Annotated in this window: 43 protein-coding genes; 23 read left to right on the top strand and 20 right to left on the bottom strand. The window is 47.5% G+C overall.

The genetic code is table 11. From position 1 onward, the window contains the following. Positions 1-80 precede the first annotated feature (80 nt). The 5 genes from QUB63_RS00215 to QUB63_RS00195 all read left to right on the top strand — a co-directional run bounded on the left by QUB63_RS00215 (position 81) and on the right by QUB63_RS00195 (position 4,164). Entirely contained in the window at positions 81-371 is a 291-nt protein-coding gene (locus tag QUB63_RS00215) for a sulfurtransferase TusA family protein (protein ID WP_332942745.1), read from the top strand. Continuing rightward, positions 368-1,618: a ribosome small subunit-dependent GTPase A gene (rsgA, locus tag QUB63_RS00210; protein ID WP_332942744.1), complete on the top strand. Its 1,251-nt coding sequence runs from the start codon at positions 368-370 to the stop codon at positions 1,616-1,618. The genes QUB63_RS00215 and rsgA overlap by 4 nt, the downstream gene beginning before the upstream one ends. Before the next feature lie 242 nt (positions 1,619-1,860). Further along, the gene (locus QUB63_RS00205) at positions 1,861-2,646 is read left to right on the top strand and encodes a MotA/TolQ/ExbB proton channel family protein (protein ID WP_332942743.1); all 786 of its coding nucleotides are present in this window, start codon (positions 1,861-1,863) and stop codon (positions 2,644-2,646) included. Between the two features lie 15 nt (positions 2,647-2,661). After that, the gene (locus tag QUB63_RS00200) at positions 2,662-3,393 is read left to right on the top strand and encodes an ExbD/TolR family protein (protein ID WP_332942742.1); all 732 of its coding nucleotides are present in this window, start codon (positions 2,662-2,664) and stop codon (positions 3,391-3,393) included. Positions 3,394-3,966: 573 nt separating this feature from the next. Beyond that, on the top strand, positions 3,967-4,164 hold the full coding sequence (locus QUB63_RS00195) for an NblA/ycf18 family protein (RefSeq protein WP_006635253.1): 198 nt from the start codon (positions 3,967-3,969) through the stop codon (positions 4,162-4,164). A gap of 686 nt (positions 4,165-4,850) precedes the next feature. On the opposite strand, the gene QUB63_RS00190 is transcribed toward QUB63_RS00195, so the two are convergent. The 6 genes from QUB63_RS00190 to QUB63_RS00165 form a co-directional block, all read right to left on the bottom strand. Next, positions 4,851-5,300, bottom strand: a complete 450-nt coding sequence (locus tag QUB63_RS00190; protein WP_332942741.1) for a hypothetical protein — start codon at positions 5,298-5,300, stop codon at positions 4,851-4,853. 80 nt (positions 5,301-5,380) lie between these two features. Next, positions 5,381-6,601 carry an anhydro-N-acetylmuramic acid kinase gene (locus QUB63_RS00185; RefSeq protein ID WP_332942740.1) on the bottom strand — a complete coding sequence of 407 codons (1,221 nt, stop codon included), beginning with the start codon at positions 6,599-6,601 and terminating at the stop codon, positions 5,381-5,383. A gap of 151 nt (positions 6,602-6,752) precedes the next feature. Continuing rightward, positions 6,753-7,484: a PP2C family protein-serine/threonine phosphatase gene (locus QUB63_RS00180; RefSeq protein WP_332943249.1), complete on the bottom strand. Its 732-nt coding sequence runs from the start codon at positions 7,482-7,484 to the stop codon at positions 6,753-6,755. Between the two features lie 581 nt (positions 7,485-8,065). Continuing rightward, complete coding sequence (locus QUB63_RS00175; RefSeq protein WP_332942739.1) at positions 8,066-9,832, bottom strand: ABC1 kinase family protein; 1,767 nt, start codon at positions 9,830-9,832, stop codon at positions 8,066-8,068. A gap of 141 nt (positions 9,833-9,973) precedes the next feature. After that, positions 9,974-10,312 (bottom strand): DUF6825 family protein, encoded by a 339-nt coding sequence (locus QUB63_RS00170; protein WP_332942738.1) that lies wholly within the window; start codon positions 10,310-10,312, stop codon positions 9,974-9,976. Positions 10,313-10,844: 532 nt separating this feature from the next. Continuing rightward, positions 10,845-12,431 (bottom strand): serine/threonine protein kinase, encoded by a 1,587-nt coding sequence (locus QUB63_RS00165; RefSeq protein ID WP_332942737.1) that lies wholly within the window; start codon positions 12,429-12,431, stop codon positions 10,845-10,847. Positions 12,432-12,914: 483 nt separating this feature from the next. On the opposite strand from QUB63_RS00165, the gene QUB63_RS00160 reads away from it, so the two are divergent. Further along, the gene (locus QUB63_RS00160; protein WP_332942736.1) at positions 12,915-13,808 is read left to right on the top strand and encodes a sulfotransferase; all 894 of its coding nucleotides are present in this window, start codon (positions 12,915-12,917) and stop codon (positions 13,806-13,808) included. Positions 13,809-13,935: 127 nt separating this feature from the next. Here QUB63_RS00160 and QUB63_RS00155 read toward each other — a convergent pair whose 3' ends face one another. Then, positions 13,936-14,493, bottom strand: a complete 558-nt coding sequence (locus tag QUB63_RS00155) for a DUF2127 domain-containing protein (RefSeq protein ID WP_332942735.1) — start codon at positions 14,491-14,493, stop codon at positions 13,936-13,938. A gap of 104 nt (positions 14,494-14,597) precedes the next feature. Beyond that, on the bottom strand, positions 14,598-17,537 hold the full coding sequence (locus QUB63_RS00150) for a CBS domain-containing protein (RefSeq protein ID WP_332942734.1): 2,940 nt from the start codon (positions 17,535-17,537) through the stop codon (positions 14,598-14,600). A 732-nt stretch (positions 17,538-18,269) separates the two neighbouring features. Between QUB63_RS00150 and psbZ the strand changes: the two genes are divergently transcribed. The 9 genes from psbZ to QUB63_RS00105 all read left to right on the top strand — a co-directional run bounded on the left by psbZ (position 18,270) and on the right by QUB63_RS00105 (position 28,948). After that, the gene (psbZ, locus tag QUB63_RS00145) at positions 18,270-18,461 is read left to right on the top strand and encodes a photosystem II reaction center protein PsbZ (RefSeq protein ID WP_332942733.1); all 192 of its coding nucleotides are present in this window, start codon (positions 18,270-18,272) and stop codon (positions 18,459-18,461) included. A gap of 229 nt (positions 18,462-18,690) precedes the next feature. After that, complete coding sequence (gene ribH, locus QUB63_RS00140; protein WP_332942732.1) at positions 18,691-19,278, top strand: 6,7-dimethyl-8-ribityllumazine synthase; 588 nt, start codon at positions 18,691-18,693, stop codon at positions 19,276-19,278. 484 nt (positions 19,279-19,762) lie between these two features. Beyond that, complete coding sequence (locus tag QUB63_RS00135; RefSeq protein ID WP_332942731.1) at positions 19,763-21,001, top strand: sedoheptulose 7-phosphate cyclase; 1,239 nt, start codon at positions 19,763-19,765, stop codon at positions 20,999-21,001. 2 nt (positions 21,002-21,003) lie between these two features. Then, the gene (locus QUB63_RS00130; protein WP_332942730.1) at positions 21,004-21,231 is read left to right on the top strand and encodes a hypothetical protein; all 228 of its coding nucleotides are present in this window, start codon (positions 21,004-21,006) and stop codon (positions 21,229-21,231) included. A 57-nt stretch (positions 21,232-21,288) separates the two neighbouring features. Beyond that, on the top strand, positions 21,289-22,392 hold the full coding sequence (locus tag QUB63_RS00125) for an RNA-guided endonuclease InsQ/TnpB family protein (protein ID WP_332942729.1): 1,104 nt from the start codon (positions 21,289-21,291) through the stop codon (positions 22,390-22,392). Between the two features lie 424 nt (positions 22,393-22,816). Next, positions 22,817-24,181: an ATP-grasp domain-containing protein gene (locus tag QUB63_RS00120; protein ID WP_332942728.1), complete on the top strand. Its 1,365-nt coding sequence runs from the start codon at positions 22,817-22,819 to the stop codon at positions 24,179-24,181. Positions 24,182-24,183: 2 nt separating this feature from the next. Further along, complete coding sequence (locus QUB63_RS00115; RefSeq protein ID WP_332942727.1) at positions 24,184-25,278, top strand: D-alanine--D-alanine ligase family protein; 1,095 nt, start codon at positions 24,184-24,186, stop codon at positions 25,276-25,278. Between the two features lie 114 nt (positions 25,279-25,392). After that, on the top strand, positions 25,393-26,703 hold the full coding sequence (gene rimO / locus QUB63_RS00110; protein WP_332942726.1) for a 30S ribosomal protein S12 methylthiotransferase RimO: 1,311 nt from the start codon (positions 25,393-25,395) through the stop codon (positions 26,701-26,703). Positions 26,704-27,478: 775 nt separating this feature from the next. Beyond that, positions 27,479-28,948 carry a DEAD/DEAH box helicase gene (locus QUB63_RS00105; RefSeq protein ID WP_332942725.1) on the top strand — a complete coding sequence of 490 codons (1,470 nt, stop codon included), beginning with the start codon at positions 27,479-27,481 and terminating at the stop codon, positions 28,946-28,948. A gap of 81 nt (positions 28,949-29,029) precedes the next feature. On the opposite strand, the gene QUB63_RS00100 is transcribed toward QUB63_RS00105, so the two are convergent. Both QUB63_RS00100 and QUB63_RS00095 read right to left on the bottom strand, forming a co-directional pair. Beyond that, the gene (locus QUB63_RS00100; RefSeq protein WP_332942724.1) at positions 29,030-29,302 is read right to left on the bottom strand and encodes a YgiT-type zinc finger protein; all 273 of its coding nucleotides are present in this window, start codon (positions 29,300-29,302) and stop codon (positions 29,030-29,032) included. 248 nt (positions 29,303-29,550) lie between these two features. Beyond that, complete coding sequence (locus QUB63_RS00095) at positions 29,551-30,096, bottom strand: hypothetical protein (protein WP_332942723.1); 546 nt, start codon at positions 30,094-30,096, stop codon at positions 29,551-29,553. A gap of 334 nt (positions 30,097-30,430) precedes the next feature. On the opposite strand from QUB63_RS00095, the gene QUB63_RS00090 reads away from it, so the two are divergent. Then, positions 30,431-31,633: a Coenzyme F420 hydrogenase/dehydrogenase, beta subunit C-terminal domain gene (locus QUB63_RS00090; protein WP_332942722.1), complete on the top strand. Its 1,203-nt coding sequence runs from the start codon at positions 30,431-30,433 to the stop codon at positions 31,631-31,633. A 167-nt stretch (positions 31,634-31,800) separates the two neighbouring features. On the opposite strand, the gene QUB63_RS00085 is transcribed toward QUB63_RS00090, so the two are convergent. The 4 genes from QUB63_RS00085 to QUB63_RS00070 form a co-directional block, all read right to left on the bottom strand. Further along, positions 31,801-32,136, bottom strand: coding sequence for a XisI protein (locus QUB63_RS00085; RefSeq protein ID WP_332942721.1), 336 nt, complete (start codon positions 32,134-32,136; stop codon positions 31,801-31,803). Between the two features lie 124 nt (positions 32,137-32,260). Continuing rightward, complete coding sequence (locus tag QUB63_RS00080; RefSeq protein WP_332942720.1) at positions 32,261-32,728, bottom strand: GNAT family N-acetyltransferase; 468 nt, start codon at positions 32,726-32,728, stop codon at positions 32,261-32,263. Between the two features lie 69 nt (positions 32,729-32,797). Continuing rightward, entirely contained in the window at positions 32,798-33,169 is a 372-nt protein-coding gene (locus tag QUB63_RS00075) for a DUF2237 family protein (RefSeq protein ID WP_332942719.1), read from the bottom strand. A 51-nt stretch (positions 33,170-33,220) separates the two neighbouring features. Continuing rightward, positions 33,221-33,682, bottom strand: a complete 462-nt coding sequence (locus tag QUB63_RS00070; RefSeq protein ID WP_332942718.1) for a GNAT family N-acetyltransferase — start codon at positions 33,680-33,682, stop codon at positions 33,221-33,223. 421 nt (positions 33,683-34,103) lie between these two features. On the opposite strand from QUB63_RS00070, the gene QUB63_RS00065 reads away from it, so the two are divergent. From QUB63_RS00065 to QUB63_RS00045, 5 genes are all read left to right on the top strand, one after another. After that, positions 34,104-34,688, top strand: a complete 585-nt coding sequence (locus QUB63_RS00065; protein WP_332942717.1) for a TetR/AcrR family transcriptional regulator — start codon at positions 34,104-34,106, stop codon at positions 34,686-34,688. 7 nt (positions 34,689-34,695) lie between these two features. Beyond that, positions 34,696-36,198: an efflux RND transporter periplasmic adaptor subunit gene (locus tag QUB63_RS00060; protein ID WP_332942716.1), complete on the top strand. Its 1,503-nt coding sequence runs from the start codon at positions 34,696-34,698 to the stop codon at positions 36,196-36,198. Between the two features lie 13 nt (positions 36,199-36,211). Further along, on the top strand, positions 36,212-36,850 hold the full coding sequence (locus QUB63_RS00055; RefSeq protein WP_332942715.1) for a Vat family streptogramin A O-acetyltransferase: 639 nt from the start codon (positions 36,212-36,214) through the stop codon (positions 36,848-36,850). Between the two features lie 228 nt (positions 36,851-37,078). After that, on the top strand, positions 37,079-38,302 hold the full coding sequence (gene devC / locus QUB63_RS00050) for an ABC transporter permease DevC (RefSeq protein WP_332942714.1): 1,224 nt from the start codon (positions 37,079-37,081) through the stop codon (positions 38,300-38,302). A gap of 96 nt (positions 38,303-38,398) precedes the next feature. Continuing rightward, positions 38,399-39,136: a DevA family ABC transporter ATP-binding protein gene (locus tag QUB63_RS00045; RefSeq protein WP_332942713.1), complete on the top strand. Its 738-nt coding sequence runs from the start codon at positions 38,399-38,401 to the stop codon at positions 39,134-39,136. Here QUB63_RS00045 and QUB63_RS00040 read toward each other — a convergent pair. Next, the gene (locus QUB63_RS00040) at positions 39,133-40,377 is read right to left on the bottom strand and encodes a methionine gamma-lyase family protein (RefSeq protein ID WP_332942712.1); all 1,245 of its coding nucleotides are present in this window, start codon (positions 40,375-40,377) and stop codon (positions 39,133-39,135) included. The genes QUB63_RS00045 and QUB63_RS00040 overlap by 4 nt on opposite strands. Before the next feature lie 80 nt (positions 40,378-40,457). On the opposite strand from QUB63_RS00040, the gene QUB63_RS00035 reads away from it, so the two are divergent. Both QUB63_RS00035 and QUB63_RS00030 read left to right on the top strand, forming a co-directional pair. Further along, complete coding sequence (locus tag QUB63_RS00035) at positions 40,458-41,270, top strand: acyl-CoA desaturase (protein ID WP_332942711.1); 813 nt, start codon at positions 40,458-40,460, stop codon at positions 41,268-41,270. Positions 41,271-41,633: 363 nt separating this feature from the next. Next, complete coding sequence (locus QUB63_RS00030; RefSeq protein WP_332942710.1) at positions 41,634-42,452, top strand: acyl-CoA desaturase; 819 nt, start codon at positions 41,634-41,636, stop codon at positions 42,450-42,452. A 362-nt stretch (positions 42,453-42,814) separates the two neighbouring features. On the opposite strand, the gene QUB63_RS00025 is transcribed toward QUB63_RS00030, so the two are convergent. From QUB63_RS00025 to QUB63_RS00005, 5 genes are all read right to left on the bottom strand, one after another. Further along, positions 42,815-43,660 carry an ABC transporter permease gene (locus QUB63_RS00025; protein ID WP_332942709.1) on the bottom strand — a complete coding sequence of 282 codons (846 nt, stop codon included), beginning with the start codon at positions 43,658-43,660 and terminating at the stop codon, positions 42,815-42,817. A 294-nt stretch (positions 43,661-43,954) separates the two neighbouring features. Further along, positions 43,955-44,866, bottom strand: coding sequence for an ABC transporter permease (locus QUB63_RS00020; protein ID WP_332942708.1), 912 nt, complete (start codon positions 44,864-44,866; stop codon positions 43,955-43,957). Between the two features lie 230 nt (positions 44,867-45,096). Continuing rightward, entirely contained in the window at positions 45,097-46,227 is a 1,131-nt protein-coding gene (locus tag QUB63_RS00015) for an ABC transporter substrate-binding protein (RefSeq protein ID WP_332942707.1), read from the bottom strand. A gap of 180 nt (positions 46,228-46,407) precedes the next feature. After that, the gene (locus QUB63_RS00010; protein ID WP_332942706.1) at positions 46,408-47,538 is read right to left on the bottom strand and encodes an ABC transporter ATP-binding protein; all 1,131 of its coding nucleotides are present in this window, start codon (positions 47,536-47,538) and stop codon (positions 46,408-46,410) included. A 198-nt stretch (positions 47,539-47,736) separates the two neighbouring features. Beyond that, positions 47,737-48,390: a DUF4340 domain-containing protein gene (locus QUB63_RS00005; RefSeq protein WP_332942705.1), complete on the bottom strand. Its 654-nt coding sequence runs from the start codon at positions 48,388-48,390 to the stop codon at positions 47,737-47,739. Positions 48,391-48,543: the final 153 nt, after the last annotated feature.

The raw sequence follows: 48,543 nt of genomic DNA, 5'->3' as shown, positions 1-48,543 counted from the left end.
ATAATTGTTCGGCAATTGGTTCACGATAAAATAAGGCTTTCAGGATTTGAGATGGGAAATTTGAAAAGAAAAGGCACACTATGAATTCAACATCCACAATTGAAAATCCCAAATCCCCAGATGCCAAAATCGATCTGCGGGGGACTCCGTGTCCTCTGAATTTTGTCCGCACTAAATTGCGCTTGGAGCAAATGGCACCGGGTGCTGTTTTGGAGGTGTGGCTGGATGCTGGGGAGCCGATCGAACAAGTTCCTGATAGTCTGAAAATGGAAGGCTACCAGATTCTCGAAACTCAATTTGTCGCGGATGAGCCGGATTCCGGCTTTTTTGCGATGAAAGTGCAGCGCCCAGAACATAAGGAAGCAGGATGAGCCTGAATTCGTCCTCGATCGTCGGTACTGTAGTGGCTGTTCAGGCTAACTTCTACCGAGTCAGGTTAGATCCAGCAGCCGGCATTGACGAGAATATACCCCTGGCGGATGCTCCGACTCTGCTGTGCACTCGCCGCACTCGACTGAAAAAAATTGGTCAGCAGGTGATGGTGGGCGATCGCGTGGTGGTAGACGAACCGGACTGGACTGACCGCCGGGGTGCAATTTCTGAAGTCGAACCGCGCCGAACAGAACTCAACCGCCCGCCTGTCGCTAATGCCGATCGCATTCTCCTGGTTTTTGCCCTCGCCGAACCCGACTTAGACCCCGCATCATTAACTCGGTTTTTAGTCAAGGCTGAATCTACAGGTTTAGAGGTGAGTTTGTGTCTGAACAAATGCGATTTGGTGAGGGCCCAGGAGTTGGAACAGTGGCGCGATCGGCTTTCAGGCTGGGGCTACGAACCAATGTTTATTAGCGTTCGCAGCGGCTTAGGAGTCCAGGAAGCTGCGTCTAAATTGCAAAATAAAGTTTCTGTCAAAAAAGTAGCTGACCAGCATTTAGCGGACAAAAGAGATGGTTCTCTGTTGCATTCTGAGGATAATCCCCTAGTTGCAAATTCGGCCGCTCCGTTAGATTCATTAAATTCCGTACAAAATCCGTTGCCGAACTCGCTCCACAGCCACATCCCAGGGAAAATCACGATAATTTGCGGGCCTTCTGGGGTCGGCAAGTCCAGCTTGATCAACCAACTGATTCCGGCGCAGAAGCTGCGAGTGAGCGCTGTTTCTGGCAAACTCGGCCGCGGGCGCCACACGACTCGCCACGTCGAACTATTTGAACTCCCCGACGGCGGACTGCTGGCGGATACTCCCGGGTTCAATCAGCCGGCTCTCGAATGCGATCCGTCCGAGTTAGCTGAATATTTCCCAGAAGCTCGTCAGAGACTGGCTTTGGGTAGCTGTCAGTTTAGCGACTGTTCGCACCGAGATGAGCCTAACTGTGCGGTGCGGGGGGATTGGGAGCGCTACGAGTATTATTTGAATTTTCTGGAAGAGGCGATCGTCCGCCAACAAGCTCTGCAAAACTCCAGCAGCGCCGAATCGAGTTTGAAGCAGCAAACCAAGTCGGATGGTACGCAGCAGTACGAACCGAAGCTGCAAACAAAAAAATATCGCCGCTCTTCCCGCCGCCTGCAACACCAGTCGCTGCAAGATATGTGTCAAGAAGATTTAGAGGAATTCTGAGGAAGTCGCCACCCATGGCCCGCCCGAAGGCCGAAAATAGTACCGAGACTCAGCCAGCAACTGGATTTGACGCAGTAAGATACTTCTTTGCAGCCACAGGCGTCGGTAGGAAGACCCGGTTTGTTTAGTTACGAGTGCGTAAGTCGTGAGTACATTAATCGCTAAAATTAAATGGCCGATAATTTGTTAAAAAAAGTAGAACAGAAGCAAAAGTTAGCGGGTACAGCAGGAGCAACAATATTGTGAATATTCAAGAACTGTTTCAAAAAGGTGGGCCCGCCATGTGGCCCCTGTTGGTGTTATCGATTCTGTCTGTCAGTACAATTATCGAGCGCTTGTGGTTCTGGGCGAGCCTCTTGAGCACAGAAAAGCAGATAGTTAACCGCATTCTCGAAGCGGCCCGCAGCGATTGGGGGGCAGCTAGCGAGATTGCTAGACAAGCTAACCGACAGCCGATCGGGCGATTTCTTTCTGCACCCCTGCGGCTGTACAATCCCGAACCAGATTTATTTCGACTCGCACTCGAAGCCGCAGCCGATGAAGAGCTGGCTTCGATGCGCCGCGGCGACAAAATCTTAGAAGCTACGATCGCTCTCGCCCCTTTGCTGGGCTTGCTGGGAACAGTTTTGGGCTTGATTAACTCGCTCAGTTCGATCCGTCTGGGCGACATCGGCACGGCGGCAACCACTGGGGTGACTTTGGGGATTAGCGAGGCGCTGATCACTACTGCTTCTGGGATGGTAGTAGCAATTTTTACCTTGGCGTTTTATCGGATATTTCAAGCTTTTTTGTTCAACCAGGCCAAAATATTTCGCAAAGCTGGCAATGAAATGGAATTGCTTTACAGGCAATACTGGCCTGCGGCTAATGCTAAGGGTCGATCGCCCGGCGCAGAATACAGCAATTCTTCCTTTGGTTCCGATGGTTTGAACAGGCGTTCTCTCAATTCTCAAGAATCGAGCGAACGTCTCAGGGAGCCGAAATTGAAAGGTTCCGATCCTGATGTTGATTCAACTTCTAATAATTAGAACAATGGAGAACTGATGAAGATTCACTTAGATACTCCTGCTGAAGAGGCTCGGATTGAATTGGTGCCTTTAATTGACGTGATTTTTTGCATTCTGACGTTTTTTTTGCTGGCGGCTTTGCAACTGACTCGCCAGCAAGCAATTAATGTCGATTTGCCGAAGGCGAAGACGGGACAAACGCAGATGCGAGAGATGCTGATTGTCAGCATTGACGATTTTGGGCAAACTTATATCGACCAATTGCCTGTTAATTACCAACAGCTCGATCGAGTTTTAAAGACTTTCCACAACAAAAATCCTGCCGGGTTGACGGTGTTGTACGCCCCTCAAAATGCTAAATACGCCAAAGTTGTGGAGGTTTTAGACAAATTGCGGGAGGTAGGGGGCGATCGAGTGGCCCTAGCAACTCTTCCTAGTTCGGCTCCCGGACCGCAGCCGAATAATACCTCGCTTCCCAATTCTGGGATTCCTGCGGCACCTTCGGGCAATTCGGCTCAACCCCTGCCGTCTCCCGTGGCTCCCGGACAGCAGCAGTTCAATCCCAATCGGTTTCAATCTCCTCTGGCTGCTCCGGGGCAGCAGCAGTTCAATCCCAATCAATTTCAATCTCCTCTGGCGGCTCCCGGACAGCAGCCTAGCAACTCTGGCGCAAATCAGGGCATTCCACCGGTTTCGCCTGCACCCACTGCCCCCAATTTCAGGCCCGGAGCGGCCGCTCCACCACAGAATGTCCCTGACTCCAATTAGTTAGAAGTTCGGCGTACTCGCAGCGTGCGGGATTTAAGAGATGTAGCGGATTTAACGAATGGATGTTGAGGGTAGAAGTCCGAAAAAAGTTAGGCAAAGGATTTTTTAACGGATACAAGGAAGAAGGAAGAAGCCAGAAGAGAAAAATAGAAATTCTCCCGCTCGGACACTCTCGGGCTCTCGGGCTCTCCCCATCTCCCACTCGGACACTCTCCTTCTCCCCTCACCCCCTCCCGGAGAGAAGCTTCGTGCGAGTTGGTATAAATAGCTTCAATTATTTTGGTTCGTACTGAGCCTTTTTTCTCTTGACAAGTAGATAGAGTGGTATAAGCCTGCGGAAGGAACTTTTGCAGACCTCCCGCCATCTCTATGATTAAGTTATTTCTTGGGACAGATGGTACTTTTGTCAAATCATTGTTACCTTTTGTAATATACTAAAGCGAGATGGGCTTGCGGGGCATCCTGAAACCAAGAGCCGATCGCTGAAGCAACTTACAGAAACAACTTACAAATCTGGTTGATCCAGGTTTTCACTTCGTCAAGTTACCTTTACTTACAGAGGAATCTTTAGTCATGAGCCAACCTGCAGAATTGTCTTTGGAGCAGCAATTTAGCCTGTGTTCCTTCAAAACACAGGTAAGTGACATGAGCCGCGAACAAGCTCAGGAGTTTTTGGTCAAGCTTTACGAGCAAATGATGTTGCGCGAAACCATGTACCGCCATTTTCTCAAACACCACTGGGGATTAGAACCCAATCCAGGCGTTGAATAGGTGAGAGTCGCAGTCGGCGACCTCCGTCTCTTACTCTCTTCCCTCAGGCGGAAAGGAGTTGGGGGTGATGGGGCGTCACTCGAAGGTAAAAGGTAAGAAGATCCTAAGAGCCCGACACGGATATACGGATAAACACAAAGGTTAAAGGCATTTGGTGGAAACAATTTTTAGAGACTGATCTAGAACTCATGTTCTGGTCTGTAAATCTCGCACTTGGTTTTTTTGTTGATTTTACTAAAGGTGGGGAACAGTCTCGGCAATAGTTCGATCGACGATCGCAGCACAAAGCAACAATAATTTATCGCTCCGCCTCTCAAAAAATTTATAATTCTCGACAACTATATTTTTTTAACTAATAAATTAAAACCACAAATTCGTAGACTGGCAAGCATAAATTGACAATATGTAATTGCCAGAAGTGCAAATTTTGGATGCGGCGAGCTTAACACTTCACTACAACTCTTAATGTCCTGTAAAGTCAGATTTGCAGTGTCTACTTTTATAGTAAGCGATTGTGGGAGCACGATATCAATAGCGCCCGAATCGCTGCTACCCCTCTCAAGTTGCAGCGGATCGGTTTGAGCAAGAATTGAGCAAGTCGGACATCACAAGGCGATCTCCGACCAGCAAAACCTTTAATTTTCTACTCAAGTCCCAGAACTCGCAACTTGTAACTCTAGGAAGAGTTATTCCGACTGACGTTCCAGAGTTGCCTCCATCGTACTCGTCAAGTAATGACCGGACATGATGCCGCTAGATTGGTAGTAGCGGTTGTCATCAACGCGGTGAAGGGTATCAAAACCCGTCCGCCGCTGGCGTTCGTCTCCCAGTACCCAGTAACGCTGGACGATCGACTGGGGAGCAATCCAACCTTCGCCCTCGACGCGGCCGAGTTCGCTGTGTTGGAGTACAAAAGTATACTGCCGCTCATCGCTGTTGAGGTGTCCTCGGTACTGCAAAATAATCTCTTCGCGATCGCCTCCTGGAAACACGAGCTTCGTCACCATACTGAACCAATCTGTTCGGTTCCAGCTCACTAAAGTTTTGCCTTTCACCGTAATTGGCACGCCATTGCGCTCAATCCAACTTCCTTCGAGCGTCCATTGGCCAGATTCCATTAAAAACGTGTGAGCCACAGTGCTGTTCCTATGCTTTTCCTGCTGGCTACAATGCTGGTGCAACAACGCACAGCCGTTGTCCCTCAGACTCTATGCTATCATGCCCAACTGTGCCAACAAGAGTTAATTTCTCCTAACAGAACCGGTGCGCAAGCACCAGTAACTTGAGGCAGATTGCCGGGAATACCCCGAACTCGCCATGCGGCTAAAACCGCGAAAGCGATCGCCTCTTTAAAATCTACACTCAAGCCTGCCTCAGAAGTAGTCAACACTTGCACTGGATGCAATTGTGCTTGCAATCGGCGTTTTAAGTAGAGATTGTGGCTGCCGCCCCCGCACAGTAAAACTCGATCGGGCATCTGCGGCAAAAAAGTTTGGTAACTGTGAACGATCGAAGCAACAGTCAATTCTGTCAGAGTAGCCAGCACATCAGCAGGACTGAGGTTGTAAGCTTGAGCCTCGACCAAACAACGGTTAAAATAGTCTACACCAAATAACTCTCGCCCTGTAGATTTGGGCGGTGCTTGGAGGAAAAATTCTTGCTGTAGCCAATCCTCTACTAAAGCTTGACAGGGAGCCCCGCTTGCCGCCCAAGCTCCATCTTCGTCACAAGTTTTAGTTCCGTCTGAGAAGTGCTGCACTGCCAAGTCTAACAGCGAATTTGCAGGCCCGGTATCCCAACCCAAGATACCATCCCCTCCATGGGAAACCACAGACTTGTCCGCCAATTCCTCCTCTTTCCGGGCAGGAAGATAAGTAAAATTGCCAATTCCACCGAGATTTTGGATGCAGAGGTTGCGGTTGGGTTCGGCCAGCAGGCAAGCGTCAACTATTGGGACTAAGGGCGCTCCTTGACCTCCTGCTGCTATATCTGCCGATCGAAAGTTGCTCACAGTAGTAATGCCTGTCAATTGCGCGATTAGCGCGCCCCGCCCGAGTTGCCAACTGTAACCCATTTCATATCCTGGGCTTGGTGCAGCAGCAGAGCTTCTCCTTTGCGTATTCCCAGGCGGTCGGTGGTAGACGGTTTGACCGTGAGAGCCGATTAATTCTGCTTTATCATATCCTGATTGAATAGTCAAGGCCGCCGTGGCAAATTCTTGGGCGATCGCATCATCTAATTCGGCGAGTTCAGCCATTGACAAAGCTGAGCCGCTGCAAACCGAGAGAATTTGCGATCGCAAATTAGCCGGATAAGGGAAAGTCTTGCCTGCGAGCAAGTTCACTTTCAAGTCTGTTTGAGAACCGATCACATCCACCAAAGCAGCATCAATGCCATCCACCGACGTGCCGCTGATCAAACCGATAACGCGAACCATTCCATTTTAGATTTTAGATTTTAGATTGGGAGATTTTTTGATTGGGAGATTGGGAGATTTTTTGATGGGGAGATTGGGAGATTTTTGAGAGATTTGGGGATTTGAGATTTGAGATTTGGAGATTTTGAGGTGCGCTGCAAGCGCGAGGAGATTATTTGAGGTCGATCGTGACGATCACCACAGTAATATTGTCCCGTCCCCCTTTATCCTTAGCTGCTTCAATCAAAGCAGTTGCAGCGCCCTCGCAGGCGCGAATCGACTTGAGAGGCGAAGCAATCAAAGGATCGGAAAGTTCCTCAGTCAAACCGTCGCTGCACAGCAGCAAGCGATCCCCGGGCTTTACATCCACCGGCAGAATATCTATCTCGCGCAAATCATCGCGGCCCAAACACTGGGACAAAACGTGACGCCAAGGATGACTGCGAGCCTGATCCGGAGTCAGGGCCTTTCTTTTCACAGCCTGAGCCACCCAAGTCTGGTCTTCAGTAATCCGATCCAAGTGAGATCCGTGCAGTCGGTACAAGCGAGAGTCCCCGACATTAGCGCACCAAGGTCGGCCCTCATCCCTAAAGATCAGAACCACAGCCGTAGTCCCCATATCAGCACGCTCGGGATGTTCGAGCTGATCCGTCAAAATTGCTTGATTGGCAATTAACAAAGCCTTTTCCAACAACAGCGGAGAATCTTCAGGCCCTTCCCAATTTTCGATCAAATAAGATTGAATCGCCCCAGTCGCAATCCGACTGGCTTCTTGACCTCCCGCGTGTCCTCCCATGCCGTCGGCCACTATGAAAAATCGCCCGTCAGGGTCTATGTAGTACGAATCCTGATTTACGGAACGAACTAGCCCTGTGTCTGTCTTACCTGCGAAAGAGCGTTTCATAGATTGGGTGATTGGACTCATCGAACTTCTAAAGTAGATACAACTCGGGCAACTTTGTATACCGACAATTCTCAAAATTTGAATGAAACTTAAAATTGCTTCTGATATTTTTAACTACATCTCAGAGAGCAGAGATATCTTATCAAACATCATTAGCCAAGTCGCTAATCAAGGTGTTATCCCCAATTGCCACGATCGAATTTTCGCGACTCTGAGTGAAATCTCTCTTGATTTCCTATTGGTAGGATAGACATTTAAAGTTCAAAAAACTACCAATTTTTATCGGAACTTTCCCGCCTTTTGTGCAGGTATTTGAAGTGTATTCCTCAGTTATTCTGGTCTCAGTTATTCTTAGCATTTTGTCACCGTAGCGGTGACATAAATGTTTTAAGGTTAGAGAAAACTTAGAGAATGCCTAGGTCATTATTGCACGAGCCGTTTGTTAAATTTTCAAAATCTCTGGTCAGCAATGCAAAACTTAACATTCGATCGGAACTTTTCGCGGTACGAGTATTTAAAGTCTAGTCCGGTCGATCGACTATTCCGGTCGATCGACCGAACTGCGGATTTATGGGAATCTGTTACGACATCCGATCCAAACGATCGATCCGCTTGAGCAAACGCAGCAGAGCCAACCCTGCACCCCCCGCCAGCACTGCCACAGCGACAGCCGGCCAGAGTTGATTGCTGACAAACAAAATTGTCGCCGACAAAGTAAAAGCACTCATCAGCAAAGCATAATTCGTGCCCATTTGAACGCTGCTCATCCGGCGCATCAACCGCTCAGCTTCGGCCGAACGGACGCGAATCCGCAAATCTCCCTGTTCGAGTTTATCAATAGTCTCCTCAATCCGGCGGGGCAAAGCTAGGGCAGTCGAACTCACCTGAGCCGCCTGACGGCCAATTTCGTTAAAAATGCTGCCCGTTGCATCAGTGCCATTTCCATTAGTCATAAGCTGCATGGCAAAAGGTTGTGCCACCTCCATAAAGTTAAACTCGGGATCTAAGCCTCGGCCTACCCCTTCAATCGTCGAAAAAGCTCGCATTACAAAAGTAAAAGTAGCTGGGAAGCGAAAAGGTTGGTTGTAGGTAATATCGTAAAGGTCGTCGGTAATCGCGCTCACCGACTGCTCTTCAAAAGGCTTGTCCATGAAGTTATCCAGCATATACTGGATGCTGCGGCGCACCGGACTCATATCGCCCGTAGGCACCAAAGCTCCCAAATTGATTAGAGAATCCATAATCCGCTGTCCGTCCTTGGAAGCAATGCCGTAGAGAGTTTCCATCAGTCCTTCGCGGACGTTCGACTGGATTTGCCCCATCATGCCAAAATCGTAGAAAATCAGAGATCCGTCAGCACTAACAGCGATATTGCCGGGGTGTGGGTCAGCGTGGAAAAAGCCATCGTTGAGCAACTGCCGCAAGTAAGCTTTCGCGCCCAACTGAGCGATTAATTTGCGATCGATCCCGGCCGCTTCCAAAGCTTCGTAGTGGCTGATTTTAATCCCCGGCAGGTATTCCAAAGTCAGCACTCGCGGAGCCGCGTACCGCCAATAAACCCTCGGCACGCGCACCCAGTCGCAGTTGCTAAAATTGCGGCGAAAAGTATCAGCATTGCGGCCTTCATGGAGATAGTCAATTTCCAGCCACAGAATGCGGCAGCATTCCTCATAAATCCCGCTCCAATCTCGGCCGCGGCCCCACTTAGGATGGTTTTGAAAATAGCGAGCAATTCCCTTAAGAATTTGCAAATCGATCTCGAACAGCTTCCGCAGTCCGGGGCGCTGCACCTTAACTACGACTTCCTGGCCCGAATGCAGTTGAGCTTTGTGTACCTGACCCAAACTGGCAGCAGCCAGGGGCACCGGGTCAAAGCTGCGGTAGAGTTCCTCAACTGTCTTGCCCAAATCTTGCTCGACAATTACCTCTAACTGCTCGTAGCTGAAAGCAGGCACTTTATCTTGCAGTTTAGAAAGTTCCTCGACAAACTCTGCGGGGAACAAGTCAGCGCGGGTGGAAAATAATTGTCCGACTTTAATGAAAGTCGGGCCCAAATCCAAGAGTGTTTCTCGAACCCAGATAGCTTGAAAGCGCCGTCTGGCAACTTTCTTTTCCTCAGTGACACCTCCCCAGTAGCTCCAATTTTTGCTGTCGAGCCACAGCGAAGCCAGCCAGAGCAAGACAAAGGCCCAAATGTCGAAGAAGCGACGCTGCCGGGAGTATTTTTCGCGATTCCAGCGATAAGCTTTACTTTTGTAAGATTTACCAGCAGTTTTTGGCTCATCGGCGTCGCCAGTGCGCTTGGAGGAGCGCTGGCGATTAACAGAGTCATCAAGGAGAGCAGACACTTGGGTTCCCAAATTGCTTATTTTATGTTGTTGCTTTGATGGCAGGTAGGAGCGCAGGAGCGCATCGAAGAGCGCTCGCGTAGCAGTAAATAGTTGTGGCGCTCGCGTAGCGCAGCTATCCCGACCAAGAATCGCCCTTTCTTAGGGCAAACTGCTGCGGTAGCGCTGCAATTGCGATCGCACCAGGGCGACTTCGGCGCGCAGCTCGTCAATCGTTACTTGCAAGTCGGCGGGATGGATGTCTTGAATGGTAGTGGTGCTGGTGGTTGCAGTGCCAGTTCTGGTCTGCATCGCCTCATCTGCTGCTCGAGAGGCCCGTTCCACAACTCGATCGGTGAACTGTCGCAGGCGTTCTCTTTGTTCGGCGTCAAATTTGCCGAGTTCTGAGAAAGCGTTAGTTGCCGCGCTTTCTAATTGCTCGTATAGTGCTTCGGCAACTGCTCTGCCTACAAAAAAAGCATGAACTGGGGGTTTACTCATAAAAAAATCTCTGTGCGCTTCCGCAACAAATTATAACTTGATTCTCCCCGATGGTGCTTGTTCCCAAAGAAAGGAAGTTTGCCGGAAACGATCTACTGCCCGGAGCGGGGCCGGGAAACAAACAACTTTTTTCAGGGTTGGCGATCGCATGACCCCGATCGCATCCGGGCTGCCACCTCGACCACCGCTTGGATTTTCCGAGCCCTTGTGGCTTGCTCTTTTCTCAACCTCGTAGGTTTGGCCAAGCAATGCGCGACATCACATAATTTGTGCGCCCGTGCCTATATTTTAACATATTTATTATAAATAATCAAAGGTTTATACATTTTTTTCCAGCACGCAATCAGCAGGACGATGGAATAGGAAATATGCGATCGAGTCAGGTCGAGGCTGTTGGAATTTTCCGAGTCTCTCGCAAACCTGCGAGATAGTCGGTGGTTCGGAACGGTGTTATTTAATCCACAATCGATCGCATATTTGCTGGCTCATAAAATCAAATATTTGTCCGCACTTTTAACCTACAAAAATAATTTTAATTGGTCGCAGGTTCAGGAAAAGGCACAGTCGGTTCTGCCACAGGGGGCGGCGAGTTTGGGGCGATCGAACTATCCCAATTGCTGCCGCTTTCGCTTGGTATGGGCGCGATAGCCGACGATCGCACAGTCGGGGAAGCTAGTGCTGCCGGCGCCGATTCCGACGGTGGCAAGGTTTCAGCACTCTTCGCCACAGGCGGGGGGGGTGCGGGGGGCGAGTAGGTGGGCGGTTCGGGCGGCAGGGGCGCAACTTCCGGTACCGGTGCGGATGCTGGTTGGGGTTCGGGTTCGATTTCGGTTTCGGTTTTAGGCTCGGGAATCGGGGACTCAGAAGCCTGCGGTTCGGGCTCCGGCGTCGGGGATGCTGAAGGTTCCACTTGGGGCTCAGGGGCGGGAGTTTCCGGGCTTGGGAGTTCGGAAGGTTGTCCGAGGGCTGCTGAGGGCTCGATCGGTTCGGGTATGTTGCTGCTGTCTTTTGTGGGTTTGGGGCGCTTGTTGAGTTCGATCGGGGCCAGAGGGCTGCTTTCGACAGACGGCTGGCCGAACATCGGCCCTGACAAATCGCGGGATTTGAGCAAATCTTCGAGAGATGGGAAGGACTGAGTTTTGGGCCCATTGTTGCTGACACTGATGCTGTTGTAGCGCCAGGCCAAGTCAAAACCCATCCAGCCTGCAATTGCAGCCGTTACGACAAACGCCAGCAAAGTCAATTGCGGCGGGGGAGGTGCGGGCAATCGCAGACTTTGCTTGCCTGTTCTCTCTACTGATACTCGCTCTGTTTCTTGCAGCATAGTAAGCCAATTTTCCACTGTCTGGGGGCGGTTCTGGGGGTCGGTTTCGAGTCCCTGAAGGATTGCTCGCTCGATTCTGGGGCTGAGGTTGGGCTGAAATTGCCGCAAAGAAGCCAGAGGAATTCGATCGCGCAGGGGTGCTGCTACGGGCGCTACGCCCGAGAGCAAGTAGTAGAGCGTGGCGGAGATCGCGTAAACATCTGTGGCCGGTGTACATTTACCGTCATAGAGGTATTGTTCGATCGGCGCGTACCCCGCCGAGAGCAAGTTACTGTGGGTTTGCTTGGTGCCGGCGGTAAAGTCGCGCGCAATGCCGAAGTCTATCAACATTACTAGATGAGAATCGGCTCGCCGGATCGTATTTTCTGGCTTGATGTCTCCGTGTACCAATCCGCTGTGGTGAACTTTACTTACGGCTGAGGCTATTTGCCGAATGTAGTGCAGGGCCACTTCTTCTGGCAGTGGCTGCTCTGTTTCTACTATTTGGGCGAGAGTTTGGCCGGGAATGTAGTCCATCGCGATAAAAGACTGTCCGGCTTCTTCAAAAAAGTCGATTACCCTGACGATGTTGGAATGCTGGCACTTTGACAGGCGTTGGGCTTCGGCAATAAACTGCTGCTGAAACTGGGCAGATGCTGGGTGTTGGCGCAGACTTTCGTTGAGGGTTTTGAGTACGACGGTTTGGTTTAATTGGGTGTGGGTAGCTCGGTAAGTGATGCCGAACCCTCCTCTGCCTAAAGTGGCGTTGATTTGGTATTTGCCCTTTTGCAGGACTGTTGGTGGCGCTAAGTTCATCTTTAGTTGATGCCGGTTCCCAAACTATGCTACCGCCTTTGGGTTATTTCGCTTTCTTTGGGGCGCTTGGTTCGATCGACAATCTGCGCCCTAGTTTTGGAGCTCTTCTGAGCCATATCATCTTTGCATCCCCGCGTCATTTTATCTGTAGCAGGCGTCTTAAAACTTAACACAATATTTTTCCAATAAAAATCCCGCTCTTGTGGAACGGGAAAGCCATCAGGGTGCATCTATATGATATGACTATAACTTCTGGGGGGTATAACCCCTCTTTGCTTTATCAACTCTTTACGATTCGCAGCTTTATGTAAATATTTAGGTTTTTATTTGACTTGCCAGCACTGTCATGGTATGCAGATGCGTCATATTTACAAAAATAAAAAAGTAATACCCATTTCAGATAAGCTTAAGCTAGGCTTGACGAAGCAAAGGTAACTCAATCTGAATTATCATCAGACACTATAAAAGCAACTAATCATAACTATGGAATTTAAAAAAAGACATGAAGAAGACCTGAGAATAGTTCCCACACTTGAGGAAGCTATTAATCATTTTTCCCAAAGATGGCCTGATGTTAAAAGCAATTGTAGTTCCAGTCCAGTATTTATATTTTCTGCTGGTTGGAGGTCAGGTTCAACCCTTTTGCAAAGGTTAGTCATGTCATCTGGTTCTATTATCGTATGGGGTGAACCCTACGGCCGTGCAGGATTAATAGATTATTTGTCTAGCCCCATCAAAGCAATTACTGATACTTATCCTGCTGCTGAATGGTTTATTAATGAAAATTTTAGTGATAGCACTTCAGTTTCTAGCTTAGCAGGTGAATGGATTGCCAACCTTTATCCCGATATTAATTGGTTACTTGAATCTCATCTTGCATTCCTGCTCAACTTTTTTGAGAAGCCTGCAAAGGAAAGAGGTATTTTGCGATGGGGGCTAAAAGAAGTGAGGCTAACTATCGATCATGCTATTTACTTAAAATGGCTGTTTCCCCGGGCTAAATTCCTTTTTTTGTATAGGAATCCTTACAATGCTTATGGTTCTTATCAGGGATTTTACTGGTACAAAAAATGGCCAAACGAGCCTGTATACACACCCGAGCAATTTGGTTTGCACTGGCAAACATTACTGCAAGGATACATCACAGATAGTCATAAAGTAAATGGGATGCTCGTCAAGTATGAAGATTTATGCGATGAAAATTTTGATTTTTCGGCTTTAGAAAGCTTTTTGGAACTCAAGCTCAATAAAAGCACCCTTGAAAAAGTTATATACAGCACAAAGCGTCAGGCTTCGCCAGAAGAACTGAAAATATTAAATAGTGTCGTAAATCCTCTAGCTACAGAGCTTGGTTATCAGTACCCAGAAAGTGTCTGATGATAATTTTAGGCGCTAACTTACCTCTATAGTAACTGGAGGTAATAATCGCGACCAACTATACAATCAAATTGTTCAACGAAGTATTTTAGTGAAAAATTAGATATCTGCCTAACTCCTCTGAACTTTAATCTCCCTTACCGTGCTTCGGCAAATGGTGCAGCAAATACCATAACACGGCTATATTTGCGATAAATACCGCTAACTTAAGTACGGTGACACCCTGAAATAACTCATATATTTCGGGCGGGATACTGATGCCTACTAGCACTAAAACTAAGATTGTTGCCCAGCCTTTTTCGTACCACAAACCAACCGCTTCAACAGCAGTTAAACCTGCATAAAGTCCGGCTGCCAGCCCGCTAAATAGTAAGGTTTTAGGCTTAATAATTAGAACTTTGTCTAATAAAATTTCAATAATTTTTAGTTGGCTTTCTAACAAATAAGATTCGGAAAAATTCTCCAATGCTTGATGATTATTGAGTGCTAAAAGCAAAGCGAGCGAAGTTAATGTCAAGAGGGCGGCGACAAAGCTTTTGTAAAGTACAATTGCCATTAAACCAGGAGGGCGCTGTTTTTTCACGTGAATTAGGGAAAGATCGATAATGTGCGATCGCAAGAGTGAAGGAAGTTCGGCAACGGATTTTTTAACGGATTTAACGGATGAAATAAGGAAGTTAGGCAACGATCAATGTACGGAATTTAACGGATAGTAAAAGTTGAGTATGGTGTGTCAGCAATTAGCTAATCAATTATACAAAAAATAACCCGCTGCTAACACACACCTTACTAAGCTTGAGGATAACGTTGTGCTAAGAAAGAGATGGCAGCAGCCCGATCGCCCAAATCGCCATCCAACGCAGCCGCCAACAAATCATCCAACATCCGTTTAAACCCAGGCCCGGGCTTGTAACCCAAAGCCTTCAAGTCGTTGCCGTTTAAAGGCGGCTCAACATTCGCCCACCTGGTGAGGTATTTCCAAATCTGGCGGCGGGCACTTCGGGGACTTTGGAGGGCGATCGCAATTAACAGCGGCAACTCATAATTCCTCAACAGAAACACCAATTGACTCGGCAACTCGCACTTCGGCAAATTCTCTGCGAGCTCCTTATTTCCGGCTTCCAAAAGTTGCAGCCGCTTAATGCTATCAGCGGGTAACTGAAGATTTGCAGCCACCTTACCGCGATATTCCGGTGCTAAATAAGCGATCGAAACTTCCAGCCGCATCAGCCAATCGGGAATATTGATAACTGGGAATTGGTAATCGGGAATTGGGAATTGGGAATTGGTAATTGGGAATTGGGAATTAATCTTCCTTATTCCTTCTTCCTTATTCCCTCTTCCTTCTTCCTGATTCCCTCTTTTCTCCTCCTTCTTCCTGACATCCGTTAAATCCGTTACAGAATCCGTTGCCGAACCTTCTTCCTTCTTCCTTCCTCGGAAACACCGATCGAGCAAACGCAGCCGGCGCCATAACTCCCGATCCAAATCCAAAGTAGGATGAATGCAGCGCAAAGCCTGCAAATCTCCCAGCATTTCCAAAGCCACCTGCCAATAAGGAGCTTGCAAAATGTACTTCAACTCACTTTTGAGCCGAGTTTCCAAAGCCGGAGCTCTGCCGTTTTCCCCCTGAATGCGGTAATAAATCCCGCTTTCCAAAGCGTGGCGGATGTATCCTTCCGTCTGCGGCTCAATGTCAAATCCCAGCCGCACCGCAAACCGCACAGCCCGATAAATGCGCGTCGGATCTTCGATAAAACTGTTAGCGTGCAAAACTCGAATTTGCCGCGCTTCCAAATCCCGCAAACCGCCAAAAAAATCTAACAATTCGCCGCTGCGGGGAACACCCAACCGCACAGCCAGCGCATTAATTGTAAAATCCCTGCGGTACAAATCTTGACGGATAGAACTCGCTTCAACTTCGGGATTTGCAGCCGGATAAGGATAAAATTCAGTACGAGCCGTAGCGATATCCAGCCACAGCGAGCCGAAAGCAGAGTCTTTGTGCCACAGCAGCGCGGCGGTTTGAAATTGACCGTGAACGTCTAAACGCGAGTCTGGGTAAAGCTTTTGCAGCGCTGAGGCTAATTCGACTCCGGCACCGGAATCGTCGGCACCGCAGTTTCCATCGACTACCAAATCAATATCTGTTAGCGCCAGTTTATCATCCGCCGCTAAGAGCAAATCCCGGACTGCTCCGCCGACAATATAAAGTTGCCAGCCGCGCTCTCGGGCAATATTGGCAGCGATCGACAATAATTGCCATAATTCGCTACTAATGCCCGATCGCAACAACTGCTCAACCGATTCAGATACAGGATAATCGGACAATTGAGAATTACTGCCCCTATCTCGCGCTTTTTGCTGGTGCAATTCCCGCAATACGTCAGTGCGAGTCACAATTCCCACGAGTTGGTTGTTTTCCAATACCGGCAAACGCCCGATATCGTATGTCACCATTAAAGCTTCAATTTCTGGCAGCAAGGTATCCGGGGCGATCGTTTTTAGCTGCGGAGTCATGTAACCCTTAACCGGGGCGTGACTGAAACCGTGGTGCAGGGCAATATCAATGTCGCGGCGGGAGATAATGCCTGCCAGCCGATCGCCCGCATCGACCACTGACAGCCCGGAATGTCCGTAGCGCAGGAGGATACGGTGAGCCTCTCCCACGGAGGTTTCCGGGCGAATGCTCCGCACTGGAGAGGACATTAACTCGCGGGCGGTGGGAGGGTGGGGAATTTGAGCTTTGAGGGCGTCGGCTAATTGATTTAAAGTTAGCAGCGGATCGACATCTCGTACAGCTACGGAAGCGGCGCGGGCGTGGCCTCCACCGCCGAGGGGTTTGAACAATTCGCTGAGGTTTGTGCTGGAAATGCGCGATCGACCGATAATAGCTAAGCGGTTGGAAACTGCGGATTCAGAGATGTTGCGGCTGCTGTCGTTTTCGCTAAATTTATAAACGTTACCTAACAGCAGAGCATCGGTTTCAGTCAAATCGAGCAAGCGAGATGCTAGCGCCGAAAGTCCGGGAACATAGGCATCAGTGGATAGCAGCACCCAAGCTACTGTATAACCGTGCAAGGTTTGCGATCGCAAATTATTCAGCGCTTCCTTGAGCAAATCCTGCAATTGAGGAGACAAACCGGGTTCTACATATTCAGCGATTACCCGCAAACTCGCTCCTTGTTCCATCAACCAGGCCAAAGCCATTGCATCTCGCCCGGTTGCGCCGTCGAAGGTGAGGGAACCTGTATCGACGTGGATGCCGAGGGCCATGACTGTTGCTTCCGAAGGCTGCAGGCTGGATGTTGTATCGCCGTTTTCGGCTGAATTTTGGAGTTTTTCGCGGAGTTTTTCGACAATTAATGTGGTGGTGGCGCCGACTGCTTCAATCTGTGTCACCGTGGCGGGGATGTCTAAATCGGCTTGCAGGTGGTGGTCAAAAACCGCTATTTCGTTGATGTGCGGCAAATCCAGCCATTCGGCGGCTTTTCCCAAGCGATCGCGCTCGGAGGCATCTACTATAGTAATCGATCGAATTTGTTGCGGATTGACCGATCGGCGTTCGATCAGCGGGTACTCGTCGCGGTGCAGCGCCAAAAAATCCCGCACCGTCGGGTGACACCCGCCTGTGAGCACGATCCTGCTACCGGGGCGCAGCACGCAAAGTCCCACGGCTGCGCCCAAGGCGTCAAAATCTGCTGTTGTGTGGCACAAAACTAAGTCCATAGCCGAAAATCCCGCATCTCTATCTCACACATTAGCAATTTCTGGCGATCGGACATCGGGCGATCGGGCTGTAACCATTGGTTTCAGCTTAGCCCGAAAGACCGCCAGGGGTTGAAACCCCGGGCTAATAGCGAAAGTCCTCTGAAGAGGACTGATGAGTTCAAGAGTCCTCCTCGCTGTGGACTTCAGCTTAGCCCGAAAGACCGCCAGGGGTTTCAACCCCTGGCTAATAGCGAAAGTCCTCTGAAGAGGACTGATGAGTTCAAGAGTCCTCTTCAGAGGACTTCAGCTTTGAGACAGGGGTTTCAACCCCTGTCGGACTAATGGTTTGACCTGATTGTTGACACGGCTTTGGGCTTTAACTTAACCTTTCCAGTTTTCTGTGCAGCAGCGAACAATGATAAAATTGGTAAAAATCTCAAGAGCCGTCGGCGCCTGGCAAGCGCAACGCCCGAATTTGCACGGTCTCTTTCGTATCAATCTACCGACAATCTCTCGATCGACCATCGGGATACTGTCAGTCGATTTTAGATTTTAGATTTTAGATTTTAGATTTAATCTACAGATGAATCTGCGAGCTTGAACCTTCGTCTAAAATCTTGAAATTATCCCGACTCTAGTCTGGGAATTACACCCATTTTGGGGCGGGTCAAAAACTCTAATCTGGAATGTTTCTCCAGGTTGTGACCAACTATTTCTCGTCAACGCACGGCTATATCGAAAGGAGAAAAAATGTTATCAATTCTGTTTCAATTGGTTTTACTGGCTCTGGTACTGCTGTCTTTTGTAATGGTGGTTGGCGTTCCAGTTGCTTATGCCACTCCTCAAAACTGGAATCAGTCTAAATCTCTGATTTATGCCGGTTCAGGTCTGTGGTTTTTGCTGGTTATTGCCGTGGGTGTCTTAAACTTTTTGGTAGTTTAATTTCGCCCCGCACTTTTGAAGAAAGAAGGTAAAAGGTAGAAAGTTGAAGGCATTGACAAGCGATTTAAAGGCATTTCGCATTCGGTAGAAGCTAGGAATTATTCATCCCGCGCGACGATCCAGTATGTTTTTGCACTTGAGATTCAGATGAGATGTTTCTGCTTTCTAAATTTTGCCTTCTGGGATAAAAAAAATAAAATCTCAAACCTAAAATCTAAAATAGAACACTATGACTGTTTTCGAGGGAACTTTTACTCAAACAGAATCTTTGCGGTTTGCGATTGTCATCGGTCGTTTTAACGATTTGATTGTCAACAAACTTTTGGAAGGATGTCAAGATTGTTTGAAACGCCACGGGGTTGATATTAATCCTCACGGCTCTCAGGTGGACTTTTTTTGGGTTCCGGGATGTTTTGAGATTCCTTTGGTGGCGCGCCAAGCTGCTCTTTCTGGCCGCTACGATGCGGTAATCTGTCTGGGTGCGGTGATTCGCGGCCAAACTCCGCATTTCGATTTTGTAGCTGGTGAGGTTTCTAAAGGAATTGCTGCGGCTGCTTTTCAAACAGGGGTACCGGTGATTTTTGGGGTGGTGACGACTGATACGATGCAGCAAGCTTTGGAAAGGGCCGGAATTAAAAGCAATTTGGGCTGGAATTATGCGATGAGTGCTTTGGAAATGGGCACTTTGATGCGTCAAGTTAATGGCTTGGGTGTCAATTCTTACGGTCAATTAGCTAGTGGGTCTGCTGGTCAAGTGCTGTCGGGCGAAGCAAATCTGGCTATAGCCCCGGATGTATCGTCAGATCGAATACTGTAATTTCTACAAAGCATATTTTGCCAACAATGACCACAATTCCAAATTCAGATTTTGACAAGTGGCAGCATTTGATTCACTTCCTGTTCAGGAACACACCTACCTTCTCAAAGACCGATATCCTCCTCAAGTTTTGAATAATGTGGAATTGCTAGATTATCGTCTATTCCCCAAGAGGTATTATGGAATTTTGTTGAATAAGGTTGAATAAATCTCAGAAATCCGTTATGTTAACTGATGTGTAAGTATTGAGGCGATCTAAAATTGCTCCTAGCAGGGCTTTTAGTCTAAATTCTGTAGGATGAGTATTTAACCTCTTCTTAATAAGCAGCTCTGAAAACAAGTTTTTAGGTTAATGGTTGAGAATCTATCGAATGACAATTTTGTCAAGAGAATGCCGAGAAAGCTTTCCTGCAAAAGGATTTAGCGTTTTTGCTATTTCCTGAATACTTACAGTTACTTATCAACAAGAAAGTGCAAAAATTTTATGGGTGACATTCAAGCTACGTTTACATCTACCGATCGAGCTTTTCAGGTTGAGGGGTACGAAAAAATAGATTTCAGCTTGCTCTACGTAGATGGTGCTTTCAAGCTTGAGAATCCAGAGATTGCGGATAGTTACCGCCAATTTGGTCGCTGTTTAATGGTTGTAGATGAAACAGTCTATGGTCTGTACGGTGCACAGATGCAGGATTATTTCAAGCATTACGAGATAGATTTAACAGTTTTTCCAGTTAATATCAAGGAACCTGATAAGACGTTAAAAACTTTTGAAAGCATCATAGATGCCTTCGTTGATTTCGGACTCGTGCGGAAAGAGCCTGTTTTGGTAGTTGGTGGTGGATTGACCACTGACGTAGCTGGTTTTGCCTGCTCATCCTATCGCCGTCGGACTAACTACATTCGCGTACCGACAACCTTAATTGGGCTAATTGATGCCAGTGTGGCGATCAAAGTAGCAGTGAACCACGGTAAGCTGAAAAACCGCCTCGGTGCTTACCACGCTTCGCAGAAAGTAATTTTAGATTTCTCTTTCCTGAAAACTCTGCCGATCGACCAAGTGCGAAACGGCATGGCAGAGTTAATTAAGATCGCCGTAGTAGGCAACAAAGAAATCTTCGAGTTGTTAGAAAACTACGGCGAAGCATTGCTGCACAGCCATTTTGGTTATTTAGACGGCACATCAGAACTGCGCGAAGTGGCACATCGGTTAACCTACAACGCGATTCAGTCGATGCTGGCATTAGAAGTACCAAACCTACACGAGCTAGATTTGGATCGGGTGATTGCCTACGGTCACACTTGGAGTCCGACGCTGGAACTAACGCCGGAAATTCCGATGTTCCACGGCCACAGTGTCGCCATCGATATGGCTTTTTCGGCGACTATTGCTGGGCAGCGGGGCTACATTTCGATCGCCGACCGCGATCGCATCTTAAGATTAATGAGCCGCCTCGGACTAGCAATTGATAGCCCTTATCTCACATCAGAACTGCTCTGGAAAGCGACAACATCGATCAGTCGTACCCGTGATGGCCTTCAACGCGCCGCAGCTCCATGCCCCATTGGTGACTGCTTTTTCATGAACGATTTGACTCGAGGTGAGTTGGATGAAGCCCTAGCGGTGCATCGAGAAATCTGTCAAGGCTACCCGCGCAATGGCGATGGCGAGAATATGTATGTGGTATTGCAGAAAGCTGCAACTCGTTCCACAGCCGGGGTATGACCATGAGACCCGTTACCCCAGTCGGGATTTTAGCGGCTAAACTCGAAAGTCTCGCCGAGACTGTAGAAAAAATCGATAATCTCGATCGAGCTTTCAAGGCCCAATTACAACAAGCCTACTCCTTGGCAAATGGTCTCGATCCGTACCTGAATCTTTGTACCGCGCCGGAATCTCCTGGCTTAGCCGCGTTAGTGAAGCGCACTCAATCAGAAGATTGGAGTTGGACATAGCGTGCCAAATAGTTTACTAAACTTGTCCACAGTTAATTACCGAGAGGGGGTTTAACCATGTTTGCCGTCAAGCGAGCGCTAAAATTGAATAATAGGGAAGCGACCTTGATGGCAAAGCACGCAGGATTTCGGCGTGTAGTATTTAACATGGGTTTGAGCTTGCGAGTCCAAATGTACGGTGCAGGTGAGTTTTCAGACTCAAAGGTCATCAACTACGTCAAGAAAGTTCTTACCAATCACGTCAAGAAACAACCTGAATGCGCTTGGATGAACCAGTTGTCTTCTCGTGTTTACCAAAACGCTTTGATTGACTTGAAAGAAGCGTTCAGTCGGTATCGCTTGGGAAAAGCCGCCCATCCAAAATTTGCCAGCCGCCGAGAACGGGGGCGATCGTTCACGGTTGATTCTTCTAATGGAAAAGTTCTACTAAAATCTGGCAACAGCATCAAGATTCCTACTTTGGGGACTTTTCGGCTTCACGAGCCACTGCCGCATGGGTTTGCATCTCAAACTTTTACCATTTCAAAAGAAGGAAATCGCTGGTTTGTTTCTTTTTGTGTTGATGCCCAACGTTTGCCAGTCCAACAACCTGAAGGTTCTGTAGGAATTGACGTAGGTGTTAAATCTTTTGTCACCCTATCAAACAGTCAAGTATTTGATGCGCCAAAACCCCTAAAGCAAGCGAAAACCAAGCTGGCGCGGTTGCAGGGAAAGGCTCATCGGCAAATAAAAGGCTCAAACAACCAGCGCAAAACTTACAACAAGATCCGCAGGCTCGCGCGGACGATAGCCTGCATTCGTAAAGACTTCCTTCACAAGTTGACAACTTATTTGGCTAAAACTTTCAAGCTAATTAAGATTGAAGACTTGAATGTTAGAGGCTGGCTGGCAAATCACAAGTTAGCTCGGGCAATATCTGACTTAGGTTTTTACGAATTCAGGCGACAGCTAGAGTACAAGTGCAAAATGTATGGAGCGAGCTTAGTGCTGATAGATCGATGGTTTCCCAGTTCTAAGATTTGTGCCAGTTGCGGGCATAAAAAAGATATGCCTTTAGCCGAAAGGATTTATAATTGTCCGGCTTGCGGCGTGTTGATAGACCGCGATTTAAATGCCAGTTTGAATATTTTAAATTGGGAACCCAAGGCTATTGGGGGATAGCCTGCTTATCTTGGGATGGCCGACCACCCAACAGCGCAGGAAGTGAGTTCTGAATTTTGGCTAAAGATGGCTTTAGTTAAGTTTGGGTAAGTTTTACGAAGCAGTAAGCGATTCTCTGACGGCGAGAGATGGATTGACTTTAATTAGGCGCGTTTAGTAGAACAAAACTGACGCGTCAAAACCAAACAAACCGGGTTTTTTGCCCTATTCGGCGGGCTGTAACGAAGTCCACCGTCAAAAAACCCGGTTTTTAACCACCCGTGCGTCATATCAAATCCGCGCTTCACCGGCATGATTCATCTCTCTGTTCTGGAGACTCTGCGCCTGCGTAGCTTCAACAGCGGTTTAATCATTCAAAAACCACCGCTTTCTTAGAGTATTTACTTAGTAAAAAATTATGATCGAAACAGTTTCAACTGCAGCGATGCCATCTGAACAGGAAACAAACGCGACGACTAGGCGCTTCCAGACAGTCAAAACCATAGCAACCTTAATTTTGCTGCTATTGGTACTGCCCCTGAATCTCGCTTTAACAGCGATCGCCCTACTGAGATCCATCATCATCAAACCGTTTCAGTCTCGAACGATCGCGGACTCTCCCCAAACGATTTTGGTCGGCGGCGGCAAGAGGACCAAAGCATTACAGCTAGCCCGATCGTTCCATAAGGCCGGTCATCGGGTAATTTTGGTTGAAACCCACAAATACTGGCTGACAGGTCATCGTTACTCTTGGGCAGTCGATCGCTTTTACACAGTACCAAATCCCCAGACAGAGGAATACCCTCACGCACTCTTAAAAATTGTCCAACAAGAGAAAGTTGATGTTTTCGTTCCCGTCAGTAGTGCAGGCGGCAGTTACTACGATGCCAAAGCCAAAAGCGTACTTTCTCCTCACTGTACGGTAATGCAGCTAGATGTCGAAACTCTGGAACGTTTGGATAATAAATATGAGTTGGCAAAAGCCGCCGAAGCGTTGGGGCTGCGAGTTCCGAAGTCCTACCGCATTACTAATCCGCAGCAAGTAATCGATTTTGATTTTACTGATGCAAAGCGTCCATATATTATCAAAAGTATTCCCTACGATTCTATTCGCAGGTTAAACCTGACGAAGTTACCCTGCACAACTGAGGCAGAAACTGCCGCGTTTGTCAAATCATTACCAATTTCGGAGAGTACACCTTGGATTATGCAAGAGTATATTCCCGGGCAAGAATACTGCACTCACAGTACAGTTCGCAATGGTCATCTTCAGTTGCATTGCTGTTGCAAATCGTCGGCGTTTCAGATAAATTACCAGCATGTCGATCGCCCGGATATCGAAAATTGGATTCGTCACTTTGCCAAGAGTCTCAATCTAACTGGACAAGTTTCCTTTGATTTCATGGAGGCGGCGGATGATGGAGAGATTTACGCGATCGAATGCAACCCGCGCACCCATTCAGCCATCACGGTGTTTTACGACCATCCCGATGTGGCAAAAGCTTATTTGGAACCCGACCCTTTACCACAGACAGTGCAGCCTTTGGCATCTAGTCGCCCGACTTACTGGATTTACCATGAAATTTGGCGATTGGTGACTCATTTGTGGTCGCCCAAGCTAGTTTATGAGCGGTTACAAATTATCGCCAAAGGCAAAGATGCCATCTTCGAGTGGGACGATCCGCTGCCGTTTTTGATGGTGCATCATTGGCACATTCCCTTGTTGTTATGGGGAGATTTACAGAAGCCGAATGAGTGGATTCGGATTGATTTTAATATTGGCGAACTTGTGGAAATAGGGGGAGAGTGAGTATGTCAGTATTACGGGTTTTGCATTTAGTCGGCTCGGCAGTTAGCGATTTTTACTGTAATTTATCGCGGCTTTTTGCCGAAAATTGTCTGAAAAATACTGCTAATTCAGCACTTTATGAATTTCATATTGCCTATATTTCTCCCGATGGTCAATGGCGTTTTCCCGCCTCTCTCGATCCGAGTGCGATCGCGGCCGCTAATCCCATGTCTCTAGCCGGCGCTGTGCAGGTGCTGACAGAGCTAAAGATTGACGTAATGGTACCGCAGATGTTTTGCATCCCCGGCATGACTCAATACCGCAGCTTGTTCGATATGCTGAGTATTCCTTATGTGGGTAATCCGGCCGAGTTGATGGCGCTGGTGGCTGATAAAGCGAAGACTAAGGCAGTAGTAGCGGCCGCTGGGGTAAGGGTGCCGCGGGGAGAAGTTGTCCGGGCGGGCGCGCGACCTGAGATTGATTTGCCGATCGTGCTCAAGCCGCTCTATGGTGATAATTCCCTTGGAGTGACTTTGGTTAAAAATGCTGCTGACTATGATGTGGCTTTGCAGACAGCATTGACTCATTCAGATGAGGTTCTAGCAGAAAAATTCATTGAATTGGGTAGAGAAGTTCGCTGTGGGATTATTGTCTCTGCTGGCGAGCTAGTCTGCTTGCCGCTGCAAGAGTATCCTGTAGATCCTGATACCCAACCGATTCGGAGTTATGCCGACAAGCTCAAACAAAATGACGATGGTAGCTTGGGTTGTTCCACTAAAAATAGTACCAAGCCGTGGGCAGTTGACAAGAGCGATCCGATTACGGAGAGAGTTTGGGCCCAGGCCAGAAAATGCCACATCGCTTTGGGCTGTCGCCACTACAGTTTATTTGATTTTCGCATCGACCCCGATGGACAACCTTGGTTCTTAGAAGCGGGGCTGTTCTGTTCTTTTGCCGAAATAAGCGTGCTTTCGGCTATGGCCAAAGCATCAGGAATTTCTCTGGATACTTTTTTTGAGAGTATGCTGCAAAATGCCTTACAAGGTCGATCGGGTACAACGAACGGTGCAACAAGCAATATAAATTCGGGTAGCACGGCAATGATGGTTGAGCGTTGACAGTCTAGTGATGAATTGGGAATGGGTGCAACTAAGAAGGATAACTTGCAATTTTTGAAATTGTGTGATACCATAAAACGTTCTCAAAAATAGCGCAACACTAACTATTACTGCATGGCAACGAAGCCAACGATCGCATTTACTCACCTGGGCTGCGAAAAAAATCGCATCGATACCGAACACATGATCGGCTTGCTGGCTCAAGCGGGCTATCAAGTCGATTCTAATGAAGAATTAGCCGATTATGTTGTAGTCAATACTTGCAGTTTTATCCAAGCTGCGCGAGAAGAGTCAGTCCGCACCTTGGTAGAATTGGCAGAAGCTAATAAAAAAGTAGTAATCACGGGCTGCATGGCACAGCATTTTCAGCAGCAATTGTTGGATGAATTGCCCGAAGCAGTCGCAATTGTCGGCACTGGCGACTATCATAAAATCGTCGGTGTGATGCAGCAGGTGGAAAAGGGCGATCGAGTTTCCCTCGTCTCTAGTGAACCTACTTATATCGCTGACGAAACTACTCCCCGCTACCGCACGACATCGGAAGGTGTGGCGTATCTGCGAATAGCAGAAGGCTGCGACTACCGCTGTGCTTTTTGCATTATCCCGCACTTGCGCGGAAATCAACGATCGCGCACGATCGAATCTATTGTCGCCGAAGCTCAGCAATTGGCGTCGGAAGGGGTAAAGGAAATTATCTTAATTTCTCAAATTACCACCAACTACGGCAAAGATATTTATGGCGAACCGAAACTCGCCGAACTGCTTCGCGCTTTGGGTAAAGTAGATGTGCCTTGGATTCGGATGCACTACGCTTATCCTACAGGTTTGACTCCGCAAGTTGTGGCGGCAATCTGCGAAACGCCCAACGTTTTGCCGTATTTGGATTTACCCCTGCAACATTCGCACCCGGAAATTCTGCGGGCGATGAACCGGCCTTTTCAAGCTGGAATTAATGATGCTATAGTCGATCGGCTCAAAGCTGCAATTCCCGGCGCCGTGATGCGGACAACTTTTATTGTCGGCTTCCCCGGCGAAACCGACGAACACGCAGCACACTTGCTGGAATTTGTCAAGCGCCACGAATTCGATCACGTAGGAGTTTTCACATTTTCGCCAGAAGAAGGAACGCCAGCCTTCAACTTGCCCCAGCAAATACCAGCAGAAATAATGGAAATGCGGCGCAATTCGGTAATGGCGGCACAACAACCTATATCATTGAAAAAGAATCAAGAGTCTGTCGGTCAGGTAGTTGATGTCCTGATAGAACAAGAACAACCAGAGACAGGCGAGTTGATTGGTAGATCGGCTCGGTTTTCCCCAGAAGTAGATGGACTCGTCTACGTGACAGGACAAGCGCGGCTGGGTTCGATCGTATCTGTGAAAATTACTGGTGCAGATGTCTACGACCTCTACGGTCAAGTGTAAGTGTTGCTGGAACTGTCGCGATCGGCGGTGCGGCGAACAAAAACCGGACACCAGCCAAAAAATTATTTGCGGATTGTGCAGCAAAAGTAACGGTTAGTACAAAATTGTGCAAAGATATGTAGCAAAGGGGTTGTAAACTTTTTTACCCTAGTCCTGGCAATCGACGCTCCCCGTAGGGGTGCGGTAATCTCTACAGAACATCGGAAAATTTTAACGAATTTAATGTTTTGTTTCTGAATGTAAAGAGTTATGATAGTAACAAGCCAGAAATAAGCGGGGATAATTTGAGATTGCTTCGCCGTCCGCCCTACACCACAACGGTATCCCGAAAGAGTGTTGAGATGGATAGGCAGTAACGGTCGCCGCATCCCCTGCTCAATCCCGCAGGCGACGGATTGCGGGATAGCGCCTGAACCAACAAACCTATTACTACTATTCGTAGTGAAGTGGGGCTGTCACGATCCTCACTATAAAATGCCCGAGAGGGAAAGCTTGCAAGTACCTCAAAGGAAGTCCAATGTCCTGTTTTAAGAATGTTGGAAGCCTGTAACCCGACCCCTGGCGGTTGGTATCGGTGATGTCACAAAATCAAAGACGGCTGTCGAATTGGTAAATTAGTCACCATCGACGGAGCTGCCCTATACTCGATTGCTATTTAAAAAGGTGCGCGCAGGCGCAGCACCGTACAGAACTCTTATGAGTTCCTGCCGCCGAGCAGAAATCCGCATCCGAGTTGGGCAACAAAGAAGGCTAAGACTCGTTATTAGGAGCATTAATGAATTTATTGTTTGAAGGCTTGGGTCTTTCGGAAGAACTCGTTCTCCATCTGGAAACACTAGGCTTTACAGAACCTACTCCCATCCAAGTACAAGCAATTCCGCACCTGCTAGCAGGTCGCGATGTTGTGGGTCAAGCCCAAACAGGAACTGGCAAAACAGCAGCATTCTCGTTGCCCATCTTGGAGCGGATTGATTTAGATATAACTGCGGTGCAAGCACTGGTGCTGACGCCGACTCGCGAATTGGCGATGCAAGTAACAGAAGCCATCCGCGATTTGAGCGGCATTAGCACCGACGGCCCGGTAAAAGTGGGTCGCTCTGTGCAAGTTCTGACGGTGTACGGCGGTCAATCGATCGATCGCCAAATGCAGCGTTTGAAGCGCGGCGTTCACATCGTTGTCGGTACACCCGGACGCATATTGGATATGCTCAGCCGCGGCAGCCTGAAACTAGACAAGGTAAAATGGCTGGTTTTGGATGAAGCAGACGAAATGCTGAGCATGGGCTTTATTCAAGATGTGGAAAAAATCTTGGATGCTGCACCAAAAGAACGTCAAACAGCATTTTTCTCGGCGACGATGGAACCTTCCATTCGGAAATTGGTAGCGCGGCATTTGCGCAACCCGGTTAACGTCACCGTAGAACAGCCAAAAGCAACGCCGAAGCGCATCAGCCAAGGCGTGTACATGATTCCGCGCGGCTGGTCGAAGGCAAGAGCCCTACAGCCAATTCTAGAAATGGAAGACCCGGAATCAGCGCTGATTTTTGTGCGGACGCGGCAGTCGGCGGCGGAACTCACCAGCCAACTGCAAGCAGCAGGCCACAGCGTTGACGAGTATCACGGTAATTTGAACCAGGCACAGCGGGAACGCTTGCTGTCGCGGTTCCGCCAATGTCAGGTGCGCTGGGTAGTGGCGACTGATATCGCGGCGCGGGGTTTGGACGTGGATCACTTGACTCACGTGATTAACTACGATTTGCCAGACAGCGTGGAAAGCTACGTTCACCGGATCGGACGCACGGGCCGGGCCGGCCGGGAAGGAACGGCGATTACGCTGATTCAACCGGTCGATCGCCGCAAACTGCGCTTGATCGAACGCCACGTGCGATCGAGCTTGACGGTGCGAAACATTCCGACACGAGCGCAGATTGAAGCTCGTCAGTTGGAAAAGATGCAGGGTAAGGTTCGCGAAGCTTTGGCTGGCGAACGGATGGCATCTTTCTTGCCTCTGGTGTCTCAGCTATCCGAGGAGTACGACTCCCACGCGATCGCCGCTGCTGCTTTGCAAATGGCCTTCGATCAAAGCCGTCCTGCTTGGATGGGCGCTGATTACGCTCAACAAGAAGATCCCCCGATTGGAGAAAACAGCGTCAAGCCAATCTTGATCAAGAAGCGGGCTAAGACTGGCGCGCCGACTAATTCAGTCGGTTCGAGCGTTCCTGCTCCCGTTCCCCAGAACAGCTAATTAGTAGGGTGCGCACTGCGCGCCTTATTTTCTAACTGGTAGGGTGCGCAGTGCGCACCTTATTTTTTTATTTGTTTGGTACTAACGTTTACCTGATGCCGAATACTCATAAAGTGGCACTGAACGTGCAGGTTTTATTTTTGTTTTGAGTAACTCTTCAATTTGTCGAACAGTCTTCGGTTTTAGGAGGATATCGCCGCACAAGGTACAAACCTCTGCTGGAACTTTATCGATGACGGCGATTTCACCTCGGTATCGAACAGGGTGAATGATTTCTCGCTCCTCATAAGTACCTGGACATCCTTGAATACTGCATTTCATTCTAATTGCCTCATGGTGGTGGGAGTTATCCATCTCTAAATTAGTCTGCTCAAACTCACTCACGAAAGACAGAGATTAAACACACTGTTATCCTATTTTATGCAAGGGCGATCGCACTTCAGGAAACAGCCCTCCGGTAAACTGACCGAAGGGCTAAAAATTCTCTGAAATAAGAAGGACTGAAGTCCTCACTACCAACCTGAAAATTCTCAGAAATAAGAAGGGCTGAAGTCCTGACTGCGAACCTGTAGGCGGGGATTTTTGGACTGTTGTGTAGTATTTTAGTTGAGCTGCGTGCCGACAATAATCTTTTGCACGCGATCGCCCTTAAGTTCCAAAACCAAATTAGAAGCCTTTTGGTCGTTGCTGTAAGTCAACTTAGTGACTCCACCCTGCACAGATTGCGACCCGTAACTGTAAGTTTTAATAACTTTTTGGGTTTTATCTCCTACCTTGACACCATTAATTGTTACGTACTTGGGATTCGTAGTAGAAATTAAATAAACTTTGCCATCCCAGGCTGCTACGGTCAATTTCGAGTAGGTTAGCGTGCGAATCTTGCCACCCATAGCCTTGCTACCCGGTTTAGTTTCGTCGCGCTGCGGTTTTCCCAGCTTGCGTTTAGCCTCTTCTACAGACATCCCCAAACGAACTGGGCCAATCCCCAAGCGCGAATAATCGATCGCCGCCGGCTTTTGTGTGGCGTTCAACATACTTTCTAGAGCGACAACCGTTTGATTCATACCCGCAACAGGGCGAATTAAAGCAGCAAATCCGAAGCTCGAAATTGCGATATTGAGCATGATGCCAGCGACGGCTGTTGTCACAAACAATCTTACCATTTTTTTATACCTTTATTTTGCAGTTTATTCCTGCAATACCCCGTTATATCCGGATCAATACTAATGATTGCGGGCAAATACAATTCGCTCCTCCACACCCAAAGTCCGCCTGCGAGGACTCAAGGAGTAAGGATATTCATCCCCAAAAATATAACATAGAGAAACCCGGTTTCTGTAGGGGGCGTACCCCCGTGCCCGCTTTTATTCGGTGTTTCTGAATACCAACGCCATTTTACGTTTAATTGGGGCGACCACTTAATCACCGGAATGGGTGTGATATCCTAACAAAAGCCGTTTCTCCATAAAATCTGCAATTTAGATGACCGCCATAGATTCCACTAAACACCAGAAATCTAAAGCCCTGAAACCGGGCAGCCGCCGCCCCGCTAAAGAACTTTGCAGCGAGTGCGGTTTGTGCGATACATATTATATCCATTATGTCAAGGAAGCTTGCGCTTTCTTAACTCAGCATATCGCAGAACTGGAAGAGGAGATTCACGGGCGATCGCGCAATCTCGACAATCCCGACGATTGGTACTTCGGCGTCAGCCAAAATATGATGGCGGCTAAGAAAAAAGAACCAATTGAAGGCGCTCAGTGGACGGGAATTGTCAGCTCAATTGCGATCGAAATGCTGGAAAAAGGCATTGTTGAAGGCGTTGTCTGCGTCCAAAACACGAAGGAAGACCGCTTTCAACCGATGCCAATAATTGCGAGAAATCGCGAAGAAATTCTCGCAGCAAAAGTCAACAAACCAACACTGTCTCCCAACCTTTCAGTGTTGGAACAAATCGAAAAATCGGGGATGAAGCGGCTGTTAGTCATTGGCGTAGGCTGTCAAATTCAAGCATTGCGAACAGTGGAGAAAGAACTCGGTTTAGAAAAGCTTTATGTTCTCGGAACTCCCTGTGTCGATAATGTCAGCCGCGCGGGCTTGCAGAAATTCCTAGACACGACTAGCCGCTCTCCCGAAACCGTCGTGCATTACGAATTCATGCAAGATTTTAACATTCACTTCAAACACGAAGACGGTTCAATTGAAAAAGTGCCGTTTTTTGGACTGAATACTAAGGAATTGAAAGATGTTTTTGCTCCTTCTTGTTTGAGCTGTTTTGATTACGTTAATTCCTTGGCTGATTTAGTTGTGGGCTACATGGGCGCACCTTTTGGCTGGCAGTGGATTGTGGTGCGAAATGATACCGGGCAAGAAATGTTAGACTTGGTAGCAGATCAGCTAAACACTCAGCCAGTGATGTCTCAGGGAAATAGAAAAGAGGCTGTTCAACAAAGTATTCCGGCTTATGAAAAAGGTGTGACTTTGCCGATGTGGGCGGCGAAGTTGATGGGGGTTTTTATTGAAAGAATTGGGCCGAAGGGTTTGGAATATGCCCGTTTTTCGATTGATTCTCATTTCACTCGCAATTATTTGTATGTGAAGCGGAATCACCCGGAGAAATTGGAGGCTCACGTGCCGGAATATGCTAAGCGGATTGTCGGTCAATATAAGTTACCAGAGGTTTAATCTTGTAGTCAGTCGGCGGTTGAAACCGATCCTAGACAAACGAAGTCCCTCTCTAAGAGACTGAAGAGTAATAAGTTAAAATCTTGCAGGGTGCGGAGCGTCAGAAGCTGTTGGATGATTGAACAAATAATCCTAACTGACGCGCACTACTCCTTGGGCGGTTGAAATTATGCAACTCCAAATCCTGTATATTCCCGCGCATAAGTTGGCTGAAGTCCTAGCACAATATCCTCTTTGGGTATTCCCATTTCTACCAATTCGTCAGCAATCTGCCTGTCTGTTTGATTCCGCTGAATCCAGATTTTGTCATTTTTAATATCCAAATGAAACACGCAGTTATACACGCGGCGGTGTGTGTCCCATCCTAAATCGACGACTAGATAGCGATCGTTTTCTTTATCAAAAATTGTTTCTACCTCAATTTCTCCGTTAATTGGTGTTATCTTGCTGTCTTCAATTAGCAGCTTTTGAATGCACTGACGGTAATGCTCTAGTCGATCCATTTGACTATTGCCTCCTGAGTTGATTTTAGATAGATGTGTAAACTTGTAGGGTGCGGAGCGTCAGAAGCTGTTGGATGATTGAACAAATAATTCTAACTGACGCACCCTACGAGTCTAAGCCATCCTACCCGATCGCCTTGCGGTAAACTATCTTGTCATCGCCTGCTTTGTAGAAGTCGCGGATGCGCGCTTCTTCGTCGTAACCGCACTTGCGGTAGAAGGCCCGCACGCGATCGAACTCCGGGAGTCCCGACGTTTCCACCAGCAGCACGCGCCCGCCCCGCGCCGTCAAGGTTTGTTCAACGTAGCGCAGCAGTGTCGCACCGCGTCCTTCCCGCTGGCGATCGGGTTGGATGGCGATCAATTGCAGGTTCCACGTGCGATCGGTCATCGGTTCCAACTCGCAGTAGGCGACTCCCACCGGGCCGCCGTCGTCGTCGGTGATCCAGAAGCGATCGCTGTCGCTGTTACCGCTGAAGTAATCGGCCAGCATTTCTCCTACTTCATCGAGTTGATTGGACTCGAACAAGCCAGTCGCTTCGGCTAGGGCGATGAGGGCGATCGTGTCATCGGGGGTGCTCGATCGAATCATTGTGAACTCCAGTTGAAATCTTGTAGGGTGCGTAGCGTCATATTGCATAAAAATGGCGATCGCACATTCCTACAAATCAGCAGCGTGTTCCTTCAATTCGTCCAAAGAAACGTATTCCAAAGTTAAAGCGTGAGTCGCTGACAAAACCACGCGGGGCGCACATCCAGCATCCATTGCTTCCTTCCAGCGAGAAGCGCACAAACACCAACAATCCCCTGGCTTCAAACCGGGAAAATTAAACTCGGGAACCGGGGTACTCAAATCGTTTCCCATTCTTTTGGTGAATTGCAAAAAGTCTTCTGTCATTTGAGCGCAAACGGTGTGAACTCCCAAATCGCCGCCGCCCGTATTGCATTTGCCGTCCCGATAATAGCCTGTCATGGGCGATGTGCAGCAAGTTTCTAATTTTGTGCCCAGAACATTTGTCGCTTCCGTCACCATCGCAGCTCCTCCACACAACTCTGCGATCTAATTTTACACAAAACGTGGTTTTTATATATTTTTTTCCATGACAAAGTTGATGAATCTTTGTCCTCTGCGTTCTACTTCTTGCTTTCTAATCACCATAAATCCCTGGGTTTCAAAAAAAGGTCGAGCTGTAATGCTGGCTTCGGTAAATAACTTTTTAAGTCCTAAGTTTTGGGCTTTTGCCTCAATTTGTGTTAAAAGTAGCTGGCCAATTCCTTGTCTTTGAAAGTCTTTGTGACAGTAGAAGCGATCGATATGACCGTTGATTTCTAATTCTCCAAAACCTGCGATTGTATCGCCCTCTTCTGCTACGAAGGTAAATTTACTGCTTAAACTTTGCATCCAATTTTGAATGTCGGTATCTGCCGGCGCCCAAGCATCTACTTGGGCTGTTGTGTAATCGCGGATATTTACTTCGTGCACGGTGTCGTAAAACAGTTTGACAATTTTTTCGGTGTCGCCGATTTCGTAGGTTCGTACTTTCATAAAAATTAAGACCAATTAACAAAAGAAGGCCACTCTAGACAAGCTCAAAACCCTGATAGTCATAAGTCTTTATAAAATCTAAATTCTAAATTCTAAAATCTAAAATCTAAAATCTAAAATCTAAAATCGACTGACTGACGGAGATTGATTGCGGGTGTTTGGGATTTTGGGCTAAATCGGCCCCGACAAATCGACTCTAAAAATAATTTTACTGCACCCCTTGACAAGCAGAGCTTGTCTGTGCAACATTAATTATAACAATTGTTCGATATACCTAATTTTTCCCAGCTCAGCCACCAAAAGCCTCTTTTGTAGTGGGTTATACTATATTGGATGTTCGATATAGGAATATTTGGTCGATCGCTCTTAAATCTCCGATAACCTAGGATCTAGAATCAAAAATCTTAAGATCGATCGACCTATGCCAAAAATAGTTGACCGCGAATTGTACCGCAAAGAACTGCTGAACAAAAGTTTTGAGCTTTTTGCCGAAAAAGGGTATTCCTCAGTCACAATGCGAGAAATTGCCTCGGGAATTGGAGTTTCTACAGGCACGCTTTACCACTATTTTCCGAGCAAAGAAAGCTTATTCGAGCAGTTAATTGAATACTTGAGTTATGAAGATACAAAAGAAGAAGAACTAGCAGAATTGGGAAATCCGCCCACCCTAGGAGAAAGGATTCAAGAAATGATGAATTATCTGGCAAAAAATGAAGATTATATTATTAAAAGTTTATTGATAATATTTGATTTTTGTCATAATAAAACTCGCCAAGAGATTGACAACAATCAGGCACTTCAGCAAGCAGGAAAGCGTTACGAAGAGGCAGTCTGTTGCTACTTGGGTATTTCCGATCCAGCAATTGCTATATTTATCATCAACTCGGTTGACGGCTTGCTGGTAAGAAGGTTTTATCAAGGCGAAAGGATATCTTTTGCGGAACAAGCGAATTTATTAAAAGAAATGCTAGTAGCTTATTTAGAAAAAAAACCACCGCAAATTTAGGAGGAATATGAATTTTCAATCTTTCATCAAGCCTAAAAATAAATTGGTAACGGGATTGGTAGTTGCTGGCGCTGCTATTAGCGTGGGTACAACTTTTTACGGCATTTCTCAGTTTGGATCTTTAGCTAAAAATGCTGAACCTTTGCCGGTAGAAACACCGCCGCCCAGGAAAATTACGGCTTTGGGAAGACTGGAACCCCTGGGGGAAGTGATTCGCTTGGGGGTGTCGCAGGCGTTGGAGGGCGATCGCGTGGCGAAACTTTTAGTCAAAGAGGGCGATCGCGTGAAAGCGGGGCAGTCGATCGCAATTTTGGATGCGGGCGATCGCCTAAAATCTGCTTTAGACGAAGCCAAAGAAAAAGTCAAAGTTGCTGAAGCCAGTTTAGCGCAAGTAAAAGCGGGCGCAAAGTCGGGAGAACTTGCAGCACAATCTGCCACAATTGGCAAGCTAGAAGCCCAATTGCAAGGAAATCAAGCGGCACAACAAGCAACTGTCGATCGGCTGCAAGCGCAGTGGCAAGGTGAAAGAACCGCACAGCAGGCAACTATCAGCAGAATCGCCGCACAGTGGCAAGGAGAAAGGAAAGCACAAACAGCAACAATTAGTCGCATAACTGCACAGTGGCAAGGAGAAAAAACAGCACAAACTGCCGCAATTAACAAATTAAAAGCCGAGTCTAATAATGCTGAAACCGAATACCTGCGGCACAAAGAACTTGTTGCAGAAGGCGCAATTTCTAACTCCGTCATGGACAGCAAACGGCTGGCATTAGAAACAAGTCGCCAGCAAGTTAAAGAAGCCGAAGCAAATCTGGGCCGCATCAACAGTACGGCAAAGCAGCAGCTTGAAGAAGCCGAAGCAAATCTCGATCGCATTAACAGTACGGCAATCCAGCAACTGAAGGAAGCAGAAGCCAATCTTGCCCGCATTAACAGTACAGCAATCCAGCAGTTGGCAGAAGCCGAAGCAACACTTAAGCGCATCAAAAACAGCGGCAGCGAAGAACTGAAAGAAGCCCAAGCAACTCTCGACAAAATAGGCGAAGTGCGCCCGGTAGATTTGCAAGCAGCCCAAACCGAAATCAACAGCGCGATCGCCCAAGTCAAGCGCGCACAAACCGAATTAAATCAAGCTTACATCCGCACTCCCAACGCCGGAAAAATCCTCAAAATTCATACTCGTGCGGGGGAAAAAATCAGCGATGACGGCATTGCAGACGTGGGAGAAACCCAGCAAATGGTAGTTGTTGCCGAAGTTTACCAAACCGACATCAGCAAAATTAAGGTTGGACAAAAAGCAACTGTTACCAGCCAAGCATTTTCACGAGAATTGCCGGGGACAGTTAAAGAAATTGGGTTGAAAGTCAGCAAACAAAACGTGTTCAGCAACCAGCCGGGAGAAAACTTGGACAGCCGAGTTGTGGAAGTGAAAATTCACCTGAATCCTGAAGCTAGCAAACAAGTTGCTGGCTTAACTAATTTGCAGGTACAAGTAGCAATTCAAAATTAGGGAGATTGAGAAAATGGCAGAATTCGGGCCAGATCCAAACCGACCTTATCCGATGGCAGACCAGCGCCGGGTTTGCTTTATCAAAAATTTTGTTAAATCGCCCAATATTATTGTTGGTGATTACTCGTACTACGACGATCCGATCGACCCTGAAAACTTCGAGAGAAACGTACTTTACAATTACGGGCGTGAGAAATTAATTATTGGTAAATTTTGTGCGATCGCCACCAACGTCAAATTTATCATGAACGGTGCAAATCACAAACTAGACGGCATTTCTACCTATCCATTTCCTGCCTTTGGGAACGGCTGGGAAACAGCGATGAATTTATTAATCGAACTGCCAAGTAAAGGCGATACAGTCATCGGCAATGATGTTTGGATCGGTTACGAATCGGTGATTATGCCGGGAGTCAAAATCGGCGACGGTGCAATTATTGCTGCTAAATCTGTTGTGGTAAAAGATGTTCCCGCTTACACAGTTGTCGGTGGAAATCCCGCAGGTTTAATTAAGCAGCGTTTCAGCAAAGCTGAGGTTGCACAACTGTTAGCAATTCGCTGGTGGGATTGGGAACTTGACAAGATTTCGCGCAATATTAACTTAATTATGCAATCTGATATTCAAGCGCTGATTCAGGCTGATAAGACTTAGGCAATCGCCGACAAAGAAACCGGGTTTTTACCAAATTAAAGGCTGCGATGCAATATCTTCGTAAAAAACCCGGTTTCTGCCGACCGGATTATCCCAATTACCGCACTCGCCCACAAAGAAACCGGGTTTTTACCGAATTAAAGGCTGCGATGCAATATCTTCGCAAAAAACCCGGTTTCTGCCGATTATCCCAATTACTAATTACCAATTACCAATTCCCAATTACCAATGCCCAATGCCCCATTCCCAATTCCCAATTCCCAATGCCCCATTCCCAATTCCCAATTACCAAATATTATGTTTCGCAACACACCCCTTGCTTGGTTGCAAGTAACCAGAGAAAAAACTCGTCTTGCTGTTGCTATCGCCGGAATTGCCTTTGCAGATATTCTGATTTTTGTGCAACTCGGCTTTCAAGATGCACTCTTCGACTCAGCAGTTAAGCCGCACCAAAGTTTACAGACAGATTTAGTGTTAATCAATCCTCAATTTGAAACTTTTGCTGCGGTAAAACAGTTCAAAAGAGAGCGACTTTACCAAGCACAAGGAGTGGCAGGAGTCAAGTCTGTCACTTCACTATATATTGGGATGGGACAGTGGCGAAATCCCACAAACCGCACTACGCGAGCAATTTTAATTTTTGGCATCGACCCCGGCAACACAACATTTATTTTGCCCGAGGTCAATCATAATTTGGCTCAACTTCAAATGTTCAATAATGTGTTATTTGACCAAGCTTCTCGACCTGAATATGGGGAAATTGCGAATATTTTTAACAAACAATCTACCCTAGAAACTGAACTTAACAAACGCAATATTCGAGTTGGTGGAGTATTTACTCTGGGTACTTCCTTCGTGGCTGACGGGAATGTCATTGCTAGCGATTCTACTTTCATGAACTTATTTCCCGATCGCAAACCCGATGAAGTTGATGTGGGTTTAATTCAGTTGCAACCGGGGGCAGATATCCTAAAAGTTCAGTCAATGCTCAAGTCTATATTGCCGGATGATGTCAAAGTTCTGACATTAGCAGAATTTGCAGAAATTGAAAAGGCTTATTGGGGAAATGCTACTCCGATCGGCTTTATTTTTGGATTCGGTACAATTATCGGATTTCTGGTTGGTCTGATTATTGTTTACCAAATTCTTTACTCCGATGTTTCGGATCACTTGGCTGAGTACGCGACTTTAAAAGCAATGGGATATAGCGATCGCTATTTAGTCGGAGTCTTAGTTCAGGAAGCTCTGCTATTAGCTGTTTTGGGCTTTATGCCGGGAATTGTTTTGGCTAACGGGCTGTATTCTTTAGCGCAATCTGCTACATTGCTGCCAATTTCGATGACAGCAAATCGAGCGACTGTTGTCTTGGGTTTGACGATTGTGATGTGTACTGGTTCTGGGGCGCTTGCTTTGCGCAAATTGCGATCGGCAGACCCCGCCGACATTTTCTAGAAGATAAAACTCGGCGGTTGAAACCGATCCTATACAAACAAAGTCGGTCTGGGCCGACTGAAGAATAAGCGGTCAAACAAGTCACCAAAAATTACCATGCAAACCCTAAACTCTCCCGCAAACTTCGACCCAACCATCACAGCTAAACCTGTAATCTCAGTCCAAAACCTCAACCATTACTTCGGTCAAGGCTCCCTGAAAAAACAAGCTTTATTTGACATTAATCTCGATATCAACCCAGGGGAAATAGTAATTATGACGGGGCCCTCGGGTTCGGGGAAAACAACTTTATTGACGATGTTAGGCGGCCTGCGTTCGGCTCAAGAAGGCAGTCTCAATATTCTGGGGGAAGAAATACGCGGAGCTAGCAAAAGTCAGTTAACTAAGCTGAGAAAGCAAATTGGTTATATTTTTCAAGCACATAACTTGATGACGTTTTTGACGGCTAAGCAAAATGTGCGGATGTCTTTGGAATTGCACGAGGAAATGCTAAATCAGAATATGGATGCTTTGTCAATATCAATGTTGGAAGCTGTGGGTTTGGCCGATCGCGTGAATTATTACCCGGAAAATTTGTCTGGAGGACAAAAACAAAGGGTGGCGATCGCCCGGGCGTTAGTCAGCCGCCCTAAAATAGTTTTAGCGGACGAACCAACCGCTGCTTTAGACAAACAATCCGGGCGAGATGTTGTGGAAATCATGCAGAAGCTAGCCAAGGAACAAGGCTGCACGATTTTGCTAGTAACGCACGACAACCGCATTCTCGATATTGCCGATCGCATTATCTACATGGAAGACGGCCGATTAGTGACAAATTTAGCCGATCGACCTTAATCAGATATTCGCTTGGCTGGCCCCACAGCGTCGATCGCAGCCTCAAGGGCGATCGACACGTGAGTCCAATGAGTCCCCCCTTGACAAAAAGCCACATAGGGTTCTCGCAGAGGCCCGTCAGCCGAAAACTCCGACGTACTCCCATCAATAAAAGTACCCCCAGCCATCACCAACTGACTCTCGTACCCCGGCATCGGGGCCGGTACCGGATCTAAATACGAGCCCACGGGAGAATTTTGCTGCACCGCCCTGCAAAAAGCAATTAACTTATCAGCACAACCGAATTCGATCGCCTGAATCACATCGCGTCTTTTGGCCAAAGGAATCGGATTCACCCGATAACCCAACTTATAAAAAACATAAGCCGTCAAATGATTGCCCTTCATCGCCTCGCCCACAAAGCCGGGGGCCACAAACAAACCCTGAAACAGCAAGCGATTCAAATCAAAAGTGGCGCCGCCGCTGCTGCCGATTCCCGGCGCTGTCAAGCGACAAGTTGCCTGCGACACCAGATCGGCCCTCCCGGCCACGTAACCGCCCGCAGGGACGATCGTACCCCCCGGATTTTTGATTAAAGAACCAGCCATCAGATCCGCACCCACAGCAGTAGGTTCGCAATCATCGACAAACTCGCCGTAACAATTATCAACAAAGCAAATTGTGTTAGGATTCTGATGTTTGACTAGGTCGACGATTTTTTTAATCTCAGAAATAGACAGACTCGATCGCCAAGAATAACCGCAAGAGCGCTGGATAAAAACTAGGCGAGTCTTTGCTGAAATAGCAGAGCTCAGTGCCTGCCAATCCAAACTTCCTTCGCGAGTTAGAGGCAACTCACGGTAAAGGATGCCAAACTCAATCAGTGAACCTTGACCTTGCCCTCGCAAGCCGATCACTTCTTCTAAAGTATCGTAGGGAGAACCAGCCACTGCCAACATTTCGTCACCCGGACGCAGGATGCCAAAAAGAGCACAGGCGATCGCGTGAGTACCCGAAACAAACTGTACCCGGACAGCCGCCGCCTCTGCCCCTACCACTTCGGCAAACACCCCGTCCAAAGTCTCCCGACCCAAATCGTCGTGGCCGTAACCCGTAACCCCAGCAAAATGGTGGACTCCAACCCGGTGGCTGCGAAAAGCTTTTAAGACTCGTTGAAGATTTTGCTTGACTGTCGCGTCAATACCAGAAAAAATCTGAAAGAGTGCCTGTTCTGCTTCCTGTAGCCGTGAAACGCTATTCATCTATACCTCGCTCACCAGTTGCGTGCGCGCTGTTCATTATGGCGTAGATGCGGCCCCTAGTTTGTAAACATAATATATTCATGACGATTGCAACTTCCAAAAAAACTTCCCCTGATTGGCCTGTCATAGGCTTTATGGCCTTTCTGCACATCGGTGCTTTATTTGCTTTTGTGCCTGGTAACTTTAGCTGGTCTGCGGTTGGGCTAGCAGTCTTTCTGCATTGGGTAACAGGTGGTTTAGGAATTACTCTCGGATATCACCGCCTTGTCACCCACCGCAGTTTTCAAACACCGAAATGGCTAGAGTATTTTCTAGTTATTTGCGGTACTCTTTCCTGTGAAGGTGGCCCGATCGACTGGGTGGGAATGCACCGGTTACACCACATACATTCCGACACCGGAACAGATCCCCACGATTCCAATCAAGGCTTCTGGTGGAGCCACATGGGCTGGATGCTCTCGGATCTGCCCATCAGAGTTGAAATCCCTCGCTTTACTAAAGACATCGGCGACGACCCAGTATACAAGTTTCTCCAAGCATATTTTATACCCATCCAAGTTGTCTTCGGTGTGTTGCTTTATTTATTAGGCGGCTGGTCTTTCGTGGTTTGGGGCGTGTTTATGCGGATCGTGGTGGTGTTCCACTGCACTTGGCTGGTTAACAGCGCTACCCACAAATTCGGCTACCGCACCTACGAGTCGGGCGATCGCTCGACCAACTGTTGGTGGGTTGCCCTGCTCACCTACGGCGAAGGCTGGCACAACAACCACCACGCCTTTCAATACTCGGCTCGCCACGGCCTCCAATGGTGGGAAATCGACTTCACCTGGATGACAATTCAACTGCTGCAAGCACTTGGTTTGGCAACCAAAGTGAAATTAGCAGAAAAATAGCGATCGGCAATTAGTCATTGGTTGTCTGTCATCAGTTCTGGACTAATGGCTCGTGACCAATGCCTCATCCTGTTGCATGCGAGCGGTATAGGTTGGGTTGAAGTAAGCTCAAATCCTCTGGGGCGATCGACCCAACCAACACCATAACCAGTTATAATAGATTGGAGAACAAAAAATTTTGTTTGGCAGCCAAAATTTTTATTTTCAAAATTAAACCGTAAATCTTTTTCAATCCCGATCCTAAATCTATAATTCATTCATTTTTGATTAGTTTGGGCAAGTGTGCAGCAAAAAAGTTCACTGTTCAATCCAAACTATTATGCGTGAATCCCGGTCTGCATCTCATCAGAAATCAAAAAAAGAATGACAATAGCAACAGAAGAAACACTCCAATACAATTGGAAGCACGTTATTAGTTTAGCAGGACTTCATATCGGCGCTTTGTTCGCACTGCTACCCAGTAACTTCAATTGGACAGCAGTTGGTTTAACAGTATTCATGCACTGGATAACCGGCGGTTTGGGAATAACCCTCGGATGGCACCGCCTGCTCACCCACCGCAGTTTTCAGACACCAAAATTCGTAGAATACTTTCTAGCATTTTGCGGAGCCCTTGCCTGTCAAGGAGGAATAATTGATTGGGTTGGGCTGCACCGATTGCACCACACCCACTCTGACCAAAATGCGATCGACCCTCACAATGCCCAAAAGGGTTTTTGGTGGAGTCACCTCGGCTGGATGCTATATAAAGGCCCCGCTCACGCTGAAATTTCCCGCTGCACAAAAGACATTGCCAGCGATCCATTTTACCAATTTTTGCAAAACTACTTTCTCCCCATGCAAATCGTCTTTGGCGTGTTGCTTTACTTAGCAGCAGGCTGGCCGTTTGTAGTTTGGGTAATTTTTGCCCGCTTAATTTTGGTATATCACTGCACCTGGTTTGTTAACAGCGCCACTCACAAATTTGGCTACCGCACTTACGAAACAGAAGATAGTTCTACTAACTGTTGGTGGGTTGCGGTTTTGACTTACGGCGAAGGCTGGCACAACAACCACCACGCTTTTCAATACTCTGCGCGTCACGGTATGAAATGGTGGGAAATTGACTTCACTTGGATGACAATTCAACTCTTGGAAGCAGTAGGTTTGGCTAGTAAGGTGAAACTACCAGCGGCCAAATAAGCTGTTGCGGCATCTAGATTGAATTTGTGGGGCGGGTTCGGGTACCCGCCCCACAATAATTTAAATGCCTATTAACTAATACCATTTAGACAAATTGTTGCTACAGTTATTAACCGTATAAAAATTATCTGTCCGAAGTCATAACTGCCCGGAGACTGCAGTGCCGTTTCCCTACAACTGAAAACCTCTATTTTATTTGTAGCAATATTTTGGGAAATTGGTATGAGTTAGAGATTTTTTAGGGCGACGCACCCTACGACTAATGACAACAGTCAACTGTCAACCCTTCGGCTTCGCTCTTCGGGCGAGCTGTTAACTGTTAACTGTCAACTCTCAACTGTCAACTGTCAACTGTCAACTGACTACTGAGCCCGTTTTTGCTCGCCCCTACCGCGCAAATATTCCGCTAAAAACGCCAATCCTCCCGAACCGACTATCAACAGCACGCTCAGAGCATTAATATCAGGTTTCACCCCAGTCCGAATCCGGCTAAAAATTTCCATCGGTAGAGTTGTAGTCCCGCTACCTGCGGTAAAACTCGCAATCAAAAAATCGTCCATGCTGAGGACAAAAGACAGCAGACAGCCCGAAACAATTCCAGGTATTAATTGAGGTAGCAAAACCTGCATAAAAGCCTCAACAGGAGTTGCACCCAAATCCAACGCAGCCTCTTCCAAATACGGGTTTAAATCAGCCAATCTAGTAGAAACAGCTAGAGCGATGTAAGCCAGACAAAACACAACGTGGGCGGCGACAATTGTCCACAAACTCAGAGGAATAGCCAGCGCCGCTAAAAATACCAGAGTAGCAACCGCGCTCGCAATATCTGGAATAATAATCGGCAAGTAGGAAACTCCCTGATATAAACTTTTGCCGGGAAAGCGGTAGCGGGCTAAACCAACGGCCATCAAAGTTCCGAGTACAGCCGAGATGGCAACTGCACAAACAGCCACTGTTAAACTGTTTCTCAGGGCAATTAAAATCCGCGTATCGCTAAATAATCTAACGTACCAATCTAAAGTAAATCCTTCCCAGCCCGCGCTGAAACGCGATTTGTTAAAGCTGTAAAATGTGAGTACCAGGATGGGCAGGTACATATAAAAAAACATCAAAACGGCAAATATCACCTGCCAAGAAATCTTAAATTTAGGCTTTAAGTACATATCGGGTTGTATTTCCTCCTGTGGATTGTCGGCGGTATTTTCCATATCTCGTTAATCAGGAATTGGTAATTGGTAGTCGGGGAATTTAGGAATTGATTGTTTTCAGTTGTTATTTGTTATTTGTTATTTGTTATTTGTTATTGTTGATTTGCGAAACATATCAACAACCATTAACCAGCAACTACCAATCAATAACTGATAACTGATAACTGATAACTGATAACTGTCAACTGTCAACTGTCAACTATCAACTGTCAACTATCAACTGTCAACTGTCAACTATCAACTGTCAACTGTCAACTGTCAACTGTCAACTGTCAACTGTCAACTGTCAACTGACTAAACTGCATTACGATCGCCATATTTGAGTAAAAGTGCAATTCCGATACTCACTGCAAAAATTAATACCATACTCAGAGCCGATCCTAGCCCCCAATTTTGAGTCGCCCCCAAAAACTGATTGTAAATCAAACGAGCCGCCGTCATGCTGGAAGCTCCACCGAGCAACTCCGGATCGACAAAATCGCCCAAACAGCTAATAAATACTAGCAAAGAACCAGCGGCAATCCCCGGCATCGTCTGCGGTACTGTCACTTTCCAGAAAGTTTCTACCGGATTCGCGCCCAAATCCTGAGACGCTTCTAGCAACCTGCGATCGAGCTTTTCCAAGGAAGCGTAGAGAATTGTTACGATATAAGGCAAATAGCTGTAAGCCATGCCAATTAGAACGGCAGAACTTTGATTTAACAATTCTAGAGGAGGTATGCCCAAAAGTCCCAGGAGCGAGTTGAGAACCCCCGTAGGACGCAGAATTGTAATCCAAGCATACGATCGCAACAGCGAAGAAGTCCACAGCGGCAACACAAAGCCCAACAACGTTAAATTCCGCCACTTGGGCGAGACATTGAGCGCGATCCAGTAAGCGACGGGAAATCCCAGCAGCAAACACAGAATAGTAGTTCCCGTGGCGAAAAAGAGCGATCGACCCATCACCTGCAAATTCAGCGGCTCAAACACTCGCAGGTAGTTAGCGATTCCCGAAGGATTCACCAAATCTCCCGGCTTAATATTCGGCACCAAACTAAGCTGAAAAATCACCAGAGTTGGTATTACTAATAATAAAAGCAGGAACAAGCCAGAAGGGCCGAGCAATGCCAGCGGCCCCGCCCACTTCGACCACGGGGGAACAGTTTCAGCCTTGACGGGAGTAGTGGGAGGAATCGGAGGTGGAGCTTTGGTAGAAACAGCCATAAATAATAGTTGGGATTTTTGATCGGTAGGGGCGGGTTCACCAATATCTTTAATTTGAAACCCCGAATTCGTATAAACCCGCCCCCACGAACACGGTAAATCGAAATGTACCCGATCGACTTATTGTCATAAAAATTGATGCGGGCGATCGGCAGGTAAGGGGGCGGGTTGATGTAAAAATTGGGTAAAAGTCAGAGATTGCGCGTAAAACCCGCCCTACAGGTTAGGGGTTAACCAGCGGTTAATTTAGTCCAGTAGCGATCGTACACTTCCATAAATTTCCCTACCGGAGCCACACCTTCGCAATTTTTCAAAACAGCTTCCGAAGGGAAAAGAAGCTCGTTTTCGCGAACTTCCGGCGTCAGCAAACTATAAGCATCTTCCGAAGGAGTTGAAAAACTGAGCCGCTCTACCAAAGAAGCAGCGACATCCGCTTGCAGCATAAAGTTAATCCACTTATAAGCTGCATCGGGATTGGGAGCACCTTTGGGAATTACTAAAGTGTCAGTCCACAGAGAAGAACCGCTTTTTGGTACGACATACTTCAATTTCTCGTTATCTGAAATTACTTCATTGGCATCAGAAGAATAACACATCGCTACCTTCAAATCCCCTGTCAGAATTTGTGGCCGCCAAGCATCAGTTGTAAAAGATGCGATCGCCGGTTTGAGTTCCACCAACTTTTCGTAAGCTTTTTTAACTTGCTCTTGGTTGGTAGAATTCAGAGAATAACCCAGCATCCGCAGCGCAGCGCCCATGACTTCTCGAACATCGCTGGCTAGAGTCATTCGCCTTGCTAACTCTTTTTTGTGCTGCCACAAATAAGTCCAATCGACCGGAGCTTCTTTGAGCTGTTCGCTGTTGTAAATCAAGCCTGTGGTGCCCCAACTCAAAGGCACGCTGTAGCGGTTTCCCGGGTCGTAGACAGGGTTTTGGAACTGTTTTTTTAGCCGGTCGAGTCCGCCCAAAATCGAGTGGTCTAATTGAGTCAACAGCCCGAGTTCCGTCATCTGAACCACCATGTAGTCAGACGGGTAAATGATGCTGTAAGCCCGGCCGCCGCCGGCTTGAACTCTAGCCAGCATCTCTTCGTTGGAGCTAAACACGTCAGCGACTACGCGAATGCCAGTTTTTTCAGCAAAGCGATCGAGCAAAGCTTCATCGGTATAGCCTGCCCAAGTATAGATGAAAAGTTGGTCGGCCGCGCCTTTAGTCGGAGGAGCAGATTGTACGTCTGCCAGCCGCCAGCCGCAACTGGAAAGAGCTAACCCGGAAATTGTCGCCGCCGAATTTTTTAGGAACTGACGGCGTGTAGAATTAGCCGGGAAAATCCTGGAAATTGGTAGATTTGTCGGAGGCACAGTTTGATTTTAGATTTTAGATTTTAGATTTTAGATTGGGGAATTGAGGATTGAGGATTGGGGATTGGGGATTGGGGAATTGGGGAATTGGGAATTGGGAATTGGTAATTGGTAATTGGGAATTGGGAATTAAGAATTCTCCCCCTCTCTCCCTCTCCCCCTCTCTCCCGCTCTCCATCGTTAGGATCGATCGCCCAACGCCAGACAATCAGTAGTTCCCCAGTAAGCATAAATCGGCGTGTGCGGGTCTGGGAAAGAGCCGCCAGTATTGGGCTGGCGCACCGTAATTTTATCGCCCGACGCCAACTCAACCACGTAATGAACGTGCGTGCCCATGTACATGATATTTTTGAGCCGCCCTTCAAAACAGTTCACCGACAATTCCGGCTGGTAGAGATTCAAATATACTTTTTCAGGCCGGACGCTGACAACAACAGAGTCACCGGTGACACCGCTCCACATATCCGACTGCTGAACAACTATTTTCAGATTGGCTGATGTGCGAACTGCGATCGTCGATCGGTCGATCGACTCCACCGTACCAGAAAACAAATTCGTATCCCCAATAAAATCCGCCACAAAAGCCGTCTGCGGGCACTCATAAATTTCTTCAGGCGAACCGATTTGCTCAATTCGGCCCTCGTGCATCACCGCAATCCGGTTAGAAAGACTCATCGCCTCTTCTTGATCGTGAGTCACCATCACAAAAGTCAAACCCAATTCTTGATGCAAATTCGACAATTCCAACTGCATCTGCTTCCGCAACTTCAAATCCAGAGCACCCAGCGGTTCGTCCAGCAGCAGAACCGCCGGTCGATTTACCAGAGCTCTCGCCAAAGCCACCCGCTGCTGCTGGCCCCCCGACATTTGACCGGGAAACCTGTTGGCGAAAGATTCCATTTTCACCAATTGCAAAGCTTCCCGTACCCGTTCTTCTACTTCCGATTTCCCCAGCTTTTTAATCCGCAATCCAAAAGCGATATTGTCCCAGACATTCATGTGTCCGAACAGGGCGTAGCTTTGAAACACGGTATTTACCGGACGGCGGTAAGCTGGAGTATTGGTCATCGACTGGCCGCGAATCATCAATTCGCCCGCCGAGGGAGTCTCGAACCCAGCGATCAAACGCAGCGTGGTAGTCTTACCGCAGCCGGAAGGCCCGAGAATGCTAAAAAATTCTCCTTGACGAATGCTGAGGTCAACTCCGCGGACTGCGGTTTCGCCGTTAAATACCTTAAAGACCTTGCGGAGTTCAACGTCAAGCGCTGTATCCGTTGCTGTCGTACCTTTGTTGAGTGCTGTCTGAAACATATTCGCCCTTTCCTGGGGTTAATGCACGCTGCTTGAATACAGTTTAACTTTAGACTTTTCTGTATTTTAGGCGAGGAAGGTTAGGAAGTAACAGGTTTTGGGATTTGTTCTTTAGATTCTATCTCAGAGTGCTGCTGCGCAAGACCGAATGTCTTGTGTCCCGCACTCCCATTCGATCGACTTCCATCGATCGGCCATCTATTCATTCTCTGGACTTGGCGTGGGAGAGGGTGTGGGAGAGGGTGTTTGCGGTTTCTCTTCTGTTTTAGGTGCTTCTGCTTTTTTCCACTCTGACAAAGGTCGCCCGACGGCATTTTTAAAGTCAAAAGGCACTAGCAGCACTGGCAAAGTTTGCGCCCTATTTTGAGGTGGCGCTTCCGGCGGATTGGCTTGAGCGTACAAGAAGCGGCCGCTAAAGTCTGTTTTGCCTAAAACTAGGCGGTGAGTTTCCTGGTTGTCCAGCTTGACTGTGACTGTAGCTTGGGGTTGGTCTAGACCGAATTCTGGCAGTTGAGCGGCTGTGATATTAATCGTGCGATCGCTCTTTCCTGTTGCCAGCCTGTCTAGCAAAAAATCCACCGATGCCTGATTTGCGTGTGCTTGCACTGGCAATTTCATTTCCCAGCTAGACTTGCCTCCTTTTATAGCATAAACGCGCTCAAAAGTCAAGATTTTTTCCGGAGTTTTGACTGTAAAGAATTGTACGCGATCGGACTTGAAAGTAAAAATTTTATGTTTCTCTTCCTTCGCCGCTTCCTGTTTCGGAGAAACTTGCATCTCGTACAAAGCAACAAACCCAGTCATGCTCAGGGCGACGGCTATCAATATAAATGTATTTTTCTGCAATTTCATAATAACCGGGAATTAGGCACAGTTTGATTTTAGATTTTAGATTTTAGATTTTAGATTTTAGATTTTAGGTTGGGGAATTGGTCATTGGTCATTGGTCATTGGTCATTGGTCATTGGTCATTGGTCATTGGTCATTGGTCATTGGTCATTGGTC

The sequence above is a fragment of the Microcoleus sp. ARI1-B5 genome (assembly GCF_036705795.1).
Lineage (GTDB): Bacteria > Cyanobacteriota > Cyanobacteriia > Cyanobacteriales > Microcoleaceae > Microcoleus.
The sequence above is the reverse complement of the archived record's forward strand: the minus strand, read 5'-3'. Positions and strand labels throughout refer to the sequence as shown.

Excerpts from the sequence above, each read along its gene's own strand:
- QUB63_RS00215 (WP_332942745.1), top strand. The coding sequence starts at position 81 with ATGAATTCAACATCCACAATTGAAAATCCCAAATCCCCAGATGCCAAA.
- rsgA (WP_332942744.1), top strand. The coding sequence starts at position 368 with ATGAGCCTGAATTCGTCCTCGATCGTCGGTACTGTAGTGGCTGTTCAG.
- QUB63_RS00200 (WP_332942742.1), top strand. The coding sequence starts at position 2,662 with ATGAAGATTCACTTAGATACTCCTGCTGAAGAGGCTCGGATTGAATTG.
- QUB63_RS00195 (WP_006635253.1), top strand. The coding sequence starts at position 3,967 with ATGAGCCAACCTGCAGAATTGTCTTTGGAGCAGCAATTTAGCCTGTGT.
- QUB63_RS00185 (WP_332942740.1), bottom strand. The coding sequence starts at position 6,601 with ATGGTTCGCGTTATCGGTTTGATCAGCGGCACGTCGGTGGATGGCATT.
- QUB63_RS00180 (WP_332943249.1), bottom strand. The coding sequence starts at position 7,484 with ATGAAACGCTCTTTCGCAGGTAAGACAGACACAGGGCTAGTTCGTTCC.
- QUB63_RS00170 (WP_332942738.1), bottom strand. The coding sequence starts at position 10,312 with ATGAGTAAACCCCCAGTTCATGCTTTTTTTGTAGGCAGAGCAGTTGCC.
- QUB63_RS00165 (WP_332942737.1), bottom strand. The coding sequence starts at position 12,431 with ATGAACTTAGCGCCACCAACAGTCCTGCAAAAGGGCAAATACCAAATC.
- QUB63_RS00160 (WP_332942736.1), top strand. The coding sequence starts at position 12,915 with ATGGAATTTAAAAAAAGACATGAAGAAGACCTGAGAATAGTTCCCACA.
- QUB63_RS00150 (WP_332942734.1), bottom strand. The coding sequence starts at position 17,537 with ATGGACTTAGTTTTGTGCCACACAACAGCAGATTTTGACGCCTTGGGC.
- psbZ (WP_332942733.1), top strand. The coding sequence starts at position 18,270 with ATGTTATCAATTCTGTTTCAATTGGTTTTACTGGCTCTGGTACTGCTG.
- ribH (WP_332942732.1), top strand. The coding sequence starts at position 18,691 with ATGACTGTTTTCGAGGGAACTTTTACTCAAACAGAATCTTTGCGGTTT.
- QUB63_RS00135 (WP_332942731.1), top strand. The coding sequence starts at position 19,763 with ATGGGTGACATTCAAGCTACGTTTACATCTACCGATCGAGCTTTTCAG.
- QUB63_RS00130 (WP_332942730.1), top strand. The coding sequence starts at position 21,004 with ATGAGACCCGTTACCCCAGTCGGGATTTTAGCGGCTAAACTCGAAAGT.
- QUB63_RS00125 (WP_332942729.1), top strand. The coding sequence starts at position 21,289 with ATGTTTGCCGTCAAGCGAGCGCTAAAATTGAATAATAGGGAAGCGACC.
- QUB63_RS00120 (WP_332942728.1), top strand. The coding sequence starts at position 22,817 with ATGCCATCTGAACAGGAAACAAACGCGACGACTAGGCGCTTCCAGACA.
- QUB63_RS00115 (WP_332942727.1), top strand. The coding sequence starts at position 24,184 with ATGTCAGTATTACGGGTTTTGCATTTAGTCGGCTCGGCAGTTAGCGAT.
- rimO (WP_332942726.1), top strand. The coding sequence starts at position 25,393 with ATGGCAACGAAGCCAACGATCGCATTTACTCACCTGGGCTGCGAAAAA.
- QUB63_RS00105 (WP_332942725.1), top strand. The coding sequence starts at position 27,479 with ATGAATTTATTGTTTGAAGGCTTGGGTCTTTCGGAAGAACTCGTTCTC.
- QUB63_RS00100 (WP_332942724.1), bottom strand. The coding sequence starts at position 29,302 with ATGGATAACTCCCACCACCATGAGGCAATTAGAATGAAATGCAGTATT.
- QUB63_RS00090 (WP_332942722.1), top strand. The coding sequence starts at position 30,431 with ATGACCGCCATAGATTCCACTAAACACCAGAAATCTAAAGCCCTGAAA.
- QUB63_RS00085 (WP_332942721.1), bottom strand. The coding sequence starts at position 32,136 with ATGGATCGACTAGAGCATTACCGTCAGTGCATTCAAAAGCTGCTAATT.
- QUB63_RS00080 (WP_332942720.1), bottom strand. The coding sequence starts at position 32,728 with ATGATTCGATCGAGCACCCCCGATGACACGATCGCCCTCATCGCCCTA.
- QUB63_RS00075 (WP_332942719.1), bottom strand. The coding sequence starts at position 33,169 with ATGGTGACGGAAGCGACAAATGTTCTGGGCACAAAATTAGAAACTTGC.
- QUB63_RS00070 (WP_332942718.1), bottom strand. The coding sequence starts at position 33,682 with ATGAAAGTACGAACCTACGAAATCGGCGACACCGAAAAAATTGTCAAA.
- QUB63_RS00065 (WP_332942717.1), top strand. The coding sequence starts at position 34,104 with ATGCCAAAAATAGTTGACCGCGAATTGTACCGCAAAGAACTGCTGAAC.
- QUB63_RS00060 (WP_332942716.1), top strand. The coding sequence starts at position 34,696 with ATGAATTTTCAATCTTTCATCAAGCCTAAAAATAAATTGGTAACGGGA.
- QUB63_RS00055 (WP_332942715.1), top strand. The coding sequence starts at position 36,212 with ATGGCAGAATTCGGGCCAGATCCAAACCGACCTTATCCGATGGCAGAC.
- devC (WP_332942714.1), top strand. The coding sequence starts at position 37,079 with ATGCCCAATGCCCCATTCCCAATTCCCAATTCCCAATGCCCCATTCCC.
- QUB63_RS00045 (WP_332942713.1), top strand. The coding sequence starts at position 38,399 with ATGCAAACCCTAAACTCTCCCGCAAACTTCGACCCAACCATCACAGCT.
- QUB63_RS00040 (WP_332942712.1), bottom strand. The coding sequence starts at position 40,377 with ATGAATAGCGTTTCACGGCTACAGGAAGCAGAACAGGCACTCTTTCAG.
- QUB63_RS00035 (WP_332942711.1), top strand. The coding sequence starts at position 40,458 with ATGACGATTGCAACTTCCAAAAAAACTTCCCCTGATTGGCCTGTCATA.
- QUB63_RS00030 (WP_332942710.1), top strand. The coding sequence starts at position 41,634 with ATGACAATAGCAACAGAAGAAACACTCCAATACAATTGGAAGCACGTT.
- QUB63_RS00025 (WP_332942709.1), bottom strand. The coding sequence starts at position 43,660 with ATGGAAAATACCGCCGACAATCCACAGGAGGAAATACAACCCGATATG.
- QUB63_RS00020 (WP_332942708.1), bottom strand. The coding sequence starts at position 44,866 with ATGGCTGTTTCTACCAAAGCTCCACCTCCGATTCCTCCCACTACTCCC.
- QUB63_RS00010 (WP_332942706.1), bottom strand. The coding sequence starts at position 47,538 with ATGTTTCAGACAGCACTCAACAAAGGTACGACAGCAACGGATACAGCG.
- QUB63_RS00005 (WP_332942705.1), bottom strand. The coding sequence starts at position 48,390 with ATGAAATTGCAGAAAAATACATTTATATTGATAGCCGTCGCCCTGAGC.